This is a genomic window from Bacteroidales bacterium (assembly GCA_023228145.1).
In the GTDB taxonomy this organism is placed as follows: Bacteria; Bacteroidota; Bacteroidia; order Bacteroidales; family CAIWKO01; genus CAIWKO01.
Genome location: JALOBU010000009.1, coordinates 57,672 through 115,342, shown reverse-complemented (window position 1 = coordinate 115,342; position 57,671 = coordinate 57,672). Strand labels below are relative to the sequence as shown.

Annotated in this window: 47 protein-coding genes (2 of these 47 cut by a window edge); 32 read left to right on the top strand and 15 right to left on the bottom strand. The window is 36.9% G+C overall.

The genetic code is table 11. The features are described from left to right. The 4 genes in view from M0R16_06450 to M0R16_06435 are tightly spaced (at most 55 nt apart) and all read left to right on the top strand, a layout consistent with a single transcriptional unit that may run on beyond the window. Positions 1–523, top strand: partial view of a gliding motility-associated C-terminal domain-containing protein gene (locus M0R16_06450; protein MCK9612526.1) — the end only. It extends 3,077 nt beyond the left edge of the window; only the last 523 of its 3,600 coding nucleotides appear in the window; its start codon lies off the left edge, out of view; its stop codon occupies positions 521–523. A gap of 55 nt (positions 524–578) precedes the next feature. Further along, on the top strand, positions 579–1,457 hold the full coding sequence (gene dapA / locus M0R16_06445; GenBank protein ID MCK9612525.1) for a 4-hydroxy-tetrahydrodipicolinate synthase: 879 nt from the start codon (positions 579–581) through the stop codon (positions 1,455–1,457). Continuing rightward, a complete protein-coding gene (locus M0R16_06440; GenBank protein MCK9612524.1) occupies positions 1,454–2,371 on the top strand; it encodes a homoserine kinase in 918 nt (305 codons plus the stop codon). Before dapA ends, M0R16_06440 begins: the two co-directional genes overlap by 4 nt. Next, positions 2,368–3,132, top strand: a complete 765-nt coding sequence (locus M0R16_06435; GenBank protein MCK9612523.1) for an SDR family oxidoreductase — start codon at positions 2,368–2,370, stop codon at positions 3,130–3,132. The genes M0R16_06440 and M0R16_06435 overlap by 4 nt, the downstream gene beginning before the upstream one ends. Before the next feature lie 4 nt (positions 3,133–3,136). On the opposite strand, the gene M0R16_06430 is transcribed toward M0R16_06435, so the two are convergent. Together M0R16_06430 and ung are read right to left on the bottom strand one after the other, a co-directional pair. After that, on the bottom strand, positions 3,137–4,894 hold the full coding sequence (locus M0R16_06430) for a BamA/TamA family outer membrane protein (GenBank protein ID MCK9612522.1): 1,758 nt from the start codon (positions 4,892–4,894) through the stop codon (positions 3,137–3,139). Between the two features lie 10 nt (positions 4,895–4,904). Further along, the gene (gene ung / locus M0R16_06425; protein ID MCK9612521.1) at positions 4,905–5,576 is read right to left on the bottom strand and encodes a uracil-DNA glycosylase; all 672 of its coding nucleotides are present in this window, start codon (positions 5,574–5,576) and stop codon (positions 4,905–4,907) included. Positions 5,577–6,039: 463 nt separating this feature from the next. Between ung and M0R16_06420 the strand changes: the two genes are divergently transcribed. From M0R16_06420 to M0R16_06370, 11 genes are all read left to right on the top strand, one after another. Next, on the top strand, positions 6,040–6,789 hold the full coding sequence (locus M0R16_06420) for a hypothetical protein (protein MCK9612520.1): 750 nt from the start codon (positions 6,040–6,042) through the stop codon (positions 6,787–6,789). 8 nt (positions 6,790–6,797) lie between these two features. Beyond that, the gene (gene lipA, locus M0R16_06415) at positions 6,798–7,688 is read left to right on the top strand and encodes a lipoyl synthase (protein ID MCK9612519.1); all 891 of its coding nucleotides are present in this window, start codon (positions 6,798–6,800) and stop codon (positions 7,686–7,688) included. A gap of 214 nt (positions 7,689–7,902) precedes the next feature. Next, the gene (locus M0R16_06410; GenBank protein ID MCK9612518.1) at positions 7,903–10,770 is read left to right on the top strand and encodes a T9SS type A sorting domain-containing protein; all 2,868 of its coding nucleotides are present in this window, start codon (positions 7,903–7,905) and stop codon (positions 10,768–10,770) included. Positions 10,771–10,836: 66 nt separating this feature from the next. Further along, a complete protein-coding gene (locus M0R16_06405) occupies positions 10,837–13,623 on the top strand; it encodes an Ig-like domain-containing protein (protein ID MCK9612517.1) in 2,787 nt (928 codons plus the stop codon). A gap of 49 nt (positions 13,624–13,672) precedes the next feature. Continuing rightward, on the top strand, positions 13,673–14,911 hold the full coding sequence (locus M0R16_06400; GenBank protein MCK9612516.1) for a metallophosphoesterase: 1,239 nt from the start codon (positions 13,673–13,675) through the stop codon (positions 14,909–14,911). A 56-nt stretch (positions 14,912–14,967) separates the two neighbouring features. After that, a complete protein-coding gene (rmuC, locus tag M0R16_06395; protein MCK9612515.1) occupies positions 14,968–16,323 on the top strand; it encodes a DNA recombination protein RmuC in 1,356 nt (451 codons plus the stop codon). Between the two features lie 10 nt (positions 16,324–16,333). Then, positions 16,334–17,587 carry a GWxTD domain-containing protein gene (locus M0R16_06390; protein MCK9612514.1) on the top strand — a complete coding sequence of 418 codons (1,254 nt, stop codon included), beginning with the start codon at positions 16,334–16,336 and terminating at the stop codon, positions 17,585–17,587. A 3-nt stretch (positions 17,588–17,590) separates the two neighbouring features. Then, on the top strand, positions 17,591–18,145 hold the full coding sequence (locus tag M0R16_06385) for a LemA family protein (protein MCK9612513.1): 555 nt from the start codon (positions 17,591–17,593) through the stop codon (positions 18,143–18,145). Between the two features lie 7 nt (positions 18,146–18,152). Continuing rightward, on the top strand, positions 18,153–21,233 hold the full coding sequence (locus M0R16_06380; protein ID MCK9612512.1) for a DUF2207 domain-containing protein: 3,081 nt from the start codon (positions 18,153–18,155) through the stop codon (positions 21,231–21,233). A 103-nt stretch (positions 21,234–21,336) separates the two neighbouring features. Then, positions 21,337–22,758 carry a 23S rRNA (uracil(1939)-C(5))-methyltransferase RlmD gene (gene rlmD, locus M0R16_06375; protein ID MCK9612511.1) on the top strand — a complete coding sequence of 474 codons (1,422 nt, stop codon included), beginning with the start codon at positions 21,337–21,339 and terminating at the stop codon, positions 22,756–22,758. 149 nt (positions 22,759–22,907) lie between these two features. After that, positions 22,908–24,557, top strand: a complete 1,650-nt coding sequence (locus M0R16_06370; protein ID MCK9612510.1) for a hypothetical protein — start codon at positions 22,908–22,910, stop codon at positions 24,555–24,557. A 53-nt stretch (positions 24,558–24,610) separates the two neighbouring features. Here M0R16_06370 and M0R16_06365 read toward each other — a convergent pair whose 3' ends face one another. Then, positions 24,611–25,189: an HD domain-containing protein gene (locus M0R16_06365; protein MCK9612509.1), complete on the bottom strand. Its 579-nt coding sequence runs from the start codon at positions 25,187–25,189 to the stop codon at positions 24,611–24,613. A 109-nt stretch (positions 25,190–25,298) separates the two neighbouring features. Here M0R16_06365 and M0R16_06360 point away from each other — a divergent pair, with 109 nt between their 5' ends. The 3 genes from M0R16_06360 (at position 25,299) to M0R16_06350 (ending at position 29,769) form a co-directional block, all read left to right on the top strand. Continuing rightward, positions 25,299–26,000 carry an FKBP-type peptidyl-prolyl cis-trans isomerase gene (locus M0R16_06360; GenBank protein ID MCK9612508.1) on the top strand — a complete coding sequence of 234 codons (702 nt, stop codon included), beginning with the start codon at positions 25,299–25,301 and terminating at the stop codon, positions 25,998–26,000. Positions 26,001–26,261: 261 nt separating this feature from the next. After that, the gene (locus M0R16_06355; GenBank protein MCK9612507.1) at positions 26,262–27,497 is read left to right on the top strand and encodes a T9SS type A sorting domain-containing protein; all 1,236 of its coding nucleotides are present in this window, start codon (positions 26,262–26,264) and stop codon (positions 27,495–27,497) included. 79 nt (positions 27,498–27,576) lie between these two features. Beyond that, positions 27,577–29,769: a S9 family peptidase gene (locus M0R16_06350; protein ID MCK9612506.1), complete on the top strand. Its 2,193-nt coding sequence runs from the start codon at positions 27,577–27,579 to the stop codon at positions 29,767–29,769. Positions 29,770–29,772: 3 nt separating this feature from the next. Here the strand turns inward: M0R16_06350 and M0R16_06345 are convergent, their stop codons facing one another. After that, entirely contained in the window at positions 29,773–31,629 is a 1,857-nt protein-coding gene (locus tag M0R16_06345; protein ID MCK9612505.1) for a menaquinone biosynthesis decarboxylase, read from the bottom strand. 126 nt (positions 31,630–31,755) lie between these two features. On the opposite strand from M0R16_06345, the gene M0R16_06340 reads away from it, so the two are divergent. From M0R16_06340 to M0R16_06315, 6 genes are all read left to right on the top strand, one after another. After that, positions 31,756–32,304, top strand: a complete 549-nt coding sequence (locus M0R16_06340; GenBank protein MCK9612504.1) for a hypothetical protein — start codon at positions 31,756–31,758, stop codon at positions 32,302–32,304. 49 nt (positions 32,305–32,353) lie between these two features. After that, positions 32,354–32,860, top strand: coding sequence for a hypothetical protein (locus M0R16_06335; GenBank protein MCK9612503.1), 507 nt, complete (start codon positions 32,354–32,356; stop codon positions 32,858–32,860). 91 nt (positions 32,861–32,951) lie between these two features. Further along, positions 32,952–33,461, top strand: a complete 510-nt coding sequence (tpx, locus tag M0R16_06330; protein MCK9612502.1) for a thiol peroxidase — start codon at positions 32,952–32,954, stop codon at positions 33,459–33,461. Between the two features lie 43 nt (positions 33,462–33,504). Beyond that, a complete protein-coding gene (locus M0R16_06325) occupies positions 33,505–33,798 on the top strand; it encodes a T9SS type A sorting domain-containing protein (protein MCK9612501.1) in 294 nt (97 codons plus the stop codon). Between the two features lie 95 nt (positions 33,799–33,893). Further along, positions 33,894–36,566, top strand: a complete 2,673-nt coding sequence (locus tag M0R16_06320) for a DUF1566 domain-containing protein (GenBank protein MCK9612500.1) — start codon at positions 33,894–33,896, stop codon at positions 36,564–36,566. A 148-nt stretch (positions 36,567–36,714) separates the two neighbouring features. After that, positions 36,715–38,619 carry an ABC-F family ATP-binding cassette domain-containing protein gene (locus M0R16_06315; GenBank protein ID MCK9612499.1) on the top strand — a complete coding sequence of 635 codons (1,905 nt, stop codon included), beginning with the start codon at positions 36,715–36,717 and terminating at the stop codon, positions 38,617–38,619. Positions 38,620–38,648: 29 nt separating this feature from the next. On the opposite strand, the gene M0R16_06310 is transcribed toward M0R16_06315, so the two are convergent. After that, positions 38,649–39,500 (bottom strand): zinc metallopeptidase, encoded by an 852-nt coding sequence (locus tag M0R16_06310; protein MCK9612498.1) that lies wholly within the window; start codon positions 39,498–39,500, stop codon positions 38,649–38,651. 787 nt (positions 39,501–40,287) lie between these two features. Here M0R16_06310 and M0R16_06305 point away from each other — a divergent pair. The 5 genes from M0R16_06305 (at position 40,288) to M0R16_06285 (ending at position 45,375) form a co-directional block, all read left to right on the top strand. Then, positions 40,288–42,081 (top strand): NAD(P)H-dependent oxidoreductase subunit E, encoded by a 1,794-nt coding sequence (locus M0R16_06305; protein ID MCK9612497.1) that lies wholly within the window; start codon positions 40,288–40,290, stop codon positions 42,079–42,081. 39 nt (positions 42,082–42,120) lie between these two features. Continuing rightward, positions 42,121–42,825: a 2Fe-2S iron-sulfur cluster-binding protein gene (locus M0R16_06300; GenBank protein ID MCK9612496.1), complete on the top strand. Its 705-nt coding sequence runs from the start codon at positions 42,121–42,123 to the stop codon at positions 42,823–42,825. Positions 42,826–42,842: 17 nt separating this feature from the next. After that, complete coding sequence (locus M0R16_06295; GenBank protein ID MCK9612495.1) at positions 42,843–43,391, top strand: hypothetical protein; 549 nt, start codon at positions 42,843–42,845, stop codon at positions 43,389–43,391. 17 nt (positions 43,392–43,408) lie between these two features. Continuing rightward, entirely contained in the window at positions 43,409–44,860 is a 1,452-nt protein-coding gene (locus M0R16_06290; GenBank protein ID MCK9612494.1) for a Ni/Fe hydrogenase subunit alpha, read from the top strand. Positions 44,861–44,922: 62 nt separating this feature from the next. Next, positions 44,923–45,375: a hydrogenase maturation protease gene (locus M0R16_06285; protein MCK9612493.1), complete on the top strand. Its 453-nt coding sequence runs from the start codon at positions 44,923–44,925 to the stop codon at positions 45,373–45,375. 28 nt (positions 45,376–45,403) lie between these two features. Here the strand turns inward: M0R16_06285 and M0R16_06280 are convergent, their stop codons facing one another. The 10 genes from M0R16_06280 to hypF form a co-directional block, all read right to left on the bottom strand. After that, entirely contained in the window at positions 45,404–46,117 is a 714-nt protein-coding gene (locus M0R16_06280) for a sulfite exporter TauE/SafE family protein (GenBank protein ID MCK9612492.1), read from the bottom strand. Then, positions 46,107–47,510, bottom strand: coding sequence for an FmdE family protein (locus M0R16_06275; protein ID MCK9612491.1), 1,404 nt, complete (start codon positions 47,508–47,510; stop codon positions 46,107–46,109). Before M0R16_06275 ends, M0R16_06280 begins: the two co-directional genes overlap by 11 nt. A gap of 49 nt (positions 47,511–47,559) precedes the next feature. Further along, positions 47,560–48,429: a hypothetical protein gene (locus tag M0R16_06270; protein MCK9612490.1), complete on the bottom strand. Its 870-nt coding sequence runs from the start codon at positions 48,427–48,429 to the stop codon at positions 47,560–47,562. A 53-nt stretch (positions 48,430–48,482) separates the two neighbouring features. Continuing rightward, positions 48,483–48,884: a nickel-responsive transcriptional regulator NikR gene (gene nikR, locus M0R16_06265; GenBank protein MCK9612489.1), complete on the bottom strand. Its 402-nt coding sequence runs from the start codon at positions 48,882–48,884 to the stop codon at positions 48,483–48,485. Between the two features lie 110 nt (positions 48,885–48,994). After that, positions 48,995–49,906 carry a hydrogenase nickel incorporation protein HypB gene (gene hypB, locus M0R16_06260; protein ID MCK9612488.1) on the bottom strand — a complete coding sequence of 304 codons (912 nt, stop codon included), beginning with the start codon at positions 49,904–49,906 and terminating at the stop codon, positions 48,995–48,997. Positions 49,907–49,945: 39 nt separating this feature from the next. Next, positions 49,946–50,287, bottom strand: coding sequence for a hydrogenase maturation nickel metallochaperone HypA (gene hypA, locus M0R16_06255; protein ID MCK9612487.1), 342 nt, complete (start codon positions 50,285–50,287; stop codon positions 49,946–49,948). A gap of 10 nt (positions 50,288–50,297) precedes the next feature. Continuing rightward, entirely contained in the window at positions 50,298–51,314 is a 1,017-nt protein-coding gene (gene hypE, locus M0R16_06250; protein ID MCK9612486.1) for a hydrogenase expression/formation protein HypE, read from the bottom strand. Between the two features lie 92 nt (positions 51,315–51,406). Next, positions 51,407–52,492: a hydrogenase formation protein HypD gene (gene hypD / locus M0R16_06245; GenBank protein ID MCK9612485.1), complete on the bottom strand. Its 1,086-nt coding sequence runs from the start codon at positions 52,490–52,492 to the stop codon at positions 51,407–51,409. A 24-nt stretch (positions 52,493–52,516) separates the two neighbouring features. Further along, entirely contained in the window at positions 52,517–52,765 is a 249-nt protein-coding gene (locus M0R16_06240; protein ID MCK9612484.1) for a HypC/HybG/HupF family hydrogenase formation chaperone, read from the bottom strand. A 98-nt stretch (positions 52,766–52,863) separates the two neighbouring features. Beyond that, positions 52,864–55,122, bottom strand: coding sequence for a carbamoyltransferase HypF (gene hypF / locus M0R16_06235; GenBank protein MCK9612483.1), 2,259 nt, complete (start codon positions 55,120–55,122; stop codon positions 52,864–52,866). A gap of 471 nt (positions 55,123–55,593) precedes the next feature. Between hypF and M0R16_06230 the strand changes: the two genes are divergently transcribed. From M0R16_06230 to M0R16_06220, 3 genes are all read left to right on the top strand, one after another. After that, positions 55,594–56,895, top strand: a complete 1,302-nt coding sequence (locus tag M0R16_06230; protein MCK9612482.1) for a PAS domain S-box protein — start codon at positions 55,594–55,596, stop codon at positions 56,893–56,895. 7 nt (positions 56,896–56,902) lie between these two features. Continuing rightward, complete coding sequence (locus tag M0R16_06225) at positions 56,903–57,541, top strand: response regulator transcription factor (GenBank protein ID MCK9612481.1); 639 nt, start codon at positions 56,903–56,905, stop codon at positions 57,539–57,541. A 117-nt stretch (positions 57,542–57,658) separates the two neighbouring features. Then, a protein-coding gene (locus M0R16_06220; protein MCK9612480.1) for a hypothetical protein crosses the window boundary here: on the top strand, positions 57,659–57,671 show its 5' portion. 2,786 nt of this gene lie beyond the right edge of the window; the window shows 13 of its 2,799 coding nt (coding positions 1–13); its start codon is at positions 57,659–57,661; its stop codon lies off the right edge, out of view.

Here is a 57,671-nt window from a genome sequence, read left to right as displayed (position 1 = left end):
TGTCCTTCCTGCTCAGGATGTTGATGTGGATTTTGCAAATCCCGACTGCCCCAATTTTGACCAGGGGACTATAGAACTCTCAGTAACAGGAGGTACACAACCCTATGATTACGAGTGGAATACTGGAGATACAACATTGCAATTGTCCGGACTTATTGAAGGAAACTATACGGTTACTATAACGGATAGCAATGGATGTGTTATTAGTAGAACCGTCGAATTGATAAATCCAGATGTGGATTGTTATCATCCGGTTTTTTATGTCCCGAATATATTCTCACCCAACGGTGACGGACAAAACGATGTGTTTCGGGTAAGAGGGGAAGGTATTGTTGAACTCAGCCTGGTAGTATTTGACCGCTGGGGCGAAAAAGTTTTTGATACCGGCAATGTAAATGGGGAATGGGATGGAACTTACAAAGGAAAAGACATGCCCAATGGTGTATATTCATACTATGTTGTTGCCAAAATGCAGGATGATTCACAAATTAAGAAAAAAGGGAATGTTACACTGGAGAGGTAGAACAATAATTTTTCAAATTCAAAATACTATTTTAACAAATTTAAATTAATTTATTATGGTAAAAGGAGCTTATACTCTGTTGATTACGCCTTTCAAACAGGATTTATCTCTTGATGAAGAAGGGCTCAAAATGCTTGTTGAACGACAAATAAAATCCGGCATTCATGGCATCGCACCACTGGGCGTTACAGGCGAAAACACCATGATGTCGGATGAGGAAGTGTACCGCGTGATACAAATCATTGCCGAAACTGCTCGTGGCAGGGTGAAACTGGCCCCCGATGCCTGCAGCACCAGTTTGTGGGAAGCCAAAGAACGTGTACAACGCTTTGCCGACCTGGGCGTGGATTATATAGCGGTTTTTACACCTTATTTTGTTCTTCCAAAGCAGGAAGGGCTGATTGACTTTTATGAAAAACTTGCCGATTTCTCTCCGGTGCCTATATTGTTGCACAATGCCCCTGAAAGGACAGGTGTGGACTTATTGCCCGAAACAACAGGACTGCTGGCGAAACATCCAAATATTATCGGAATTAAGGATGGAAATAAAAAATTGGATCACCTCGCTAAAATTATTTACCTTACACGCAATGAGAACTTTTTTGTATTTACCGGCAAAGATACTACTGCATATCCCATCATTTCTTTTGGAGGGGCGGGCACTTTTACAGTTTCCGGAAATGTTATCCCCGAAGTTATGAAAAGTTTGACAGAATTGGCCCTTGAAGGAAAAATGAAAGAAGCCGAAAAAATTCATTTTGAATATTACGAACTGTTCGAGGCCATCCGTTTTGAGTCTAATCCTATGGCAGCAAAAATGGCGCTTAACCTTATGGGTTTGCCGGCCGGTGGACACCGCTCGCCGCTTACTCCTTTGAGCACCGAAAAAACGGAAAAATTGAAAAAAATTATGCAGAAAAACAGACTAATATGAAAAAAATTGTTTTAAGAGGACCTGCAACCACTGCTAATGTGGGTCCTGGCTATGACATTTTTGCCATGACATTAAAAGAACCATATGATAAAATGGTTCTTGAACTTATTAATGATGACAAGATAATAATTGAATTTGATGGTGATAATCAGAATATCCCTGTGAGTATCGAAGATAATACGGCAGGGCTGGCGATTATGGAGTTGAAAAAAAAATATAAACTGAATTTCGGTGTAAAAGTTACCATAACAAAAGGTATGACATCAGGTTGTGGTCTGGGGACAACAGGAGCTTCTGCTGCTTCCGCTATTTATGGCTTAAATAAATTATTAAACCTGAATTTACCCTCTAATGAACTTATTGACCTTGCCCGTATGGGAGAAATAGCTTCAGGGGGCTCGCCGCATGCCGACAATGTTGCTGCCGCATTGCTCGGAGGATTCATTCTTGTTAAAAGTTACAACCCTATTGATGTCATTAAGTTAGATATTCCGGAATTTCCGGTAGTACTGGCAGTGATTAAAAAAAACCAGAGGACAACCAGGGGTTTTATTACTTATGAAATAGGACAGGAAAAGTTAAAAGAACAAATGGCACGCTGCGCCAGGGTAATATGTGCAATTTATACTAAAGATATTGAAGAGTTCGGGAAGGCCATTAGTAAGGATTATATTGCCGAACCGGTGCGCTCAGCAGTTATTACCAATTATCTTGATACGAAAGCTAAAGTGTTATCGGCAGGCGCATATGGTTTTAACATAAGCGGGGGAGGCTCTTCGGTTATATCAGTATGTGAGGAGAAGAAACAGGAAGAAATTGCCAATATCATGGAAAAAGGCCTGAAAGTGAATGATAATTATGTGAAAATCATCAAAACTACCATAAGTTCTACAGGAATCTGTGAGATGTTATGAAAATTGATTTTACAGGAAAAACAGTTTTGATTACCGGTGCTTCACGGGGCATTGGAAGGGAAACTGCAATAAAATTTGCAGACTGTGGGGCAAGGATAGTTATACATTATAATCATAATGCCAATGAAGCATTAAAAACCCATTCGTTACTACACCACGATAATCATATTATTCAAAGGGCCGACCTGAGCGATATTTCACAGATTGATAGTTTTTGCGAAAAAATAATTAGAAAAACCGGCAAAATTGACATCCTGGTAAATAATGCAGGGATATACAAAGAATGCAATATGCTGGAATCAAATTTCACTGACTGGCAAAAACATGTTGATGATATATTAAAGGTAAATCTATTTGCTCCAGCTCATTTAATGCATTTTTTTGGGAAACATATGGCAAAAAAAGGAGGAGGAAAAATTATTAATGTTTCGTCGAGGGGTGCGTTTCGCGGAGAACCTCTTGCCCCGGCTTATGGGTCAAGTAAAGCGGCATTAAATCAATTGAGCCAGTCATTAGCCTGCCTGCTTGCGCCGTCTCATGTTTTTGTTTATGTGGTTGCTCCTGGATTTGTTGAAACCGACATGTCAAAAAATGCTTTGAAAGGAGAAAAGGGTATGGAAATAAAAAAACAAAGTCCTCTGAACCGTATAGCAAAACCTGAGGAAGTTGCTCATGCTATTTTATTGCTTGCTTCGGACAATACCGATTTTATGACCGGAGCCATACTCGATGTAAATGGAGCTTCATATTTGAGGAGCTGAAACTCTAAAATGTATTTGCAAAGCCAAAATGAATTTTTGATTGCTTGAATGCAATAGGTTGCCCAAACTGGCTGCCAAGTGCATAATACAGTGTGAATATCCCGATTTTTGTATCAAATGCCACACCTGCCCCAAAACCATAAGGAATATCATGTGTGAAATTATTATGAGTGTTTTTTTCATAATAAGCGGCATTCCCGAATATGGCTACAAAGGAATTTCTTTCAAATAAATACCTTATTTCTAAAATTAATGTATTATAATAAGATGCACTTATTGACTCTTCATCAAAGCCGCGCAGCGAATTCAGTCCACCCAGCCTGAAAAGCTCGTTTTCAAAAATCTGTTTATTGATAATATAACCATTATCGCTCCCAATTAATAAAGTGGTTTTTTTAAACAGCGGAATAAAAATGGAACCATTAAGTGAAATTTTAAACTGACTGGTCTTCAATTGGATGCTATCATAAACAAAGCTGTTGATAGATGAATTTTTTTTAATTTTTTTTGTCCCCGCCGCAAAGGAAGTGTTAATTCTATATCCTTTTAATGGATTTAGCCGGTAGTCATATTGTTCTTTTAAAAATTCAATCCCGTAAAGACTGGAAGAAATATCTGCATAATCAGGCAACACAGTGATGGCTTCCAAGCCTTTTACATTCAGAAGGTCAGAGCTGTATATATCTGCATAAGCTTTGATGTATGTATTTCCCCGGAAGAAATACTGCAAGCCTATGTTATGGTTCAGTGTCAGATAAGTTGTGTCCTGTTTGTAAAGCGCGAATTTATAATTTATTCCCAGAGGCGTTGAAAAAAGATATGGGTAAGCAAGGTTAACCTTTAAATCCTGTGTACCTTTTGAAATACTTCTCCAGTTAAGGTCTATCAATTCACCCCGGTTGAAGGCGCTTAACAATGTTAATTTTAATTCACCATTGATGAGAATTTTGCCGGATACCTGATTATTCGGTAAAATACCTATTACACCATAAAAACGGCTCACTTTCTTCTTATCAATGTATAAAAATATTTTTGCATTTTTTTCAGTAAACATAACCTCAGAAGGCTTAATTTCATTGATAAAAGCAAGGTCATGCAACTTAGGACTTATATTGACAATTAATGATTCGTCGTAAAGATTGCCTTCTTTAATGCCCAGGTAATTTTTCAGATATGATTTGGCAAGTTTGCTGTTCCCTTTTATAATGATGCTGTCAATGGTTATTTTGTTGTTTTTTTGAAAATTTATGGATGCATCAACTTTGTTTTCAAAAATAGTAATACTGTCAAGTTGAAATGAAGCAAAGGGATAACCATTGTTTTCGCAGTATTGAAGAAGCTCTTCTGACATTCTTACTATTTGTTCGTACTTGAAAGGTTTCCCGGAAAAATTATGCTCTTTAAAATTGATAACATTGATAAGATATCTGTCTAGATTTCCTTTTTTTAAGGTTACATAATAATACTTTTTCCCTGTGCTTATATAAGCTTTATAATTCAGAGAATCTGAAAAAGTACTATCTATGCGCGCGGACAAATATCCCTGGCTATGCAAATTTGCAAGTATGTTGTTAACTGCCATTGAAGCTCCTTCATTAGTGGGGTATGTTTTATCAACATGAATCTTTTTAATGTTGAATTCAGAACTGTCGTTTTTTATGATGTTTAAACTGATTTTTTTTTGAGCATCCAGAGAGACAGGATGAAAAAGTATCAACAACAAGGTGTATAAGATATAATTATGAAAAAATTTTCTGGTCATTTTAATAAGCTCATTCAATAGCCCAGTTAATTTCGGATATACCTTGGTCGCGAAGTATATCATTGGTTTTGGAAAAGTGTTTACACCCAAAAAATCCATTATACGCTGAATAAGGCGAGGGGTGAGCTGCTGTCAGTATGTGATGCTTTTCCTTGTCAATAAGCGGCTCCTTACTTTGTGCAAATTTCCCCCATAACAAAAAGACAATTCTTTCCCTTTCTTCTGATAGTTTTTTAATGACAGCATCTGTAAAAATTTGCCATCCAAAGTCCTGGTGGGAGTTAGGTGTGTTGGCTCTTACCGTAAGCGATGCATTTAACAATAGAACTCCCTGATTTGCCCATTTTTCAAGATTCCCTGATTTAGGTATGGGTATCCCTAAATCGTTATGAAGTTCTTTGAAAATATTTTCAAGCGAAGGAGGTTTTTTTATTCCTTCAGATACAGAAAAGCACAGCCCATTTGCCTGCCCGAAACCATGATAGGGGTCTTGTCCTATAATGACTGCCTTTACATTTTGAAACGGAGTGTGGTTAAAAGCTGAAAAAATAAAGGCCCCGGAAGGGTAAACCATATATTTCTTTTTTTCTTCTACCAGGAGTGATTTGAGTTGGAGAAAATATTCTGCGATAAACTCATCTTTTAAAATATTCTTCCAGCTTTCTTCTATAACAGGGTTAATTTCAGCCATAATATAATTTTAACGTAAAAATAACGTTATTAATCTATAAATTGACATTGTTTAACACAAAATTGTTAATAAGTTTTTATGTGTTGTAAAACAACAACTTGAATAAAGTTATTAATTTTGCAGAAGCTTAAATAAAAAGTGAATTTTTATGAAAAAATTTGTTTTAATATTTTTTATAGTGTTTGGTTTTATTTTAGCAATTTCTTCGTGTAAAACAACGGAACGTTGTGATGCTTATAAATCCCACCAGAGCCACTCAAAATACTGAAACATGAAAAAAATAGTATCTATAATAATTTTAGTTGTTATCGTTGCAGTTTTTATAGCCTCTTGCGGCACCAGGGAACTTTGTCCTGCTTATAGTAAAGTTGTAAAAAAATCAGTTACAGCCCGGCAAGTTTAACACCATTTTTAATAATAATTATTTTTAACTTTGTGCAATGCATTTTTCCAAATGAATTGTTTTGTGAAAATATTGCCATTGCTTCTAACGATGTGCATCAGTGATTTGATTTTCGCGCAGTCAGAATCAAATATTGATAAAAAAATACTTTATCGTAAGGAGCAATCAGGATTTATCATGGTTCATTCTGGCGGTTTTGGCCTTGGATACAGACAAGGAAAGCATAAAACATATTTCAGGAAAATTATGTGGGAAATTGAAGCATTGAATATTAAGCATCCGAAAGAAATTAAAATGTCATCTTATTATGAAAATTCAAGAAGCTTTTTTTATGGAAAGTTAAATCATTTTTATGTTTTTCGTGGTGGTTTTGGACAGCAGCATATCCTAAATGGGAAACCTTACTGGGGAGGCATTGAGGTAAGGTTATTTTATTACGGAGGATTGGATCTGGGGTTTACAAAGCCAATATACCTGTATATTGTAAAATTTGATGAACAAACCGGCGAGTCTTACTTGTCTCTTGAGCGTTTCGACCCAAATATTCACTATATTACAGATATTTATGGGCGAGGCTCCTTTTTTAAAGGATTTAATAAAATTGGGTTTTATCCGGGTATCTATGCGAAAATAGGATTAAGTTTTGAGTATGGTGCTGATGACAGATTTGTTAAGACATTGGAATGCGGAGTGTTTATGGATGCTTTTTATAGAAGCATTCCCATTATGGCAACACAAAAAAACCAATTCTTTTTTGCAAATGTTTATCTAAGCCTGCATCTGGGTAAGAGAAAAAATTAAACTGAATTATGAAAACTAAAAACCCTGCACAAAATAGGGCTGAAGAAAGAAAACCCGACTGGTTGAAAATAAAACTTCCCCAGGCAGAACATTATTCGTATATTAAAAATTATCTTTCGGAATATAACCTGCATACCATTTGCGAAAGCGGTAAATGTCCAAATATTGCAGAATGCTGGTCTGCAAAAACTGCCACATTTATGATTCTTGGAGACAGTTGTACACGCAATTGCAAATTCTGTGCAGTATCTCATGGCAACATGAAACCTCCCGATGAAGACGAACCTTTTAAAATTGCTGAAGCTATTGCTAAAATCGGCTTGTGGCATTGCGTATTAACTTCAGTTACCCGCGATGATTTAACTGATGGGGGTGCCCAAATTTGGTATGATACCATTACTGCCATTAAGAAATATAGCAAAAATACTACTATTGAAGCTCTTATTCCTGATTTTAAAGGGAGTGAAGATAGTCTTGAAATGGTTATTCACGCAAAACCAGAAATCATTTCGCATAATCTGGAAACAGTGGAAAGACTTTCGCCTGCGATAAGATATAATGCCAATTATAGGCGCAGCCTTCAGGTATTAAAATACATTGATAAAGCTGGTGTTACGAGCAAATCAGGTATAATGGTCGGGCTGGGGGAAAAGGAAAATGAAATTTATGCCGTCATGGATGATTTGTTGTCTGTAAATTGTAAAATAATTACTATCGGACAATATCTCCAACCGGCAAGACAAAATCATAGTGTACTAAAGTATTATACGCCCGAAGAATTTTTTAAATTTAAAAAGATTGCCATGGAAAAAGGATTTAAAAATGCAGAATGCGGCCCCATGATCAGATCTTCTTATCATGCACAAAATCATATTTCAATTAACCGGAAACTGATGTAATCTTACCTTTCTCTGATTTAAAGGTTCTATTTGCCAACAAAATATTATATTTGAACATTCTTTTTTGTAAAGTGATACTTGAATTTTATAAAAGTATTTGGCTGGTAAGTAAAAAAGCTGTATCTTGTGCCGTTTTTTTATTAATATATTATATTAAAATCATAAGTAACTAATATTAAATAAAATATAAAATAAATAAAATTTAATTTTAATTATGAAAAGCAAAAATCTACTAATTAGTTCAGGAATTCTAGTTGTTGTTGCTGTAATTTTTGTATTGTCAGTAATCAGTGGAAATTCCGAAAGAAAGTATAACCCAAAAAAATCTCAGATTTATCAGGAATATGCGGGGGCAGCCAAATGGCTTGCTTCTATCAAAAATGATCCACTTACAGGTGAATTAAATATTATTGATGTATTAAATGCCCAGAAAGAAATAGCCCAGTTGACAAACAGCAAAGCCATTGGTTTGCAATGGGATGAACTTGGCCCGAATAATGTGGGCGGAAGAACCAGAGCGATATTGGTAGATAAAGACAACAGCAATGTTTTATATGCAGGCGGAGTTGCCGGCGGTTTGTTTAAAACCGAAACGGGAGGCACGTCATGGATACCATTGCCCGGCTTACCGGATGTAAATATTTGCTGTATTGCACAAAGCCCCATTACAGGATATCTTTATGTTGGCACGGGTGAATATTTCGCAAATGTTGACGGAATTTCAGGTACCCCGGGATTTCTTGGAAGCGGACTTTATGAGTCAACGGATGGCGGCAATTCCTGGGCAATATTTAATGGAGCAAAACCAACAAGCACGAATAATACAGGTTTAGATTGGTCATTTGTTAATGATATCGTTGTTGACCCTGTCAGCGGAAGGATTTATGCCGGCACTTATAAAGGTTTAAGATATTGGGACACAAATTCTTCTCAATGGGTAAATCCCGTCTATGCTCCTAATGGAACAACAATATTGACAGGAGTTTGTACTGCTCTGGCTATTGGTTCCGACCAAACCATTGCAGCTGTTGTAGGCAATAAAGTATATATTTCTTCAGAGGGTTCCAACAGTGGCAATCCTCATACCTTTGTTGACAGAACCCCTCCGGAAATTGGTACTTCTAGAAGAATTGAAATTGATATTGCTCCCTCAAATCCAAATTACATTTATGCAGTAGTAGCAAATGCTATTGGGTCGCTTAAAGGAGTTTACAGGTCAATAGATAAAGGGCAAAACTGGGAACAGATTGCCCCGGGGGGTTCTCCTGCTTTTAATTTATTCGGAGATAATAGTCAGGGTACTTATGATAATGTTGTAACCGTTCATCCAACCAACCCTGATAAAATCTTTATGGGCGGTATTGTAGTTTGGGAATGGCATTATGGAGGCAATGTTACTCAGGTTACTATCGGCTCCGAACAATACGATTGCCATGTGGATATGCACGCCATTGTTTTTGATAAAAGAAATCCGAATATCTTTTACCTTGGCTCCGATGGAGGAATTGCTAAAACTACAGACGGAGGCTATACTTTTCAGCACATAAATAGAAATTACAGTATTACCCAGTTTTATGCGCTTGCACATAACGGGACAACAGGTATTATGGGCGGTACTCAAGACAACAGCAATCCTTATGTTAGCGGCACTGGTTTTGACACAAAAAAAGGTATGGTATTATATAGCGGTGACGGTGGATGGGCAGCTTTTTCTTTAATAAACCCCGATGCATTCTTTGGAACTTCTCAATATGCAGGCATCTGGCGCTCGCCCGACAGAGGAGCAACTTATCAGCAGGCTTCTAACTTGCAATTTATGAGTACATTCATGATAGGCTCATATGTGCCGGGTGAAAATGCAGGCCCCTTTATTACTCCTATGTTACACTGGGAAAGCTTTAATAATTCATACAGCCCCGATTATACATGGTATGTGGATACCCTCAAACATGTTATCGGAGATAATATTGTTGTTAAAAGCCAAAATGATTTTTATCCTTTTAATTATATTATTACACCAGAAGATTTTTATTATTCTAATGTTACCGATACTCTTTTCCCTGGGGATACACTGTATGTTAAAGATATTATTACATCCCACTTTTTTGTTGGTACAGCAAATGGTGTATGGATGACAAAAAAAGCGCTTCATTTTGGAATAACTCCACAGTGGTTTAATATTGCAAATATTGCAAATCCGCACACATTTACGATATCAAAATGCGGAAACTATTTGTTTGTTGGAACTGTTGGAGGAAAATTATACAGGATTTCAAACATACTTGCAATTACAGATTCTTTAAGCGCTACTTATAACAGCCCATATTCCGTATTAGAGTTTAGAGAAATTGAGTCATTTGCACAGGCAGTAACAAGCATTGCTGTTGACCCAAACAATCCAAACAGGGTTTTAGCAACATTGGGAAATTATGGAAGAACAAAGTATATATATTATAGCAGCAATGCATTGGATTATGACCCGACTTTTGAAGCAAAACAAGGCACAACAGCCGGCAAAAAACTCCCAGCCATGCCGGTTTACAGTTGTATTTTTGAAATGAGCAATCCAAAGATGGTTATTATCGGGACAGAATACGGCATGTATGCCACACAGGATATTACTAAATCAGAGGCACTTATTGAATGGACAGAAGAAAATAATGGTATGCCAAGAGTACCGGTATTTATGATAAGGCAACAGGTATATAATTATCCCGGAGTTACAAATTATGGAGCAATATATGTCGCCACTCACGGTCGTGGATTTTATGGAAATTTCGAATATTTAGGAATAAATAACAACAATAAGCCAAGCGTTGCATCAGCTGGCAAGCTAAATATTTATCCAAATCCAGCAACAGATTATATTAATATTGGGTTTTCACTTAATGTTAATTCAGGGCTTACCATAAATATTTATGATTTGAAAGGAAAACTTGTGAAAACACAGAATATATATAATAAACCAAGCGGATATCATACTGAAAAATTAAACTGCAGCGAGTTGTCAAAAGGTTCATATATAATTCAGTTAGTACATGGCAATGAATACAAAAGCGGTAAATTCTTAATTGTAAGGTAAACGGAGTTTAAAAAATAAATTTGAGTTGTAATTAAAATTTTAATAAATAATAAAAAAATAAAAGTTATGAAAAAATTTTTATGTGGAATAGTATTACTTATATGGGGTATAAGCGTTTATGGATTTCCTTACAATATTTTTAATGCACACCAAAACAAACTGTATGTAACTTCAAAAAACATTATTTTTTCTCATTTACCCGCCTTATTGGCTGAGCCAACAGCATCAGATGATAATTGCTTGGTTACAGAAGATGTTGTTTTTAATGGAGATGTTTCGCTTAATGATGTTCCCAGTTTAGATGGAGGTAATATTTGGAGTATTATCAATGGGCCATTGCATGGTGCATTAGTATTAGATACAACAGGAGTTTTTACCTATACACCGGATTTAAATTTTTTCGGAACAGATTCGATGACATATAAGCTTTGCGATATTGACGGGGACTGCGATACTGCAACAGTTTATTTTACTGTAGCTGGCACAAATGACAAACCGGTAGCGGTTAATGATACTTTTTATGTTGATGAAGACAATGTCCTGATTGATAATGTTCTGACAAATGATATGGATGCAGACGGAGATACCATGGAAATAACAGGTTTTGATGTGAACCTAACCGCTTATCTGCCCGGCGATACTGCTACTATGTCAGGAATCGGAGAGATTATGGTTGATACAAACGGAGGTTTTGTTTTTACTCCGGTAGAAAATTGGAACGGCGTAGTACCTTCAATAACATATTATTTGACTGATGGGAACCTTCAATTGGATACAGCTAATTTAGAAATCACTGTTGATTCAATTAATGATGCTCCGCTTACAATTAATGAAAATTATATTACTAATGAAGACACAGCTGTGAGTGGAGATGTTTTAGCCAATGCAGATATAGATATTGTTGAGGGAACAGCACTAACTGCAAGTACTGTTCCTGTCAGCGGACCGATTCATGGCTCAATTGTTATTAACACGGATGGGACTTTTACTTATACTCCTGCCCCGGATTTTTTTGGTACGGACACAGTGATAATTGCTATTTGTGATAATGGTTTACCTTTGCCCCCTGCATGTTCAGATGATACGGTCTTTATTGATGTCTTACCCATTAATGATATGCCATATAGTAATGACGATAATGCATACACAAATCCGAATTCAAGTGTAACGATTCACGTTTTGTATAACGACACCTTTGGAGGCGATGGCCCATGTGCCTGCGCATTGGTTTCAACTAACGGTGCACATGGAGTTACTAGTATCAACAATAATGGCACACCCACAAACCCTGCTGATGATAAGATAGTTTATACTCCGTCATCAACAACGTATCTTGGCTCTGACAGCTTTACTTATACCATTCAGGATTTAGATGGAGAAACATCAACATCCACCGTATTTGTCGATATTACACCGATGTATGCACCTACATTATCTGCTCCGGCAAATGGAGCAGTAAACCAGATGCCAAACGTATTGCTCGATTGGACATCAGTTCCTATGGGACTCTCATACAAAGTACAAATAAGTAATGATAGTTTGTTTACAAATCCTGTTTATTATTCAACATCTTTTTCAGCAACCAATGCCGTATTGTTAAAGTTTAACACAAAATATTACTGGAGAGTAAAAGCTTTTAGTGAAAGCGATTCATCAGGCTGGTCTGATATAAGAAAATTTACAACCATACAAAAAGTTAAAATCATTAAACCAACTGATAGTGCTAAAAATCAGTATGTAAAAATGAATTTTAAGTGGAATGCAATATCTGGATTAGCAAATTACGAGTATGAAATGGATACCACCCTTGCATTCTCAAGCCCATTCTATGTTGGCAGCCTTATTGCCGCTAACAAAACCGAAAGTAACTCAAAACAACTGGGTTTTGGAGAACATTATTATCTCAGAATGAGGGCACTTCACGCTGCCGATACCAGCGACTGGTCAGATGCCTTAAATGTCTGGACAATTGATACAGTTTTGCTGAAGAAACCTGCGGACGATACTATTAAAAAATCACCTGTTTGTAAACTTGAATGGAAATGGACAGGCTCGAATTTCTATCAATATGCATTATCTGTTGACACATTGTTTACATCACCAATGTATTTCACTGTAGATACTTTAAGTACAATTTATACCGCAGGTACAGATACCATAATAAGAACATTCACCGACACATTACTATTTGGACAGAAATATTTCTGGAAAGTCAGGGCATATAATCATCTGGATACATCTAAATGGAGTGAAATCAGAAGGTTTACAACTATAGATGTTGTTTCGCTGATATCACCGGCTAATAATGATACAAGCATCAGTATTACTCCGGCTTTTTCCTGGACTAAAGTTGGAGATATCGGGGCATACAATCTGGAAATTGACACAAGTAATGCCTTCTCTAATCCAAGATATTACACAATTCTGGATAGCCTTACATCATATACTATACCGGGAACAGAACCACTTAATTATTTTCAATCATATTATTGGAGAATGAGGGCAATTACTTCTTTAGACTCAACGGATTGGTCGGCTCCATTTAAATTTACTACAGCTAAAAATACAGCAAGTATTAATGATTATGAAAATGCTACCATAACTTATAACATTTATCCCAATCCATCATCAACAGGCCAGATATACATTCAGGTCGGGTCTTCACATGAATCGGATATTATAATTTCTGTAATCAACCTGGTGGGACAGGAAATATTTAGTGAAACTATGAAAATGTCAGAAGGAAATAATATTTATACACTAAACCTTAGCTCCCACATTGACGGTATATATTTTATAAGAATAAATATCAATGGGGATATTAAAACACATAAAATTATTATCAGTAAATAATTTTATTGTTAATTTTGAAAAGCAGTTGCCTTAAGTAACTGCTTTTTTTATGAACTTCATAATACGCATAATTACCGTAACAATTGTTGTAATTGTTTCGGATATATATTTTTTTCGTGCAATTAAGGCGCTTTTTGTAAAAGATAATCTTAAACAAAAACGCCTTAAAATTATTCTCATAATCATGACGCTGATATTTGCTGCCTTTGAAGCATCGTGGTTTTTGATTATTGGTTATCCAGGGGACGATCCGATTAAATACAGGCAGCTTTACATGTTGTTAAACATTTTTATTCTTCTATATTTACCCAAATCAGCGATGGCGGTTCCAATAATTATTTACGACTTATTCAGATTTATTACTTTATTGTTTAGAAAAACAGACGCAACAGGATTTAAATTGAGAAGAAGTTTGTGGATATATATTTTAAGCCTTTTCGTGTTTACCGTGGCTTTAGCTTTTTGTATTCATGGGTTTACTTATGGTAAAACAAATATTAAACTAAAAAATATCAATCTAAATTATTCCGGCTTACCAGAAGAATTTAACGGCTTTAAAATTATCCAGATTTCGGATTTGCATCTTGGCAGTTATAAGGATACGTGTTTTATCAGCAAAGCAACCAGAATTATAAAAGATTTATCGCCCGATATGCTTTTAATGACCGGCGATATGATTAATGTTTCGGATGTGGAAACAGAAAATTATGTAAACATTTTTTCTGATTTAAAATTTCCTTATGGTAAATTTTGCATTCTTGGGAATCATGATATTGGTGATTATTTTAAACTTCGGGAGATTAATAATCAGGCTGAAATAACAAACAAACTTGTTGAAGCCGAAAAAAAAATGGGCTTTGTCGTATTGATAGATTCGGCATGTTATATTAAAAAAGGTAAAGATTCTATTGCCTTGGCGGGTGTAAATAATATAGGAAACTACCCTTTTAAACGTACAGGGGATTTAAATAAAGCATTAAGTTATACAAAAAATAATGATTTTGTTATTTTAATGTCACATGACCCGAATCATTGGAAAGATGAAGTTTCCGGGGGAACAAATATTTCGCTCACACTGTCGGGGCATACTCATGCAATGCAGTTGGCATGTGTAACGGATATGTTTAAATTCAGTCCGAGCAGATTTATTTTTAAATATTGGTATGGTTCATACACTTATGGGGAACAAGTGTTGTATGTAAATCCGGGTCTGGGCTATAGTGGTTTTTCAGCACGAATAGGTGTAAAACCGGAAATTACAATAATAACCTTGAATAAAAAGGGCTGAAATTTATTCGGTGTTTTTTAAAAAAGAATTAACTAAATTTACAAAAAAAAGTTTCTATGCTTCCAATAGTATTGTCTGTGATTGTTGCATTAGTTTCCGGTGCATTTATCGTATGGTTTTTTTATCAGAAAAGAGTTACATCACTAAACCAAAAGCTAGCTATAACAGAAAAACAACTTATTGAAAAAACAGCAGAGGTTGAAACAGTTAAAAAAATAGCCGAAGAAAAAAACAATGATTTTCAGAATAACATAAATTCTCTTAGCCAGCATTTGGCTGCCGAAAGGGAACGTGTCAATCATCTTATTGCCGAAACCGCAACTCTTAAACAAGAAAAATCTTCTCTGATTGAGAAACTTGATGTTCAGAAAAAAGAAGTTGGTGAAATACGAGAAAGGTTTCTTACCGAGTTTGAGAACCTCGCTACAAAAATACTTAAACAAAATACAGTTGAATTTTCTGAAACAAATAAAAAGAAAATTGAGGATGTCTTAACCCCACTAAAAGATAAATTGCTTGGTTTTGAAAAACAGGTGGCGGAAACATATGAAAAAAGCCTCAAAGACCAAACAGACCTGAAAGCTGAATTGAAAAAACTTCACGAACTTAATAATCATATTGTTCAGGAAGCACATAACTTGACAAGAGCTATAAAAGGCGACGTGAAACAACAGGGCAACTGGGGAGAACTGGTTTTGGAAAAAATCCTTGAGAGTTCCGGATTGATTAAAGGGGAAGAATATGAAACTCAATATACCCTGAGAAACGAAGAAGGCGATATGTTAAGGCCCGATGTAATTGTGAAATTGCCTGACAACAAACACATTATTATTGATTCAAAAGTATCCCTGATAGCTTACGAACAATTGGTTAATACCGACGATGTTAAAGAAAAAGAACATTATGCAGGCATGCATGTAGATTCTATCAGAACTCATATTAAAAAACTTAGTGAAAAGAATTATTACCATGCAAAAAATATGAACTCCCCTGAATTCGTTTTGATGTTTCTCCCCATCGAATCCTCATTTAGTATTGCTGTTCAAAATGATGTGGAGCTGTTTAATTTTGCATGGGAAAGAAAAGTTGTTATTGTCAGCCCGTCCACATTACTGGCAACGCTGCGCACTATTGAATCTATCTGGAAGCGTGAAAAACAAACACAAAATGCAATTGCCATTGCCAAAGAAGGAGGGAACCTGTATGATAAATTTGCCGGGCTTGTTGAAGACTTAAAAAAACTCGGGCAACAACTTGATACAGTGCGAAACACTTATGAACAGGCAAATAAAAAGCTCTACGAAGGGAAAGGTAGCCTGATAAAGAAAGTTGAAAACCTGAAAATACTGGGAGCAAAAGGTTCGAAAAAATTGCCAGAGGTGTCAGATAGCGAAAATGATAATGATGATTAATTGAACAATTATGAAATATAAAATATTTTCAGTTGTTTTTGTTTTTTCTTTATGGCTTTATTGTGGTTGTTATAACCCATCAAAGATGAACTTTACAAATATTTCATCAAACTATCAGAATCAGGCCAGACTTTTAAATATTAGTTTTTGTGCGTTCAATATTAACCAAGATTCAACACGTATTTATTATTCATTAAACCCAGCAGGTTTGTTATTTCAGAAAGATGTGAAAAATGAATATTATTTTGCTCAATTTCAGGTTAAATATGAGTTGTTTAATGTGAAAGAAACAAAAAAAATCGTTGACTCTGCTTCATTTATTATTACCGATAGTACACATTATAAATATGAAAAAAATATTATAGATAGCTTTAATGTATTCACCCGGTTTCCTAGCGATTATATACTTGCACTTACTATAACAGATTTAAATAAAAAATACACTTCAACAAATTATTTAAATATTTTAAAAAGCAGCAATCTGGGCAGAAATAGCTTTATTGTAAGAGATAAAAATAATTCTCCTTTAATGAGTAACTGTGTTAGAAGTAATCAACAATTTTTTATTGAAATGAATGGGCAACAAGTTTACAAACTTTATGTGAAGTATTTTAGCCGCGAGTTTTTGCCTGCCGAACCACCTTTTACTATTGTGAGCTCAAAATCTGAAGTATTAAGACCTGATACCATCTTTACAATTGATATAAACAACGAGAAATCAAACCTGATGACTTTGACCAAACCCGGTATATATCACTTTCAGGCAGATACAAGCAAGAAGGAAGGCTTTACTCTTTTTCATTTTTACGAAGATTTTCCCTTGATAACTAACGCTGAGCAAATGCTCTACCCATTGAAGTATATAACAACAAAGAATGAATTCAACGACCTTTTAATGATGAAAAATATTAAGTCAACTATTGATGCTTTTTGGTTAGAAAAAGCGGGAAATGCTGAAAGAGCCAGAGAGATGATTAAAGTTTACTACAATAGGGTTCAGGATGCTAACAGGTTTTTTACTTCTTATACCGAAGGTTGGAAAACCGATAGAGGTATTATTTATGTCGTTTTTGGCCCTCCTTATAGTGTTTACCGTTCCCCATTTAATGAAACATGGAATTATGGCGAAGACCGCAACATTTTTTCAATGACAATGGATTTTAATAAAACAGATAACCCTTATACTGATAACGATTATACACTGAGCAGAAGTCCTGAATATAAAGATGTCTGGTATAGCGCTGTCGAATCATGGAGGAGATGAAACATGTTGTTTTGGATTATTTCAATTGTTTTATCATTATTAATAATCACAACTGTTATTTACTTTAATATTTTTATCCGCTATAGAAATAGAATCAAAAATGCTTGGAGTGATATTGATGTTCAACTTAAACAAAGGTATGACCTAATTCCTAACCTGGTTGAAGTTGTGAAACAATATGCAAAATATGAAAGCAATACTTTAGAGGAAATAACCAGAAAAAGATCAGAATATTTAAATACTACCGAAATAGAACAGAAAGCTGTCTCCGGGAGCAATGTAACCAAGGCAATGAAAAATCTATTTGCAATTATTGAAAATTACCCCGAATTACTTGCAGATAAAAGCTTCATAAACCTTCAAAACCAGCTTGTGAGCATTGAAGATTCTATTCAAATGGCCAGAAGGTATTATAACGCGGTTGTCAGGGACAATAACATTGCTGTGGAATCATTTCCTGGCATTGTTTTCTCCAGGTTTATGGGATTTCGCGCAGGCAGTTTTTTTGAAATGGATACATTGGAAAAAGAAGTGATTATGGTAAAACTAAAAGCATAAGAACAAAATGAAAAAAGTATTTGTTTCTGTATTTTTTAGTATAATTAGCTTTGTAGCATTTTCACAAGAAGCTTTTGATATTAATAATTATCATACGGATATCATTATTAATACTAATGGGTCATGTGATATTACCGAGACCATTGAACTCACTTTTAATGATTCGAGAAGGGGTATTATACGAAGTATCCCAACTCGGTATCAATATAAAATCAGCCAGGACGAATTACTTGCCGAAAGGGATTATACTTCGGGATTATATGAAATTTATATTAAAGACATCAAGGTTAAAGGATATGAATATTCTGTTTTGCAGGAGGGTGATTTTCTTGAAATAAAAATAGGCAGCCAAGATAAATACCTGGTTGGAAAGCAAAAATATATTATTAAATATACAGTTTGGGGCGCTTTAAATAAGTTTGCAAACCATGTGGAATTTTATTGGAATATTATCGGGCACGACTGGGAAACTCAAATTGACAAAGCAGATTTTAATATTTATTTGCCTGAAAAGATAACTTTACTAAAGGAAAATATTCTTATTTATACAGGGAGACTGGGGGCAAAGGAACAGAATATTAATTATGAAATTAATAATCAAAAAATTTCCGGCATTTCGAAACAAACACTCAAACAACATCAGGGTATAACTGCAGTTGTAAGCTTTCCGTTAAACTATTTTCATTCGCTTGACATACCTATTGCTGAAATTGCTGATTCTTTTTACATTAAAAACTATTATAGTGAAATCAAGGTTAATAAAGATGCTTCACTGGATATTGAAGAGAAATATGTGATTGAATTTATTAAGCCTTGCTATTATTTTACAAGATATTTTGATAATTATCCCGTTGAAAACGAAAATGTAAATGAGATTTTTCAGGATATTTATATTGATAAGTTTGCGGGAGAATGTATTTCTGGAGAAAATAAAAATATTGTATTTGCTTGTATGAATTTTGGTGATAACAAAAATATCCAAGCGAAAGCAAATAAAATACCTTTTAAAGGAACCTATGAATTGGTTTTCCGTTTTCATGTGTGGGGTGCTTTTAAATTTAATCAACCTATTGCTGAACTTACCTGGAACCTGATAAACCCCCAAATAAAGGAACCGTATGAGTTTTTTTCATATAAAATAATTGTTGATAAACCCATTCAATCGAATTGGCAGTATCTGGATTTTTTTATGAACCAGTTTCCAAAGTTTTTTAAAACCAGATACAACGGTAAAGAAAACGCTTATATGGCTGAGCATCCGATTAGTTTAAGAAATATACCACGCATTGATATGCGGCTAAAATTTAATTCGTCAAATATAAATAATGAAAAAGTGCCATATGATATTTATGCTAAGAACTATGTTATTAAGGACTTTTATTCCGATATAAGCATAAATAAAAAAGGAGTTGCTCATATTAAGCAGGTATATAAAGTAAATTTTAACAATCGTACCGGGGTCCAAAATATATTTGTTAGTAATATAAGGTATATTTTCCCTAAAAGAATCAAAATTTTTACAGGACTGACATACCAAATAGCAGATTATTCTCTGGTAGGGAAAGTTGATAAAGCTCTGGTGAGAAATATTAAAATAAGTCCTCAACATAAGATAAATATTGATTGGCAGGATTTTAAATATGATGTGGAATTTTATATGGATGCAGAGCACAATGATTCTGTGTTTTCAATAGAATATGATATTTATGATATTTTGAGTATTAAAAATAAAAATTTATTATTGTTTTTTCCATTGATGACAACTTTTGACGAACCGGTATGCCAGGGTTCTTTTTCTGTAAGTTTCGCTGAAGGGAAGGGCATTATGCCTGTTAGATACGCTGCTGCAATAGATGGAGAAATCACAAACCAAGATACTTTACAGCTTAATTTTTCACAAAATGTTATTTCAGGAAAACTTCACCATGGGCTATTGCCCAAGCAAGCCATTGTAATCAAAGCAGAGTTTCCTAAAGATTATATTACAGAAATTCCTTTTATTTTAAAACTCAAACTACTTTGGATAAATAATTACTTTCTTTTCATTTGTTTTTTCGTTTGCCTGATTCTTGTCGTTATATGGTATTTTTTGGGGCGCGATAAAAAACAAACTGTAGTTGTGAAATATTATCCTCCTGAGGGTATTACTCCGGCAGAGATAGGTTTTTTATGGGACAATAAAATTCATAACAGTGACCTGATTTCACTGATTTATTTCTGGGCTGGAAAAGGCCTTATTTCTATCCAGCAGGCTGATAATGTTAATCCTAATGAAAATGTTTGGGAAATAACAAAGAAAAGAGAATTGCCTCCTGATGCTAAAAAATTTGAACGTATATTATATGACCGCCTTTTCAAATCAGGGAAAACAGTTAAAACCAACACCCTTAGAAACAGTTTCTATTTATCATTGATAAAGGCACAAAAGGAGTTGAAATTTTACGGAAAAACAAATAAATTTTATAAGCCGGGCACCTTAGGTTTCGGAAGGATGCTTAAGGTTTTATCCATATTAAACCTGATACTGGGGACTTTTGTGTTAAATTATTCCCCATATTATACCGGACAAATTATTATTTGTTTTACCGTAATTTCCATAACATTATGGTTAATAGGTATGTTTATGCCTAAGTACGGGCCTTATGGAATGAAAATATTTTATCAGGCAGTGGGGTTTTATGAGTTCATAAAGCGCACCGATATCCCAAGGATAAAAGAACTTATAAATGAAAATCCAAATTATTTTTATCAGACCATTTCTTATGCTATTCTTATGGGCCAGGGAAAGGAGTGGTCGGAGAAGTTTACGGATTTACTAACACAACCACCTGACTGGTATCAAGATCGTTCAGGCAACACTTTTAACACATTATTATTTACAAATGCGATTATTTCCAGCATGAATGATCTGAACCGTGATATGACTTACAAACATTCCGTTTCAGGGTATAGCTCGGGAAGCATTGGAAGTGGTTGGAGAGGCGGAAGCAGTTCCGGGCATTCATCCTGGGGCGGTGGCGGTCACAGTGGTTTCAGTGGGGGGCATTCCGGCGGCGGCTTTGGAGGCGGGGGAGGAAGAAGCTGGTAGGGCAGTTTTCAGTTACCAGTGATCAGGTATCGGTGATGCGGGTGGCATAATGTTAAGTGAGTTCCCAAAACAGCAAATAACTTTAGGATTTGATTTTTTTAAGATGAGAAAGAAAAAAGCAGAACACATAATTCTTCCTGAAATAGAAATTATTGATGCGGGTGCTGAAGGCAAAGCAGTTGGAAGACGTGATAATAAGGTTATTTTTGTTGATAATGCTGTTCCCGGTGATGTTGCCGATATACAGGTGTTTAAAAAAAAGAAATCATTTCTGGAAGGAAAGGCCATACATTTTCATAAACTTTCTGAAAAACGTTCTGACCCTTTCTGTAAGCACTTTGGTCTTTGCGGTGGATGCAAATGGCAGCATCTTCAGTACAAATATCAGTTGTTTTACAAACAAAAGCAGGTTGCAGATAATTTTCAGCGAATTGCACATCTCGCTACCCCGGAGATACTGCCCATTATCCCTTCAGAAAAACAAACCCTTTATCGCAACAAGTTGGAATATACTTTTTCAGATTACCGCTGGCTTACCTTTGAAGATATGAATTCACAAGCACGTGATACTATGGATATGAATGCAATTGGTTTTCATATTCCGAAACACTTTGATCGTGTGCTGGATATTGAGCATTGCTACTTGCAAAGTGAGCCCACAAATCATATCCGTAATAGCCTGAAATCGTTTTGTATTGGCCGGGGTTTTACTTTTTACAATCCGCGCAGGCATGAGGGATTTTTGAGAAACCTCATCATCCGCAATACAACACTGAATGAAACGATGGCAATCATGGTTTTTGGAGAGGAACAACCCGAAAATCAAAAACTGGTACTTGACCATATTCTCGAAATCTATCCCCGCATCACTTCGCTCATGTTTGTGGTAAACTCAAAACACAACGATACTATTTCTGACCTTGAAGTAAAATGCTATTTTGGCAAACCGTTCATAACAGAACAAATGGACGAACTTCTTTTCCGTATAGGTCCGGTATCTTTTTTTCAGACTAACAGCTTACAAGCCTATAAGTTATATTCCTTAGTTAAGGAATTTGCCGGCATTAGCTCTGCTGATATTGTGTACGACTTGTATTCAGGCACAGGTAGTATATCAAATTTTGTGGCGCATCAGGCAAAAAAAGTCATCGGTATCGAATTCATTGCCCCCGCGATTGAAGATGCTCTTGTTAATTCAAAAATCAACAACATACATAATACCGAATTTGTAGCTGGAGATATTGCTAAAATTCTGAATGTAGATTTTTTTGTCTTCAAAGGCCATCCCGATATCATAATTACTGACCCGCCGCGAAACGGCATGCATCCGGCAGTGGTTGAACAGATAATACAGGCACATCCTAAACGTATTGTTTATGTGAGTTGTAATCCAGCTACACAGGCACGTGACCTAGCGTTGATGGCCGAAAAATATTCAATTAGTAAAATACAGCCCATTGATATGTTTCCGCATACCCATCATGTAGAAAATATTGTCCTATTAGAAAAAGCGATCGTTGTCTAAAAAATCTTTTTTATTTCTTGCATTCAGTACATTTATATATTAATTTTGTGATTGATAAATTTATTTAGGATGTTTAATGCCTGAATTATTTATTACTTTTGTACTTACCTTATAATTTAAAATTTATTAATCAAATAAAAACTAAAATTATGAAAAAATTAATCTTCATCTTGCTGTTTTTGGCAGCAAACGGCCTTTTTGCTCAGCAATTTGGCTTAATTGAAAAAACTTATGAAATTACGGGAAAAGCCAAAAGGGGTACGCTTGTTAATGTAAAATACGACCCTGCCAAGCAACATTATTTTCTTTATTACACTATATCTTCAGGGCCTATGTCTTTATCCATGCAGACCTATACATTTGATAAAGACTTCAACTTTGTTGATATGAAGACGGATGAGCTAAATGTTGATAAATTGCAGGAGATGAAAAAACTCAACCCTGTTGATTTTGGCTGGGTCAATTACTCTGGGGCTTCATATAGTGTTGAAGGGACAAGCGTAGAGCCAAACCTGATAGGCACACTTGTGCTTAAAAAGAAACGTATTAATTATGTTTACGACTGGTTCAATATGGGATATGTGAAGACGATACAGATACTGGAAAAGGTTAAACCAAAGAATGATGAAGGGACAAAGTTTTATTATTTCACTCACTTTGAAGACGATAGCAATGGAGATGTTTATATTCTTTGCGGAGCACGTGACCAGGTAAAGAAAGGTGGAGATCCGCTTAAGTACCATAGAGACATTCATGTGCTGAAGTTCAACAAAGATCTGGATATGGTAAAAGATTTGAAGATACCTTTTGATTATTACAATGGTTACTGCTATGCAAAAGCTATTACCGAAGGCACTGGTGGTGATGATGATTACAGTGCTATCAAAGAAATGATTTTTGTTTTTGCACCTTATGATTTAGGCAAGACAAACAAAGATCCCGACTTAACTAATTATACTTATGTGCGGCTTGATAAAGACCTGAATCTAACTGAAAGAATTCCATTCAAATCAAAGGCCGGCTATTGGAATATAGATTATATTCTGGCAACTAATGATGCAGTATATGCATTTGGACCTCTTGCATCAGGAAAAAATGATTATTACAACAAACTGATTGGCAAGGTTAGTAAATATAAATCTGTACAACTAATGAAAGTTGCTGGCGGTAAGGTTGAATACCTAACAGAAACTACATTGGATGAATTTGAAGCCAAGTTGAAAACACCACCCTCACAGAAAAAAGCTCCAAATTACGAGGGAAAAAAGTTTGATATCATGAATTATAGAATATTTGATAATGGTGATTTCATAGTTGTGGGACAGAACTACAAAATGGTTACAAAACCAAAAGGACCAACGGTAACGAATTTTTCACTTTCCAGTTCCACTGATATGGAAACCGTAAAGCAATACATTGATATTCTTGCATTTCATTTTGACTCCAAAGGCATGCTTAAAGCACAGTATGGGTTAGATGTAAAAGAAAATAATGAATATGCAAAAGATAACGGTACACCACAAAGTATGATTACGGGCATAAACCCTAATAACACATATTGGATTGTGCAGGAAATCAAGGCAAAATCAGATTTCTTTAAAAAGATACTGACCTATCCGAGGGTGGGGAAAATAGATATGAATGCCGGTACTTTAAGTGATTTTACTTCTTTCGGGGATAAGGAATATTTCCTGGACCCAAAATTTCCATACCTCGAAGCCGAGCCCGGAATGTTAGTGTTTTTCGGCTCTAATAAATCCGGTAAAGTCATCTGGTTTGCTAAAATAAAACTTGAGTAAAAATATTTTATTGTTTCATTAAGAGGCTGGCAAATAATGCCAGTCTCTTTTTTTTATCTGTAAACAAGTTGCAAGCCTGATAATGTCTCTGCTATTTTCAAAATGTTGTCAAATCCTTTATTTGTTGTTTTTAAACTCTCGTAGTAAAAATTGTGCGAAAAATCAATAAGATGATAAGTCTCAGGGAATCTTAAAAGTTTGGGATTGAGATTTCCTTTTCCCATACGGATACGGTCCAGAGCATCAGCATCTTTCAATAATGCTGTTACTTTATAATGGGGATGGCTTTTCCGAACTTCGATAATTTGCGAATGATAAGATATGGCAGTTTTAATAACCTTAATATCCTCTTCTGTTATACCATATTTTTTAAATAAAGAAAAAAACTGCGGGACTTTTTCTCTGGCAGCTCTTGGCCCGTGCATCATACAAAAGCCATCGTGCCTGCGGGACATATCATGTAAAAAAGCAGCAAAAAGAGCGGGTAGGGTTTCTTTTTCAAGTTTTGTTGTTGTGCATAAAATTAAAACAAGGCACATAACACGGTATGTGTGTAATGTCCCATGAAGTTCACTTTCATGTACAAAATACCCGGGCTTTATGTCAAAGTCGGAAAGTGTCAGATGTGTCATTGGATAAAATTATAAAATTTTTAAGTATAACATTTGTGTTATTTGTAAAATGCATAAAAGCTTATTATTTGTAAATTTGTATGCTTATAAAAAAATAAACTAAAAACACATGAAAAAATTTTTTGCACTAATTATTATTATCACTTTGGGGCATTCTGCAAATTCTCAGACAGGGAAAATACAATTAAAAACATTTGATGATTCGGTTGCATATACCATTGGCTGTAACATTGGCAATAACCTTAAAGGTAGCCTTACTAAAGATTCGCTGATGTTTAACTATGATATCATATCTCAAGGTGTAAATGATGCGCTTAACGGGCCAGACCATATGTTGTTTCCATTAGAACTTACCAAGGCAATTATGGATAATTTCAGAAAATATATGGAGGAAAAAATAGCAATTAGAAATGCAAAAAATGCAAAATTGAAAAATGAAGAAGATAATAAATTTCTTGAAGAAAACAAGAATAAACCAGGTATATTAACCACTGCATCTGGCCTGCAATACAAAGTTATTCAACAGGGTAACGGGGCTAAACCAACCATGGAAAGTACAGTTACTGTAAACTATGAAGGCAAGTTTATTGATGGCAGGGTTTTCGATTCTTCCTACGAAAGAAATCAACCCGCAGATTTTCCGCTTACCAATCTTATAAAAGGATTTTCGGAAGGCATTTTACTTATGAATGAAGGCAGTATTTATGAGCTGTTTATTTCTTCAGATTTAGGATATGGAGATGCCGGTACACAGGGAATTCCCGGAGGTTCAGCACTGATTTTTAAAGTAGAACTTATAAAGGTGAAATAACAATTACTATAAAAATTCCTAAGGAATTTAGTTTTACTAACTTATAATTATTTAAATATCATTTTATATATTTGTGATGAACAAAAACTTATGCACAATGAAAAAATTATGGTTATTTCACTTTTTATTTTTGTTGTAGTGATAAAAAAATTTTTTTGGTGAAATATTCTGCTCTGATTTCATAATGCTAAGTTCTAATTTGTTTAAAAAGAATAGATTCATTTATAGGTATTTTTAAATTTTATTTGTTGCTTAAATTTGATGAATAGGTTTTCAATATTTTTCTTTTTCTTTACAATATTTATACTTGTTAATGTTCAGGCACAGATTCCCGGATGTACCGACCCTCTGGCTAATAACTATAATGCTGCTGCCACAATAAACGATGGCAGTTGTACCTATAATACCGCTTTGGTTTCTCCCACATCGTCAACTATACTTGCTCCCGGGCTGGCGGAAACCTCAGGATTGATTTTCTGGAATAATAGTTTATGGACACACAATGACAATTCTGATATTAATTTGTATTCCTTGGATACCTTAAGTGGAACGATACTGCAAAACTATACCGTTACAGGAGTTGCTAATATTGATTGGGAAGAAATATCGCAGGATGATATTTATGTTTATGTGGGAGATTTTGGCAACAATGCAAATGGAAACCGGACTGATTTGAAAATTCTCCGGATGGAAAAGAATTCACTTTTGTTGAATAACCCTGTTGTGGATACCATAAATTTTTCTTATTCAAACCAAACGGACTTTTCCCCAACAGGTGGCAATAATACTGATTTTGACTGTGAAGCATTTGTTGTTTCTTCTGACAGTATTTTTTTGTTTACCAAACAATGGGTGAGTAATAAAACAAGTATTTATACTTTGCCCAAAACACCCGGCTCTTATATTGCAAATCTGGAATCAACCTGCGATGTAAGCGGATTAGTTACGGGTGCCACATATCTTCAGGATAAAAGATTAATTGTTTTATGTGGCTATAGTATGACTTTGCAGCCTTTTTTGTTTCTTCTGTATGATTTTAATGAAAATGAATTTTTTAACGGCAATAAAAGAAAAATATCTTTGTCACTGCCCTTTCATCAGGTAGAGGGGATTGCAACAAAAAACGGGTTGATATATTACTGTTCAAATGAGTATTTTTCGAGCTTCAAAGTTTTTACCAGCGAACAAAAGTTGCATATTGTTGATATGAGCACTTATTTAAATTACTATCTGAACGATTCCATTTCAAATATTTTTGAAGTAAATTATAAAAACAACATTAATGTATTTCCTAATCCCGCCAGGGATTATATTATAGTGAAAACGGAAAATACTGAAAATGAAAAAAATTATTTTATTTCTGATATGGAAGGGAAAATAGTATTATCTGGGCTACTCCAAAGTGACAGCAGTTCCATAAACGTCAGAAAACTTAAAAAAGGGACGTATTTTTTGAAAATCGGACCGGATATAATTTATAAATGGGTTAAGGAATAATTTTGTAGCGTCAACCTATTTATCTGTGTAAGCCTCTTTCTATATAAATCATTAATTTTGGAAATAATAAAAGATTATTATGAAAACAAAACTTAATATTTTAATACTCATATTATTTGTTTTTCCTTCTGTTATTTTTTCTCAAACCTTCAAACGTATTTCGTTGGAAGATTTATGGCTAAATTATTCTTTTTACCCGGAGCGGGCCGAAGATATAGTTCCAATGAATGATGGCGAACACTACCTGATACTCTTGGACGAATATACTATAGTTCGATATTCATATAAAAGCTCTCAAGCCGTTGATACACTGGTTACCAAAGAAATGCTAAAGCCCGTTGATGGACAAACTGCTATTCAAATTGAATCTTTCGAAATTAACCAGAAAGAAACAGCACTGCTGCTGAAAACCAATTCGGAAGCAATTTACAGACATTCTGAAATTGCATCATATTTTGTATTTGAATTGTCAACAAAAAATCTTTTTGCTGTATCGGAAGGTAAAAAACAACGCCTGGCTGAATTCTCACCAGATGGCGACATGGTCGCATATATTTCGGGTAATAATCTTTTTTGCTCAGATATCAGAACCGGCATTGAGTTACAGATTACCAACGATGGGTTGCAAAATAACATTTTGAATGGTACAACAGACTGGGTTTATGAAGAAGAATTCAGTTTTACTAAAGCATGGCACTGGTCGCCCGACAGCAAAAAAATTGCCTTCATCCGTTTCGATGAAAGCAAGGTTAAAGAGTATCAACTTATCATGTATGGCGATTTGTATCCCGAACAATACAAATACAAATACCCTAAAGCTGGCGAAGACAATTCTCTTGTAAGTGTTTGGATTTGTGACCTTACCGAGTTCTCAAAACCAATACTAAAAAGTATTGACATAGGCAATGAAACCGATATTTATATACCCCGCATCTGTTGGACAGCCGACCCTGGCAAATTAGCTGTTTTCAGGATGAACCGCCTGCAAAACAAACTGGATATATTGATGGCAGATGCAACAACCGGAAACACTAAAACATTTTACACTCAGGAAAACAAAAGCTACATAGAAATAACAGATAATTTCAAATTTACTGAAAATGGAAAATATTTCTTTATCATGAGTGAAGAAGACGGCTTTAATCATGTTTACCGCTATGATATAAACGGTAAGCTGATAAATCAGGTTACAAAAGGTCAATGGGATGTTAAGGAAATAAAAGCCATTGATGAAAAGAATGCTGTGATTTATTACATTTCGGCGGAAAGCAATCCTGTGAACCGCGACTTATACAGCGTAGGTTTTGACGGTTCGAATAAGTCAAAAATATTTAAAAAAGAAGGTACGTGGGAGGCTGAGTTCAGTAAAAATTGCGCTTATTTTACAGGCACTTTCAGTGATGCAAACACCCCTCCAATTATAGCAATCTATAATAACAAAGGCAAAGAAATACAAGCGCTTACCGATAATAAAAAACTGGCTGAAAAAGCCAATGAATACGGATTTACAAAAAAAGAGTTTTTCAGTTTTAATACTTCCGGTAACATACGGCTCAACGGATATATTATCAAGCCGCCCGACTTTGAATCTAAAAAGAAATATCCCGTTTTGATGAATGTCTATGGAGGGCCGGATTCGCAATATGCCGCTAACGAATGGGACACTTTCGATATGGTTTGGTATCAGTACCTTGTACAACAGGGTTATATTGTCGTATGTGTGGATGGAAGAGGCACAGGCTCCAGAGGAGAGCAGTTTCGCAAATGCACTTACATGGAGCTCGGTAAGTTAGAAACCGAAGACCAGATTGAAACGGCAAAATATCTTGCTTCCCAGCCATACGTTGACGAAGCCCGTATTGGGATATGGGGGTGGAGTTACGGAGGATTTATTACCGCGTTGTGTGTGACAAAAGGCGCTGAATATTTTAAAACTGGTATTGCCGTAGCACCTGTTACCAATTGGAGAAACTACGATAATATTTACACCGAACGTTATATGCGTAAACCGCAGGACAACGCCTCTGGGTATGACGACAACTCTCCCATTAAATATGTAAAAAAGCTCAAAGGCAAGTTATTGATAGTTCACGGCATGGCCGATGACAACGTGCATGCTCAAAATGCCATTGAACTTATTGATGCTCTGGTGAAAGCTAACAAACAGTTTGAAATGCAATTATATCCCAACAAAAATCACGGGATTTATGGCGGGTACACACGTTATCACTTGTATAAAAGAATGTCAGAGTTTATTTTTCAGAATCTGTAATTTTTATTCCGCTTCCGCTTTCCCGGGCCATAATAGTTTTTTGTATTTTAAAGAAGGTGAGGGGCTAAATTTATCTAAACCAAGTTTTTCCCATTTGTTATCTATCGTTTTTATGGTTTCATCATCCATCACAATTACATTTGGCCAGGGCCGCTGAAAATTATCCAGTTCCTTGGTTTTTCGGGTGCCATCAAAACATAGCGTATTGCTTATAATAAAAATATCTCTTGCCGGATCAATATTATTCAGAAGTAACCATAAGGTTTCGCTGAGGTCATCCACCTCCACATTGAAGTCAAGAAAAAAACAGGATTGAATATTCAACAAAATATTTTCTGTAATCAGTTTTTCGGCGAGTATTCGGGTATGGTTTGGCTTGCTCTTTTTATAGGAAATAATGACTGCATTAATATTTTGGTGGAGCAGTGTGTCGTTTAATTTAACGATTTCATCAAAAATCTTTGAAAGGTTTTCTTTGTTAATGGAAGGTGTTATTAGCGAACTGTCTTTTTTAACAGTTGCGTCAATTCCTATTTTTCCTTGAAAGGCATAATTTTTTGCCGAATGGTCGAGAATATCGGCAGGGCCTTTTGAAAAAATGATATCTGAACTAATATTCACATTTTCCGATATAGCTTTTACTACTTCAGGATAATTGAAGATGTCAGCGTTTTCATCCAGCACAATGATAATTTTAGAAAACATCATTTGTCCGGCGCCCCAAAGTCCGTTAATAATTTTTTGTGCAATACCTTGATAGATATTTTTAATTTTTACCAAAACCAGATTGTGAAAAACGCCTTCCACAGGCATATGAATATCAATTATTTCGGGCTGTAAGGCATATTTTATCGGGCTGGTGAATATTCGCTCTGTGGCTTTTCCCAACCAGGCGTCTTCCATGGGCGGTATGCCGACAATTGTGGCCGGATAAATGGCATCTTTGCGGTGAGTAATACATGTAATATGAAATACAGGAAAAGGTTCTGGCAAAGAATAAAATCCGGTGTGGTCGCCAAAGGGGCCTTCTGTAATTAGTTCTTCCTCTGGGTCAATATATCCTTCAATTACAAAATCAACATCTTCGGGTACATACAACTCATTAGTAAGGCATTTAACTAATTTAACTCGCTTTTTTCGTAAGAAGCCAGCCAGCAGGTACTCATCCATATTATCAGGTAAGGGAGCGGTTGCCACATAAGTATAAATAGGATCTCCACCAAGGGTAACGCTCACAGGCATTTTTTTCTTCAGTTTTTTATACTCATGAAAATGGCGTGCTGAATTTTTATGTAAGTGCCAGTGCATGGCTGTTTTACAAGCTGAAAATACTTGCATTCTGTACATCCCTACGTTGCGCATACCCGAAACGGGGTCTTGAGTGTGAACCACCGGAAGGGTGATAAAAGGGCCGCCGTCGTGAGGCCAGCAGGTCAATACGGGAAGTTTTGTAATGTCCGGTGAAGGCATTATTTTCTCTTGACACTTACCTTTTCCACTTATGGTTTTAGGCATCCAGGATGAAATCTCTCTTAACAACGACAGTTTATGAAGTTTTTCTGTAAGCGATTTTCCCGAAGTCAATGCATTTTTAAAAAGTGCATCTATTCTTCCTTTGATTTCGTCAAGATTTTCAATACCCAGAGCAAGGCACATTCTTTTTTCAGAACCAAAAGCATTGATTAACAGAGGAAAATCCGTTCCTGTATTTTCAAACAATAGTGCTTTGCCGCCTGATTTTACAACCCTATCGCTTATCTCGCTGATTTCAAGTTTCGGCGAAATAAATTCTTTGATACGGTGGAGTTCATTTTGTTTTTCAAGTACAGCTATGAATTCAGAGAGGTTTTTATATGGCATTGCTTAGGGAACTTAGTTACAAAAGTAGCATAAACAATTCATTACATGAATGATTTCTAATTTAAATTAATATTACTTTCTACTTGCAAATTATGTAAATTTGTCTAAACTTAAATTACAATAATTATGAAAAAAATCAAATTATTTGCCTTACTGTTGGTATTACTGACAGTGGCAAGTTCATGCAAAAAAGAAGAAGGCCCTGCCGGGCCACAAGGGCCTGAAGGCCCTGCTGGTACTGCTAATGTCATATATTCTGATTGGATTGGGTTTCAGGCAACAAGCTGGAGCGAAACCGCTATCACTGAGTTTGGAAAAACAATGAGGCATTACTATGATACGGTACCTGAAATAACTCAAAACATTGTCGATAAGGGTTTGGTGATGGTGTATATTAAAAGTGCAGGAACTCCGGAAGCTCAGCCGCTCCCAATGACTATTTATGGTTTAACCCAATTTGTCAATCAATTCATGACATTCAGACTAAGCAATAATTTGTTAACCATTATCTTTTTTAATATTGATAATAATGATGACCCCGGATCTTTTGCTGGTGATCCCTCAACAAATGCATACAGGTATATCATCATTCCCGGAGGGATTTCCGCCAGTATGGCGAATTTCAATCAAATGTCTTACCAGGAAATATGCAAAAAATTAAATATTGAAAAGTAGATAATTTTTAATATAAAAATTAATAAATAAATAATAAGGAATATAAACCATGAAAACAAAATTAATTATAGTACTCTTTTTAATTTCAATTTTCTTAATTTCTTGCAAAAAAGAAGAAGGCCCTGCCGGGCCACAAGGGCCTCAGGGACCTGCCGGAACCAATGGCAATGCAAATATAAAAATGTATGGTTATGGGCCGTGCACTTTCAACGCAGCTAATTTTTATACGCAAAAATATACTCCTGACGGCCTGACAGCAGGATTGATTGATTCCAGTATAATTTATGCATATTATTCAGGAGGATTTGACCAATGGAATGTTGTTAACGGTTATGGACCGCTTGATACTTATACAACAGTTTTATTCACCGACCCTGAGCCATATATTGGTATTTACCTAAGAAACCCTGATGGCAGTTGGTATAATGGAATTGATGTAACATGGGATTCTGTGAGGATAGTTATCATACCCGCTAATATTTTCTTGTCGGCTATGAATGAAAAGATTGATTTTGGAAATTATACAGAGGTAACTGAGTATTTTATTTCTAAATAATAAGAAACAAATTTTTGATTTTTTTTATTTAGGTAGCTTATTGCCTGAATAGAAAAATATGTAATTTTGTAAAAAATTATAAAATAAAACTATGGAAAAACATTCAGGAATAATAACATTTGGTGGAAATCCGATGACACTACTTGGTGCTTTGGCAAAAGAAGGTGAAAAAGCAAAAGATTTTACTGTATTAGGCAATGATTTAAAGCCGTACAAATTGAGTGATTATAATGGTAAAATCCGCATTATCTCGGTGGTCCCTTCTGTTGACACGGGAGTGTGCGCAGCACAAACAAGAAGATTCAACGAAGAAGCAGCAAAACTTGACAATGTGGTGATTCTTACCATATCCTGTGATCTACCTTTCGCTTTAGGCAGGTTCTGTGCTGCCGAAGGAATTGACAAAGTGATAACTCTTTCCGATCATAAGGAAACGGATTTTGGAATAAAATACGGCTTTTTGATTGATGAGCTCCGCCTGTTGTCACGCGGAATAGTAATAGTTGATGAAAAAGGAATTATTCGTTATGTTGAATATGTTGGGGAAATCACAAACCACCCTGATTATATCAAAGCTTTGGATGCTCTGAAAAGCATTTAAAAAAAATTATAAGTATTCTATTCCATCTAAGATTTTCCATGTCATGCCATTTAACTTATTACTGACCGCAGGATACAAATGGTCAGAAAAGCCATTGAACCCATTGAAGGCAGCAAACCCGACTGCAGATTATCTTACATTGGAAGTTAATGACATTGAACCTTCAACTTTGAACTTCCAACTATATGATTTGCAGGGGAAACTTTTACTAAGCCAAATAATTACTGATAAAAAGACCAGCATTGTTATAAGTAACCTTTTACCGGCAAGTTATTTCGTAAAAGTATTTCAGGCAAATAAAGAAAAAAAAACATTTAAAATTATTAAAACTGATTAAGGCAGGAGTTTTAATAATTACAACCATTAAACCATTTCCGAAAATGAGAGCATCGGCTACCATAATAATGAAATTAAAATAATAATAATAAAACCATGAGAAAAATATTCACAGTTTTAGCGGCCGTTATAATAGCTGCAAGTGCATTCGCACAATCACCCGAAAAAATGAGTTATCAGGCAGTAATCCGCGACAGCAGTGATGCCTTGGTAACCAACACGCAGGTTGGAATGCAAATAAGTATTTTGCAGGGTTCACCTACTGGAACTGTTGTTTATTCTGAAACACAAACTCCAATAACCAATGCCAACGGATTGGTAAGCATTGAAATAGGTGGTGGCGCAGGTTTTAGTGGCATTAATTGGGCAGGAGATACTTATTACATAAAAACTGAAACAGACCCTGCCGGAGGAACCAATTACACGATTACGGGAGTAAGCCAACTGCTAAGCGTCCCCTATGCCTTGCATGCTAAAACTGCGGAAAGTATAACAGGAACAATTACGGAAACCGATCCAATCTTTGGTGCATCTGTAGCAGCTGGTATTAATTCCTCAGATATCACCAATTGGAATAACAAATTGGATACAGAAGTGGACGGCTCAGTAACCAATGAAATCCAGGTGTTGAGCATTAGCCATGATACTGTTTTTTTAAGCAGTGGCGGATTTATAAAACTGCCAGCCGGTTTTGACGGCCAGTATAACAGTCTAACAGGAACGCCCACCAATGTGAGCACATTTACAAATGATGCAGGATATCTTACAACCGAAGTGGACGGTTCAGTAAGCAACGAAATTCAGGTGTTGAGCATTAGCCATGATACTGTTTTTTTAAGCAATGGCGGATTTGTAAAACTGCCAGCAGGATTTGACGGACAGTACAGCAGTTTAACCGGGGCGCCATCCAATTTAAGTGCATTTACAAACGATGTTGGTTATCTGACAAGTTATAGTGAAACAGACCAATTATGGACAGCCAGCCCATCATTCGGAATTACAAATACAGATATTACAAATTGGTCTACATCTTATGGTTGGGGAAATCATGCAACAGCAGGATACCTGACAAGTTTTTCGGAGCTGGATACTATGATATGGAAAAGGAATAGCAGCAATATTTATTTTAATACCGGTAATGTTGGTATTGGTACAAATTCACCAAGTAATGCTCTTTCGGTTATTGGCAGTGCAGATTTTTCAACTTCCGTTATAACTCCAGCAATAATGCCATTGACTGGAGAAGGGACAGTACTGACGATCAGTACTAATTCTGTGTCAAGCAATACCAATGTTGGGGATATGATTATTAAAGGAGGCGATAATAATGGCCCTAAAAATAGTTCTGGAAGAGCAGGTGATATCTCTATCACCGGTGGAACATTTAATGTTCCGTTCCCTACTAATCCAGCAACCTCTCGCGCAGGAAATGTTAATATTTCTGGCGGTGCGAGTCCTACAGGCAGTGGAATTGTTGGTGTTGGTGGTAATGTAACATTGACTGGTGGTTCAGTTGGGGCTAGCGGTACAAATGGTATTGGAGGGTCAATCACTTTAGTGGCTGGTTCAGGAAATCAAGGTGGAAACATAAATATAACTGCAGGTACTGGGGCAGGTACTGGTAAAGTATACATACAAGGTGGTACAAGTACATTTGGATCGCAGCCTGGCCATGTGATAATATCTGGTGGAGATAAAACGGGTGGAATCTATGGCTCCGTAATTTTCAAAACTGCGACTACCCAGCAAGCAGTTATAGACGCGACTGGAAATGTTGGTATTGGTACAGCAACACCGGCTTACAAATTGGATGTTATTGGAGATGTAAATGTTTCAGGTGCATACCGGGTTAATGGGACTGCACTTGCAACAGTTTCAACTACGGGCAGTTATTCCGATTTAATAAACCAGCCAACGACTGTCAGTTCATTCACAAATGATGCCGGTTATCTGACTTCTTTTACTGAAATTGATGGTTCGGTTACTAACGAGTTGCAAAATCTTACTGATGTTCTTTCTACCGGTAGCGATGCTGGAAATAATTCTATTGTGAATGTTTCTCAACAAGGTATAGGAACTTCTATTCCAGATGCATCTGCCGCACTTGATGTTACAAGTACTTCTAAGGGTTTTTTACCTCCAAGAATGACAACAGCTCAAATGGCGACAATTTCTAGCCCTGCTGAAGGGTTAATGATTTATAATACTGATTACAAACTTCCATTTTTTTATGACGGAACGGATTGGCGGAAAATTGATGGTACCATTGTTTTGTATGTTGGAAAGAGCTATCAGGGAGGGATCATAGCTTATATCTTACAAGTTGGAGATCCCGGTTATATTGAAGGAGAAACACATGGATTAATAGTAGCACCAACCTATCAATCAAGTAGTATAAGATGGTACAATGGAAGTTATTTTACCACTGGCGCTACAGCAACAGCACTGGGTACAGGAATGGCTAATACTAATACAATTATTAGTCAGCAAGGAGCGACTTCAACTTCTTATGCCGCAGGAATAGCACGTGCCTATAATGGAGGAGGTTATAATGACTGGTACTTACCAAGTAAAGATGAATTAAACAAACTTTATGCTTTAAAAGTTCTTGGACTTGGCGGATTTTCAGAATGGGCATTTTGGAGTTCGTCAGAATATACCGGCACTCCTTATGGTTACAATGCTTGGTATCAAGGATTCTACAATGGGGCACAAAGCAATACCAGTAAAAGTTATACGGGAGCAGTAAGAGCGGTACGTTCTTTTTAACAATTTACCAAATTAACAATTTGCCCCATGAGATCCGCAGTTATCTCATATGGGGTACCCCGTTATGCGAAGTTTTTGCTTTAAGCACACCGGGATAATTTCTCACTTCTTTCTTAGTTTTCATACCTTTGCACCTTATTTTGTCTGTATGAACTACCTCAGCGTCGAAACCCTGACCAAAACTTACGGAGAAAAAATCCTTTTTAAGGACATTTCTTTTGGTGTCGACAAAGGCCAGAAAGTAGCGCTGATAGCCCGCAACGGTACCGGAAAAACTACCTTGCTGAATATCCTGGCGGGCAAAGAAATACCGGAGGATGGAAAGGTGATCGTTCGCAATGATATAAGGATCACCTATTTAGAACAAAACCCGGACCTCGATCCGAACCTCTCCGTGATCAATTCACTGCTTAATTCCGACAATGAATTTATTCAGGCGATCAAAAACTATGAAAGCATTCTGGAAGAGATAAACATTCATAACAAGAGCAACTCAAAAGATTTAGAATTACTGACCAAACAGCTTGAGCAGACCATACAAAAAATGGATGGGCTGAGTGCCTGGGATTTTGAGACCAGGATCAACGAGGTGCTTTCGCGTTTAAAAATCTCCAATATAAAACAAAATGTCGGCGAATTATCGGGCGGGCAACGCAAAAGGCTTGCCTTGGCCAAAGCGCTTATTGAAGATACCGACCTGATGATACTCGATGAGCCCACCAACCACCTTGACATTGAAATGATAGAATGGCTGGAGGAATACCTGTCGAAACAAAACCTCAGCATTATTCTGGTTACCCACGATCGTTATTTTCTGGATAATATCTGTGATGAGATAATTGAACTGGACTCTACAAACCTTTTTCGGTATAAGGGAAAATATTCATATTACCTCGAGAAAAAGGCTGAGCGGATGGAGATCGAAAAAACCGAACTGGAACGTGCCCGGAATCTTTACCGCAAGGAGCTGGAATGGATGAGGCGGATGCCACAGGCGAGGACCACCAAATCTAAAGCCCGTATTGAAGCTTTTTCAGGCTTGCAGCAAAAAGCCTCAAAACGAATAGAAACAGAAAATCTGGACCTTCGCATAACGGAAACCAGGATAGGTGGCAAAATTCTTGAAATGCATAATGTTACCAAATCCTTCGGAGATTTTTTGGCTGTCGATGATTTTACCTATACCTTTAAAAAAGGAGAACACATAGGTGTTTGCGGAAAGAACGGCGTTGGTAAAACTACGTTAATCAATATGATCACCGGAAATCTCAGGCAGGATAAAGGTAAAATATCTATAGGCCAGACGGTGGTTTTCGGTTATTTTTCACAGGAGCCCATACAACTGAAAGAAGACAGAAGGGTGCTCGATGCCGTGAAAGATGTTGCGGAATATGTTAAAATGGGCAAAAACGAAATGTCGGCCTCTCAGTTTCTAAATTATTTTGGCTTTACGCACAGTGTTCAGTATGGTTATGTTTCCACCCTGAGCGGCGGAGAACGGAGAAGGTTGCAACTGCTTATGGTTCTTATCAAAAACCCCAATTTTCTCATCCTTGACGAACCGACTAACGACCTGGACATTCAGACATTAAATGCGCTTGAGGATTTTCTTATTGATTTTAAAGGATGCCTTATTATAATTTCGCACGACCGCTATTTTCTTGATAATCTTACCGATCATCTGTTTGTTTTTGAAGGCGGTGGCAGGATAAAAGATTTTCCCGGAAATTATACCGAATACGCGTTACTGAAAAAGAAGGCAGCGGAGAAAAAAAAGAGGATAGATAAGCCTAAATTGAATCGGGTAAAACCCGTAATTGTCGAAAAGACAGTTAGGAAGCTTTCATATAAAGAATCCCGGGAATTTGAAAATCTTGAAAAAGAGATCAGTTTGCTGGAATCTGAAAAATACACTTTGCTTGAGAAGTTGAACGGGGGAGAAGGAAGTCCTGAAGAATTTGCCCAATATGGTAAACGCTATAATGAGATCGAAAAACTTATAGAAGAGAAAACAGACCGGTGGCTCAATCTGTCTGAACTTTCGGAAATATGATCCCTAAGGTTGGTTTGAAATGAAGATACTTATAAAGTTCTTGCGTTGAAAGTGTCGCCTTTGCTGATATCGCCCGTTTTAAAACCTAATAAAAACCATCGGGTGCGTTGTTCGGAAGTACCGTGCGTAAAGGAGTCAGGAACAACATAACCCTGGTTTTGCATCTGTATCCTGTCATCTCCCACGGCGCCGGCAGCATTCACGGCTTCGTCAATGTCGCCGCTTTCAAGTATCGATTTCATTTTTTGTGCATGATGGGCCCACACCCCGGCAAGAAAATCGGCCTGAAGTTCTAACCTTACAGTCATAGCATTATATTCTTCTTCGCTGAGTGTGTTGCTCTGTGAATGCACTTTATCGAGAGTTCCCAGAAGGTTCTGGACATGGTGTCCTACTTCATGTGCAATGATGTAAGCCTGGGCGAAATCACCCTGTGCACCAAGTTGTTCCTGTAGTTCCTCAAGAAATCCCAAATCAATATATACTTTGGCATCTCCCGAGCAATAAAAGGGGCCTGTGGCCGATTGGGCATATCCGCAAGCCGATTGTACGGCATTGGTGAAAAGAACAAGTTTGGGTTCCTCATAGGTTTTTCCCATTGAAGAAAAAAGTGTGTTCCAGACATCCTCTGTGTCAGCCAAAACAACACCAATAAATTGAGCCAATTGATCCTGTTTGGCTTTTGTTTCCGGGTCGAGCTGTTCCTGCTGGGTTGTAGTTTGTTGTAAAGTGTTGATAAGCTGCGAAGGGTCTTTGGTGATAAAAAATGCTATAACTGCAATAATGATAGCACCTATACCGCCAATACCGGCTAAGCCTTTGCCGCTGATTCCCCTGCGGTCTTCGACATTATCACTTTGTCTTCTGCCTGACCATTTCATAATGAAATTTTTTAGTTATAAATAATGATGTAACCCCAAATTTACAAATATTTTTAATAAAAAAAGGAGATACTTAAAAAGCATCTCCTTTAAGAACGAATATAAATATATTAGAAATTTTACTGTACTGCAAAAAGAATTCTCAGGTTGCCGATATCGTTAGCATTTCTTCCGATAACACCTTTCTTATTGGGCAATGCATTAAGTGCTTTGGTGGAATAGTAAGCGCTTGTCCATTCGAGTTCTGTCATGAACTGGAATTTTCCGGAAATAAATATTACCCTCGAAGCAACGCGAAAAATACATTTTATATTGGAACCACGTGTTTTGTCGGTAAGGTTTTCCTTTGATAAGTCAATGGTATCATTGAAAGAAAGTTGAAATTAAGTTTTATATTGATGTCATCACATTTGGCATCAAGACTGATAGCATTTGTGAACAACAGAAAATGCCCTTCACAGGTAGACGTGTTTTGTCTTGAATCTCAGAAAAAATCACTTTTTTCAAATTCCGAAAAAGAGATGTCGAATTGTGGTTTTTCTTTATTGGTTTGTGATTTTATAAAAACGGTACAAAAAGCTGTACTAGGAATGTTTTTTTCATAATCATTGTTTTTTTGCAACAATTTAACATAAAAAACACAACATGTAAATCAACAAGATATTATAGTACGTCAATAAGTAAGATACTTAATAAATTTTTTTGATAATGTTTAATAATTACAAAAAAGTATATAAATTTGTCAACCTGTTTATAAAATGTAAATACAACTAATTTAAAACAAGATATGAAAGAAAAAATTATTAGTATTATTGAAGCTTATGGTAAGGATGCAACCCGGCTGATGGATATTTTAGCAGGTGTCCAGTCGGAATTTGGTTGTGTTTCAGACGATGCAGTGGCGGTGATTGCGGAAAAACTTCATATTTCTGAAGTTGACGTAATACAGACGCGCTCATTTTACCATTTCTTTACCTGCAAACCTGTAGGTAAATATGCTGTGTATCTTAACAATAGCGTGGTTTCCTGCATGAAGGGCATGACGGATGTTGCCGATGAATTTGAAAAACAACTCGGTATTAAGTTTGGCGAATTAACACCCGACAATCTTGCCAGTTTGCACTATACAGCTTGTATAGGCATGAGCGATCAGGAACCGGCAGCCATTATTAATGACGTGGTTTTTACCTCCCTCACCCGTGAAAAAGTGAAAAAAATCATTACGGGTATGCGTGCCGGAAAGGCTGTTGCCGAAATGGTTACTGAGTACGGTGATGGCAACAATTCCCACCCATTGATAAAATCAATGGTAAAAAATAATATTAAAAAAACTGGTCCTGTTATTTTTGATGCATATCAAACCGGAGCGGGGCTTAACAAAGCCCTTGAACTGGAGCCCAAATCAGTGATAGAGGAGATTAAAAAATCCAATCTTCGCGGAAGAGGCGGTGCCGGATTTCCAACAGGATTAAAATGGGATTTCTGTTCACGCGAATCCGGGGATAAATATGTGTTATGTAATGCTGATGAAGGCGAGCCGGGTACTTTCAAAGATCGTGTGCTGATGACCGAACGCTCTGAAATGTTGTTTGAAGGTATGGCCATTGGCGGTTATGCCATTGGAGCTAAAGAAGGTATTTTGTATGTCAGAAAAGAATATAAGTACCTGAAAGCATTTCTGGAAAATACACTCAAGGAAATGTATTCTAAAAACCTTCTTGGAAAAAATATTATGGGCAAAGGTGTTGACTTTGATATAAGGATACAATTTGGCGCCGGCGCTTATGTTTGCGGAGAAGAATCAGGATTGATAGAATCGGCTGAGGGCAAACGCGGTGAACCACGCAACCGTCCGCCATTTCCTGCCCAGAAAGGTTACAAAAACAAACCATCTATTGTAAATAACGTGGAAACTTTCTGCTCTGTTGCACGGATTTTGGATAAGGGAGGAGAATGGCTCAATGCGTTGGGAACAAAAGAATCGTCAGGAACAAAAGTTATCAGTGTTTCCGGCGACTGCAAAAACCCCGGTGTTTATGAAATAGAATGGGGCATGAGCATTAAAGACATGCTGGCAATGGTGGGAGCAGAAGATATTCAAGCCGTTCAGGTGGCTGGGCCATCAGGAATCTGTATTCCTCCCAGCCAATTCGACAGAAAGATAGCTCTGGAAGACCTTCCGACGGGAGGCTCTATGATTGTAATAGGTAAAAAACGCGACCTGTTAAAAGATGTCGTGTTGAATTTTATGGAATTCTTTGCTGATGAATCATGCGGCTCATGTGTTACCTGCCGGTCTTTTAACATGATACTGAAGAAAGCCATCGAAAAAGTGGTCGAGGGGCATGCGATTAAAAAAGATATTGAAGATATGCTTGCCTGGAGCGAAATTCTGCGCAAAACTACACGTTGCGGACTTGGGCAGACATCTTCAAATCCGATAGCAACTACTATAAGAAATTTCAGAGAATTGTACGATGCAAGAGTACATGATATAGATTACCACAGTGAATTCGATATGCACAAAGCAGTGCTCGAGTCCTGTGAAGTGGTTGGTCGCGAACCCAAAGTTCATGAATAATTAAAATAAGATATTAACAATTATAAAGAAAAATAAATTATGAGTGAAACTGTAAAATTCACAATCGACGGCAAGCAATGTCAGGGCGTCAAAGGTCAGTGTATCGTTGATGCGGCTACTGATAACGGCGTTTATATACCGGTGCTTTGCCACATGAGAGATGTTGTCCCTGCAGGGTCATGCAGAATCTGCACAGTAAATGCCAACGGCCGTAAAATGGCTGCTTGCACAACACCTATTGAAGAAGGCATGGCTGTAGAAAGTAATACTCCCGAACTGACGGATATCCGTAAAGCCATCGTAGAAATGCTTTTTGTGGAAGGCAATCATTTTTGCCCCGCCTGTGAAAAAAGCGGAAACTGCGACCTTCAGGGATTAGGTTATAAATATCAGATGATGGTTCCACGGTTCCCTTATGCTTTCGAACGCAGGAACATTGATGCCACAGCTCCCAAGATCTTCCTCGAACGCAACCGTTGCATATTCTGCAAACGTTGTATCCGTATGATAAAAGACAGTGAAGGAAGAAGCATCTTTGCATTCAAAGGCAGAGGTAAAACACTTGAGATCAATATGGATAAAAAACTTGCTGCAACCATGTCCGACGAATTAGCACAGAAAGCTATGGATATCTGTCCGGTTGGCTGCATACTGAAAAAAGAAATCGGTTTTGCAACGCCAATTGGAAAACGCAAGTATGATAAAGAAGTTATAGGATCAGAAATAGAAAATTCACATCAATAAACCAGGAGGACAGAAAAATGAGTAAACCAATTGTTGCAACTACATCACTGGCCGGTTGTTTTGGCTGCCATATGTCATTACTTGATATTGATGACCGTATTTTAAAACTGATCGAACTTGTCGAATTCAACAAATCCCCCATTGATGATATAAAGACTTTTACCAAAGAATGCGATATCGGAATCATAGAGGGTGGTTGCTGTAACAGCGAAAATGTTCACGTATTGAAAGAATTCCGCAAGCATTGTAAAATTCTTATCTCACTAGGCGAATGTGCCATTATGGGCGGCCTGCCTGCCATGCGCAACGGAATCTGTGTGAAGGAATGCCTTGATGAAGCATATCTGGGAGGGCCAACAGTAGGCCTGAACAAAGAAAAGATCATGCCTAACGACGAAGAACTTCCGATGATACTCGATAAAGTGTACCCATGCCACGAAATCGTAAAGATCGATTATTATCTGCCTGGTTGTGCCCCAAGAGCCGACCTGATCTGGGCTGCTGTTGTAGCGCTGGTTACCGGTGATACACTGAACATACCTTATGAATTAGTAAAATTTGATTAATCTAAAAGAATATTATAATGGCACAAAAAGTAACTATAGAACCTGTAACCAGAGTTGAAGGCCACGGCAAAGTGACTATTCACCTCGATGACAATATGAATGTGGCTCAAACCCGCCTTCATATTGTTGAATTCCGCGGATTTGAACGTTTTGTGCAGGGCCGTCCTTACTGGGAAGCACCTGTTTTAGTACAACGTTTATGCGGTATCTGTCCTGTTAGCCACCATCTGGCTGCAGCAAAAGCTCTTGACGTAATTGTTGGCGCCGGAACCGGCCACGGCCTTACTCCGACAGGCGAAAAAATGAGAAGGTTGATGCACTACGGACAGATTTTCCAGTCACATGCACTTCATTTCTTCCATCTTGCTTCTCCCGATTTTTTATTAGGCTATGATGCCGATCCGGCCATCCGCAACGTTATCGGTGTGGCTATCAACTTCCCGGAATTAGCTGTTCAGGGTGTTATGATGCGTAAATTCGGCCAGGAAATCATTGAACATACAGCCGGTAAAAAAGTTCATGGTACCGGAGCAATCCCTGGTGGCATCAACAAAAACCTCAGTATCGAAGAACGCGACCTGTTTCTGAAAGGCGCTGATCCATTGAACATTGACAAAATGATTGAATGGGCAAATTCTGCAGTACAGTTTTTCAAAGGTTATTACATGAAAAACCGCGAATTTGTTGATAATTTTGCTTATTTCCCTTCAAACCACCTGAGCCTTGTCAGAAAAGACGGCGCTTTGGATCTGTATCACGGCGTTTTGAGAGCTGTTGATGCCGACGGAAAGAAGATCTTGAACGACGTTGATTATCAGGATTATTACAACTACATCGAAGAAGAAGTTCGCTCATGGAGTTATATGAAATTCCCGTACCTGAAACATCTTGGAAAAGAAAAAGGCTGGTATCGCGTAGGCCCGCTGGCACGTCTGAATACCTGCGACTTTATTCCTACACCAATGGCGCAGAAGGAATTTGAAATTTATAAAGCTCATACCAACGGCAAACCTAACAATTATTGCCTGCATACCCATTGGGCCCGCCTGATCGAATTACTGCATGCCGGAGAAATGATAAAAGAACTGTTGAATGATCCAGACCTGCAGAAAAACGACCTCGTTGTAAAAGGTACCAAGCAAAAAGAAGGCGTTGGATTAATTGAAGCTCCGCGCGGAACGTTATTCCATCATTACAGAATCAATGACGATGATCAGATCGTGATGGCAAACCTCATAGTTTCTACTACCAACAATAATGAGCCGATGAACCAGTCGGTAAATGTTGTTGCTAAAAAAATGATGAACGGACAAGCCACCATCACGGAACCTATGAAAAATGCTGTGGAAATTGCCATCAGGGCTTATGACCCATGCCTGAGCTGTGCAACACACGCATTAGGTAAAATGCCGCTCGATATCAAAATGTACGATTCGAAAGGCAATGAAGTTGATCATTATAGATCATAATTTTAAATTTTATTTTGAAAAAAGTCCGCCAGCTTTGACGGGCTTTTTTTAATTTTAAACCTATGAAAAAAACTCTTATTTACGGATACGGCAACGCCGGCAGGCAGGACGACGGCCTGGGCGAGCGCTTCATTAATTTGATGGATGAATGGATCGCCTCAGAAAATATACAAAACCTGTTTACGGATTGCAATTACCAGTTAAACATTGAGGATTCGGCAACAATTGCAGAATATGATACCGTTATTTTTGTTGATGCATCCGTAGCCGACATCGAAGATTACAAACTTGAAAAGGTGGAACCGAATGACGCCACGATTGAGTTTACCATGCACGCAGTATCTGTATCCTACGTGCTTGATTTATGCAAAAAAATCTACAACAAGCAGCCCGAAACCTTTGTGTTGCATATCAAAGCTTATGAGTTTGAATTCATCGAAGAACTGACGCCGCAGGCAGAGAAGAATCTTTATGCTGCTTTTGAGTTTTTGAAGCAGTATATCAGTAAAATGTAATTTTCTGCAAAAGCAGAGTATTTGTATTTTATAACCCCATAAATTCAATACCTATACCGCAAATAAGTATGGTAAATCCTGCGATGGCATGCATATAGCGCTCGAGAAACCTCATGGGTAGCAATTTCAAACCAAACAAGGGAAGTAGTACCATCGTTAACATTGTTAGGATGGTAACTGCACTGAAGACCGAGGCCACCAGCACTGTCCCGCCAGTGCTTTGTTCCGCTGCAGGATACATTAATAATGGTATCAGAGGTTCACATGGACCAAAAACAAAGATGGTGATCAATATCCATGGTGTAAGGTTCATCTTTTTTTCTTCCGGGTGTTTATGAGCATGGGCCTCAATATGGCTATGGTCGTGACGGTGAATGCTACCATCATCATGAACGTGAATATGACGGTGACCTTTGTTTTTAATGCCTTTCCAGAGTCCCCAGATGAAATATACAAGACCGAAAAGAATAAATAGCCATGCTGCTAAACTGCCCCGGTAACCTTCAAAAATTTCGATCTTCGCTACGGCCAGCCCGAATGCAATTCCTATGACTCCAATCAGTATAGAACTTCCAACATGGCCCAGCCCGCATAAAATCGTAATCCAGATGGTTTTGGGATACGACCATTTTCCGGCTTTGGCCATGACGATAAAAGGTAGGTAATGATCAGGACCTGCCAGAGTGTGCAAAAAGCCGAGAGTGGCTGCTGTTGCACATAGTGCAATAATTTCAGTGTTCATGATTTTGAATAATTTTAATATCGAAAATATCATTTCTGTCGAATTCAAACCAGTATATTATTGCAAGGTGTCTTATCTGAAGCCAGTATTCATCTGTGAACAACCCATTTTTTGCAATAATGGTTTTAAAGTTATTCTGAATTTGCCCGGCAATTTCTTTTTTTAAAGAAATCGTAATCCCGGTATTTTCATGGTAGAATTCTGCCATTACATTTTTTGTTTCCGTTTTTTTTATAGTTATCAATCCATGGCCAAGTGTTGCACCGGTACTTACTTGAATGCCATCGTTCATACAACTTATCGGTGGGGTATTACCGGCATATGATACCACTTCAAGTTCGTCAATATCGCAATGAAAATATTCGAGTGCCCTGATTCCCATTTTTACGCCAATAATTGCATATACACCCAAATGACCATGAAGTTCGTTTGCCAGCACACCGGCACGAAATTCACGTTCTCCGTATTTTTTTAAAATAGAATCAGAAAACAAGCTGAAATCTTGGGCAAATAGCCCGGAAGCTACTGGAAATGTTTTAAAAACAATATTTTGATCTGGTTCAGGATTAAGCAGTTTTTTTATACAAGCCCCTAATTTTTGTTCTTTAATATCAGGTAAAAGCTGTACTTCAATAATTAATGGTGAAGATTTTTTCTCGGAAAAAAGCTCAGGAAAAATAAAGTAAAGGGGTAAAAGTTCATCCCAGAGCTTAAAATGGCCGCTTTTGATCACAGACAAAACTTCTGGTGATGATAATGCGTTAAAAACATTTGTAGCAATAGGGTTGTCCGTCTGGTTATATAAATTCAAGAAAAATTCATTAAAGATGATTGGCGAACCCTCATTATTTTGAACGGCTATAAGGGGGACGCCATGCAGGGTCATGTTTTTTGCCGCTGCCGTGTCACTTTCATAATTAAAGCCATTTGACAATAAAGGCGAACTGTTATACCAGATGATTTTTGAGATTTTTGATTTATTCTCAGGTGCCTGAATTAGCGCGTCATTAATACTTGTCAACGAACTCATTGCGAAAAAAATAATGGTTTCGCGGCTATCGGTTAATAATTGCGTTATCAGACTAGAAGAAGAAACAAAATTTGAATTATTCAAATAACAGGAATCGCCCCAAACAATTTTTTCGTTAATTTTTCTGCAAAAACAAGGGCTTGAAATTATTTTTCGCCCGCAAGCCGTTGGAATACCCTGGCAATTTAATGAACAGAGTAAATTCCTAACTTTATATAAAGCCATCTCTGGTGATAATACGCCATCTGATGTAGTAATTGCCTCAATTTCAAATTCACGGCTTGATAAAATCAGGCTTATTGCTCTGAGATCATCAGCGCCACCGTCGGTATCTATTATAATTTTCGGTTTATCATCTGCCATGCATTGATAGCAGATGCAAAGCATAATGAATAAAACGAATGCAGGTTTATTATTCATAAGTATATTCAAGCACTTCATCAATATTTTCATCTTTGTCTTTTGAAATTATTTTTTTCAACGTACCATTATCGTTATAGAAATATTCGTCACTGCTTAGCCTTTCGCCGGTTTGAGAGATTTTAGTAATAACACTGAAATCTTTTGTATCCGTGTATGTATATAAAAACTTATAATTAAGTTCATTCTGATCATTGTAAATGGCTTTTTCTGATCTCATTCCGTTTTTATCAAATTTATTGATCACTTTCATGATAAGTTTTCCGGCGCTATCATTTTTCTCTATTTCAATACAGTTACCGTTTCCGATATTGCTATCATATAAATACCTTAAGGTATATTCCACATTGTTTAACGATTTATATTTTGTATAAATAATATGCTTGGCCTTTTTATCATAAGTGTATTCTGCCATCGAACTAATGTGATTTTCTTTGTCAAAATCAAATATCTTTTCTATTAAACCTTCACTATTATATTGGAATATGGTTTTTTCTCCTTTGTTTGTGTTACCTTCAATATCATAATCCAATATCAATTTATTTTCAAAATCATAAGCCATTATTGTTTTTTCCGATAAACTGTCTTTATCAATGAATACGTTTATCTGCTCGGTACAACCATTTTTATTATAAAATACTTCTGCGTATTTTTTTCTGTTATCTGAATCCGTGTTTTTTTTGGTTTCAATTCTCCAAATGGTTACAAGAGCGATTTTATTTATTATAATTTTTTGCCTTTTGGCTTCTTTTGCTTCTTTTTCTTTTTTAGTTTTGGCTGGATCCTCGTGCGCAGTCATTTGAAATGGGGTCCCGAGTATCAATACCAAGAGAAAGGAGAAGCCTTTTTTTATTAGTTTCATATGTTTTTGTGTTATCTTTTTATAATATAGTGTTACCGATGAAATAAAAAAAATTAGCTGGTGGTGGTAATTACCAGTTTCCCGTGTTTCACACCTTTTATAGCTATCAGCTTGTCGGCCAGTTCTTTTAATTTGCTGGCTTTGCCCATCACTGCAATAGTCTCGAGGCAATTATGGTGGTCGATGTGCACGTGCATCACCGAAAGGATGGTTTCATGATAATCATGTTGAATAGCGGTGGACTTACTTTGCAGTTCCCGTTTGTGATGATCGTAAACCAAAACTATACTCCCTGCCACAATTTTATTTTCATCAACTTTTTCTTCAACAAGGTAATTGGAAATCAGATAACGTATGGCTTGCGAACGGTTCGGGAACTTCCGCATGTTGACAAAATGATCCAGTTCAGCCAGGATACTTTCATCAAGCGATACTCCAAAACGTTTTACTTTCATGTGTTACTTATTTTGAAAAAGTTGACACAAAAATAAATAAAAAACTGAATACAAAAGAAAAATTGTACGACACCAGAAAAAAAAATCCGCAGGCCTATTGAAAAAAACGCTTATCCCATATTCTTTTTTAACCAGGCATACCACGCATCCATTCCCTGGCCGGTTTTGGCAGATAATTCAAAAAACTCCAGGTGGTGGTTTATCCTCAAGGCGTATTCTTTGGCTTTTTCAACATTAAAGTCCACATAAGGCAGCAGGTCTGTTTTGTTGATAATGCAGATATCGGAGCTGTGAAACATGTGTGGGTATTTCAGTGGTTTGTCATCGCCTTCGGTAACACTGATCACCACCACGCGGTGCGATTCGCCTAGGTCGAACATGGCGGGACAAACCAAATTGCCGACATTTTCAATGAGAAGAATGGAATTATCTGACACATCAAGTTGTTTCACGGCTTTGTTTATCATTTCTGCGTCAAGGTGGCAACCACTTCCGGTGTTAATCTGAATTACCGGGACTCTGGTAGCGTGGATGCGGTCAGCATCGTTCATGGTTTGCTGGTCGCCTTCAATAACGAAAAACGATAATTTATCTTTTTGAGCTGCAATAGTTTTTTCAAGTAAGGTAGTTTTTCCGGAACCCGGTGAACTGACCAGGTTGATGGCTTTAATTTTTTTTGCTTCAAAATAGCCACGGTTACGCTCGGCCAGCATGTTATTTTTGTTTAATATATCATGCTCTATTTTAAATTCTTTTTCATGCGTATGCTCATGCTGATAACTGTGGTCTGTATGTTCATGATTGTGGTCGTGGTTGTGGGTATGCCCGTCATGAGAATGTTCATGGGAATATGAATGTTCATGATGATGGCTGTGATGTTCATCGCCATGATGATGTTCATGCTCATGAGAATAGTGGTGTTCGTGGCCGTGTTCGTGCGAATGTTCGTGAGTATGTTCTTCTCCGGGCTTGTGGTAGCTCACGCCGGCATTAGGGTCGTTGCAGCCGCATGTATCACACATAATTTTGTTTTTTTAAGTTTGCTACAAAGTTACTAAAAATCAGCCAGTGATGATGGATTTGATGTGTAATTCTTTTCCACTGACAATTTCGGAATCTATGGACTGACAGGCAGGGCAGGGGGTGTACCAGTCGGGGTTTTCAAATTCTTTGTTACAATTATTGCATATGGATTTTCCAGTGACTTCGTTTATTATTATTTCAGTCGATTCCAAAACAGTGTCTTTAACAGCGAGTTCGAGGGCAAATTTAAGACTTTCGGTAACCACTCCAGACAGTTGCCCGACTTCAAGTTCTATCCGTTTTATTTTTTCTGTTTTATGTTCAGTAGCAAATTCTTCAGCGAATTCGATGATGCTTGTTGCTATAGATAACTCATGCATAGAATATATTTTAACAGATTCTCGGTAGTTGTTCCCCTGCCAGCATATCAATAATCCGTTTTCCTCCGATGCCGGTTTGGAGTATAGTTTTCCCAGGATGATTTTCAACAATAGAGCCGATTATTGAAGCATCTTTACCAAGTTCATTTTTTTGTAGAATTTGCAATGCCTTTTCCGCATCGTTTTCGGCAATTACCATAATAACTTTGCCTTCGTTAGCTACATAAAAGGGGTCAAAACCAAGCAGTTCGCAAATGCCACGGACATTTTCCTTTACAAGAACTTTTTCTTCAAGAATTTCAATGCCGAAGTGTTTGTTTTCAGCGAGCTCGCATAAAACTGTGGCAATGCCTCCGCGTGTGGCATCGCGCATAAATTTCACATGGCACCCTGCATTCAGCACCTCCTGGATTAAATGATTCAGTGAAGCACAATCGGATTCAATCGTTGTGTTGAAATTGCCAAAATTCCTTGCAGCCATTATGGTCATGCCGTGGTCGGCAATGCCGCCGTTGATTATGATTTTATCTCCGCTTTTTATTTGTTGGCCAGTGCTGATATGTTTGTATTTTTCATCAAGCAAACCGATACCCGAAGTGTTTATAAAAATTTTGTCGCATTGACCTTTATTTACAACTTTGGTGTCACCTGTAACTATGGTTATCCCTGCCTTTTGTGCTTCTTCAGCCATGGTGGTAACAATACTTTCAAGGTCTTCAAATGACAGGCCTTCTTCGATGATAAAACCTGTACTTAAAAATTTCGGTACAGCACCGGAGACTGCCAGATCATTTATGGTACCACAAACAGCTAATTTACCGATATTGCCACCTTTGAAAAAGATGGGGTCAACCACATACGAGTCTGTAGTATAAGCAACTAAAGAAGAATTGAGTTCCAGCAAAGCTGAATCGCTCTGATTATCAAGTATCGGATTCTTAAAATTTTTATAGAAAAGATTTTTTATCAGTTCGTGTGATAAGCGTCCACCGCTTCCGTGGCCGAGTTGGATAGTTTTGTTGTTCATTGTTTTTTGGGAGTATTTAAGAATAATTCGTTAGTTGCTAGTTACTTGTTGTTAATTTCTGGCCGTATCTGTTCACATTTTTGGATCCACACTCACACTCTTTCAGCATAATTGAAATAAGCAGCGCAAGCTCCTTCGTGGGAAACCATGCAGGCGCCTACAGGGTTAGCAGTAGTGCATACTTTGCTAAACAGTTTGCAATCGGTGGGTTTTTTCAGCCCTTTCAGAATTTCTCCGCAAATACATCCTTTGTCTTCTCGTGTTTTTTCCACTTCAACAGCTAGCATTTTTTCAGCATCCATGTGCCGGTATTTTTCAGTGAGTTGTAAACCGCTATTTTGTAATATCCCCAACCCCCGCCACCAGTCGGCGCGTGCTTCAAAAACGTCCGAGATAATTTTTTGTGCTTTTACATTTCCTTCGTAATTAACGGCTCTTTTATATTGTATTTCTACTGAAAATTTCTTTTCATTCACCTGTTTGAGAAGCATAAAAATAGATTGAAGTATATCCACTGGCTCAAAGCCGGATATAACACAACCAATATTGTATTTTTGTTGTATGGTGTCATACAATTTTGAGCCGGTAATTACACTGACATGCCCGGGAGCGATATAACCGTTAATTTTTATTCCTTCTTCAATAATGGCTGCCATTGCGGGAGGCATTACTTTGTGAGAACTGAAAAGGTAAAAGTTTTTCAGCCCTTCTTTATAAGCATTCAATATGCCGGCAGCGGTACTCGAAACGGTAGTTTCAAAACCGATACCAAGAAAAATGACTTTCTTTGTATGATTTTCTTTTGCGATTTTTATCGCATCGAGTATGGAATACACAATGCGGATGTCAGCCCCCTTACTTTTTTCTATACTCAATATTGAACTTGAGCCGGGGACCCTTATAAGGTCGCCGAAAGTAGTGATGATGACATTGGGCAAACGGCTGTATGCCACGGCACGGTCGATATATTTGCGGTCGGTAACGCACACAGGGCATCCGGGACCTGACAACAGCCTTACTTCATTGGGCATCAGTGAAGGGATACCGAATTTCTGTATCGCCCAGGTATGCCCGCCACAAACTTCCATCAATGAAACTTCCTGAGTAGCCAACTCTTTTATTTTTCTGACAAGTATTTTTACGTGTTCAGAATTACGGTATTCGTCAATGTATTTCATTGAAACTGCATTGTGATAAGGTAATTATTGATTTTTTTCTTCAGCATCTATCTGGTCTTCAAGGGCATCGAGTTCTTTTAAAATTTTGAAAGTTTCCAAGGCTTCTTCTTCGCTGATTTTCTGTATAGCAAATCCGGTATGCAGCAATACATAGTCTCCGGGATTTACTTCATCAAGAAGTTGGATTGATGCCTCATATTCCGAGCCTCCGGCTGATACCAATGCAGTATCGCCATTAACAGAAATCACTTTGGATGGGATGGCTAAACACATTTATTTACTTATAAATTTAAATTTATGTGCAAAGTTACGAAATGTTATTAATAAATAACCCCGCCTGGATTCGACCGGGTACAGCAACCTTCGGGGCTTTAAAATGGATTTATTTGTTTCAGCCTGTTTGCTGCAACTACAATTTGTCCTAGCGCAATACCACCATCATTAGAAGGAACTTTGGTGTGGATAAATACTTCAAATCCGGATGCAGCAAGTTTATTTTCAATGTTTTCTGAAAGGAATTTGTTTTGGAATGTTCCACCGGACAATGCAATTCTATTAATACCAAGATCGTTTCTTATTTTTATAACTGTTTCTAAAACGATATTAACAATAGTGTTGTGAAACTTTGCAGATATAACTGAAGGACTGATTTTCTGTTTCAAATCTTCAATGATCTGCAGAAAAGTATCTTTAAAAACAATGGTCTTATTGATACTAAATGAGTATGAATCTCTGCAATTACTGTCAATGATGGATTCCAACCGCATGGGTGCTTCGGCGTGGAATTTACTATGAGTGCAAATGTTTATAAGGGCTGCAACCGCATCAAACAACCTGCCAGAGCCAGAAGATAAGGGGCAGTTGATTTTTTTATTAATGGCTTCGCAAACCATTTCTACTGAGTTGGTATCAATATTCTTTAAAAACTCAAGTTCGTAATACAGAAATTCTTTACCAAAGTATGAATGTAAGTAAGAGACTGCCATACGCCAGGGTTCTTCGGTGGCTTTATCACCGCCGGGCATGGGCATATAATCAAAATGAGTATATCTTTTGAAATTGTTCAAATCACAAATCAGAAATTCGCTGCCCCAGATATTTCCGTCTTCTCCATAACCGGTTCCGTCCATTGCAATGCCAATCACTTTTTCGTCAATTACGTTTTCGGCCATACAAGCGACAATGTGGGCGTGATGGTGCTGCACCTGTATCAGGGGTAATTTAGTTTCTTTTGCGTATTTTGTTGAAAGGTAATTGGAATGCAGGTCGCAGGTAACAACTTTGGGCTCAAACAAAAAAAGTTTACGGAAACGTTCCATGGTCTCGCAATAAAATTCGTATGTTTCAAAATTTTTCAGATCGCCGATGTGTTGGCTTAGAATGGCTTTGTTCCCTTTTCCTATTGCAAAACAATTGGTGAGTTCAGCGCCGGCAGCTAAAATACCTTCCAGATAATGATTTGTGTTGATAGGGCGAGGTACATAACCTCTTGATCTTCGGATGATTCTTTCTTGGTTGTTTGTTACAAAAACTACAGAATCGTCATTTCTGTTGTAAATCTCTCTGTTGTATGTCAGAGTGGCGTCGGTAATACAATTGAGTTTTTCTAATGCTTCATCGTCATTTGTGATAATGGGCTCATCGGAAATGTTGCCACTGGTAAGAACAATAGCTGGAATTGGTAAATGTTGAAAAAGTAAATAATGAACCGGCATGTATGGAAGAATGCACCCGAGCGTATCAAAACCCACATTTACAGAGGATGCGAGGTTTTTTTTCTGTTTCAGCAGAACAACAGGCCTACGGAAAGACAACAGTACTTTTTTTTCATGTTCATTGACAAAAGCAAAATCATGGAGTGTGTCTATGGTTGAAAACATCACTGCAAAGGGCTTGCCTTCCCTGTTTTTGAGTTTTCGCAAACGTGCAACGGTCTCTTCACACTGAGCATCGCAGGCAATAAAATAACCGCCCATACCTTTGATGGCAACGATTTTTTTACTTAGTATCAAATCTGAAAGTTTTGACAGAATTTCGTTTATCCCATTTACTTTTTCATTGCCGATGTGTAAGGTATATTCAGGCCCGCAAATGCTGCATGCCACTGGCTGCGCATGAAAGCGACGGTCGAGAATGTCGGTGTATTCTTTACGGCATTGCGGACACATATCGAAAGGCCTCATTGTAGTTTTCTCGCGGTCGTAAGGAATGTTTTGAATAATGGTGAAACGAGGCCCGCAGTTGGTGCAGTTGATAAAAGGGTAATCAATACGATTGGCTTGTTTTGTCATATCTTTAAGGCACTCGCCACATACAGCTATGTCGGGGCTGATGTCTGTAATTTCATCAGAAATGCTTCGGCTTTTTAATATTGTAAAGTCGTTAAAATCTTTGAATTGCGATTCTGCGACTGAAATTACATCAATTTGAGAAGCTTGCGGAGCATTATTTTTTAACTCTTTAACGATGTTATTCAGAGTAAACTCATTGCAATTGATTTTAATACATACTCCATCATTACGGTTTTCAACACTGCCACTAAGATTATATTGCTTTGCTAAACGGTACACAAAAGGCCGGAAACCGACTCCCTGGACTAACCCCTTGATTTTAATTGTATAAGTGTTCATCTTATTTTTTTACTCCAGTATATACATTCGGCTCTAAAACACTTTTATTTGTTGTATTTAATATTAGGAATATTAATAATAATCAATTTTATTGTTTAATGATTTTATGTGACTAATTAATTATAATTGATGCATCCAATCACATGGGGCAAAACTAAGCAATTTTATAGAAACTGATTTATTAAAACTATTCAATTGATTGGTATGTTTAATTTATAGAATGATAACAAACCTAATGTGTTTTATTATAAAAAAACTCAAGGATTTGGTGTAGATGTACATTCATATTAGTTTTTTTGATGTTGAGTTTTTGTGATTTATTATGACGTACAATAAACGAATTTGATGATATTATGTTTTTTAAACAAATGTTGAATTATCATTTTATTTTTAAAATGCCAGATTATTATGGTGACGGAAAAATAAATAAATCTTTATAAATGACTAAATTTGTACTGAAATTAATAAGAAATGGTTCTTAATTTAATTATCCTGATTCTTACTGCGGTTGTGCTCATTTTCACACTCGTGTTTATTTTCCGCATGCTCGATTATGTTAAAAGCCGCAGGTCGTGGATAATAATTGGAGTTGCAATGGTTTTACTGATCATTGCACAGTTCATCGAAATATATAATTTGTACTCACAAAGCAATCGTTCAACAATACTCACTGTTTATTTTATTCTCGTATTTATTGTGGCAATCCTTTTGTCTGTTGGTGTGCTTCGCATAGGGAACCTTTTGCGTAATGTTAAGAAGGCGGATCAGCGAAGGATTGAATCGGAAAACCGTTTTAAACTATTGTTTGATAATTCCGGAGATGAGATTTTTCTGGCTGATTTTGATGGCAATATCATTGAAGTGAATCACGAAGCCATTAAACGGCTGGGTTACACACGAAAAGAGCTGATGAAAAAGAATTTTGCCGATATTAAAACACCCAAATATATTCCATTGGTCAAAAAGAACATTGATTTAATCATTAAAAACGGCCATCATATTTACGAAACAGAACACATTGCAAAAAATGGCTCTGTGATTTTTCTCGAAGTGTCCAGTCGTGTGATTGATTATTTCGGGAAGAAGGCCATTCTGAGTTTAGCACGTGATATTACAGACCGCAAGGAAATTGAAAGAAAAATTGCTGCCACAATCATTGAGACTGAAGAACGGGAGCGGCAGCGTTTTGCTGCCGACCTGCATGATGGCTTGGCCCCACTTTTATCAACAATAAAACTTTACACCGATCTTCTAAAAAAAGGAAACTTTAATAAAATCAGTCCGGCTGAAACATTACAGGCAATAGATGAATTGGTGGATAAAGCAATTGTTTCCACACGCGAAATTTCAAACAACATCATGCCCAGCATCTTACACGATTTTGGTTTACCCGTAGCTGTCAAAGATTTTTGTAATTATATAATCAACACTCAGTCGGTAAAAATCAAGCTTGATGCGTCACAATACAAACTCACCGGGCCGAGAATTGAAGAAACGGTTTTATTTCAGAGCATCAAAGAACTGGTGAATAATTCGCTTAAGCATTCAAAGGCAAAGAATATTGAGGTGTTTCTGGAAAGCAATGACAATCAGGTTAACCTTTATTACAAAGATGACGGCATTGGGTTTGACGTGGAAGAAAAACTGCAACAACCTACCGGCCTTGGATTAAATAATATTGTCAACAAAATAAAAACCATCAACGGACTCTCTATGATCAAGAGCAAAGAAGGAGAAGGAATGTCGGTGTTGATTACTTTAAATGTAAAATAATTTTAGTATGAATATTATCAGATTAATTATCGCTGACGATCACGAAATTTTTCGCAAAGGACTTCGTATAATTCTTAATGAGATGGATGAAGTGAAAGTAATTGGCGAAGCCCAGAATGGCCATGAACTTTTTGATATCCTCAAAAACAATGAAGCAGACTTGGTGTTGATGGATATACGCATGCCTGTGATGGACGGCATTGAGGCTACACGCAAAATTGTAGAAAAATACCCCGAGGTCAAAGTGATTGCACTGACCATGTTTGAAGAGATCAGCTATTTCAATCAGATGATAGAGGCCGGTGCAGAAGGGTTTCTTCTGAAAAAAACGAACAAAGATGAGCTGCAACGGGCCATTAAACAGGTGATGCAGGGAGAAAATTATTTTTCCGAAGAATTTATCAGCAATGTAAACAGGGTGCAAAGGCCTGCTTCTCGTATAGCCGGCGTTGAACTTACAGAACGCGAACAGGAAGTGCTAGAACTTATATGTAAGGGAATGTCAAATGCAGAAATATCAAAATATCTGGGAGTAAGCAGCCGCACAGTGGATGGGCATCGTGCCAATCTGTTGGAAAAAACCGGCGCTAAAAATTCACCGCATTTAGTGATGTTTGCAATAAAAAACGGGCTGATAAAAGCATAGTCTGTAACATTTGTATTCTTTTAAAATTCAACAAAGCCACATCAATTTACTCGAAATTTTTACGTAAGTTTGTATCTTAACATAAAGATATTTATTTATCCATAAAGTTCTAATAAAATGAAATTCATAA

Bases quoted from the DNA above. Each gene is read 5' to 3' on its own strand.
- dapA (MCK9612525.1), top strand. From the start codon at position 579: ATGGTAAAAGGAGCTTATACTCTGTTGATTACGCCTTTCAAACAGGAT.
- M0R16_06230 (MCK9612482.1), top strand. From the start codon at position 55,594: ATGGTTCTTAATTTAATTATCCTGATTCTTACTGCGGTTGTGCTCATT.
- rlmD (MCK9612511.1), top strand. From the start codon at position 21,337: ATGAGAAAGAAAAAAGCAGAACACATAATTCTTCCTGAAATAGAAATT.
- M0R16_06420 (MCK9612520.1), top strand. From the start codon at position 6,040: ATGAATTGTTTTGTGAAAATATTGCCATTGCTTCTAACGATGTGCATC.
- M0R16_06370 (MCK9612510.1), top strand. From the start codon at position 22,908: ATGAAAAAATTAATCTTCATCTTGCTGTTTTTGGCAGCAAACGGCCTT.
- M0R16_06385 (MCK9612513.1), top strand. From the start codon at position 17,591: ATGTTGTTTTGGATTATTTCAATTGTTTTATCATTATTAATAATCACA.
- M0R16_06440 (MCK9612524.1), top strand. From the start codon at position 1,454: ATGAAAAAAATTGTTTTAAGAGGACCTGCAACCACTGCTAATGTGGGT.
- M0R16_06345 (MCK9612505.1), bottom strand. From the start codon at position 31,629: ATGCCATATAAAAACCTCTCTGAATTCATAGCTGTACTTGAAAAACAA.
- hypB (MCK9612488.1), bottom strand. From the start codon at position 49,906: ATGTGTGATACATGCGGCTGCAACGACCCTAATGCCGGCGTGAGCTAC.
- M0R16_06360 (MCK9612508.1), top strand. From the start codon at position 25,299: ATGAAAAAATTTTTTGCACTAATTATTATTATCACTTTGGGGCATTCT.
- M0R16_06355 (MCK9612507.1), top strand. From the start codon at position 26,262: ATGAATAGGTTTTCAATATTTTTCTTTTTCTTTACAATATTTATACTT.
- nikR (MCK9612489.1), bottom strand. From the start codon at position 48,884: ATGAAAGTAAAACGTTTTGGAGTATCGCTTGATGAAAGTATCCTGGCT.
- tpx (MCK9612502.1), top strand. From the start codon at position 32,952: ATGGAAAAACATTCAGGAATAATAACATTTGGTGGAAATCCGATGACA.
- M0R16_06390 (MCK9612514.1), top strand. From the start codon at position 16,334: ATGAAATATAAAATATTTTCAGTTGTTTTTGTTTTTTCTTTATGGCTT.
- M0R16_06340 (MCK9612504.1), top strand. From the start codon at position 31,756: ATGAAAAAAATCAAATTATTTGCCTTACTGTTGGTATTACTGACAGTG.
- M0R16_06295 (MCK9612495.1), top strand. From the start codon at position 42,843: ATGAGTAAACCAATTGTTGCAACTACATCACTGGCCGGTTGTTTTGGC.
- M0R16_06240 (MCK9612484.1), bottom strand. From the start codon at position 52,765: ATGTGTTTAGCCATCCCATCCAAAGTGATTTCTGTTAATGGCGATACT.
- M0R16_06380 (MCK9612512.1), top strand. From the start codon at position 18,153: ATGAAAAAAGTATTTGTTTCTGTATTTTTTAGTATAATTAGCTTTGTA.
- M0R16_06430 (MCK9612522.1), bottom strand. From the start codon at position 4,894: ATGACCAGAAAATTTTTTCATAATTATATCTTATACACCTTGTTGTTG.
- M0R16_06365 (MCK9612509.1), bottom strand. From the start codon at position 25,189: ATGACACATCTGACACTTTCCGACTTTGACATAAAGCCCGGGTATTTT.
- M0R16_06280 (MCK9612492.1), bottom strand. From the start codon at position 46,117: ATGAACACTGAAATTATTGCACTATGTGCAACAGCAGCCACTCTCGGC.
- M0R16_06325 (MCK9612501.1), top strand. From the start codon at position 33,505: ATGCCATTTAACTTATTACTGACCGCAGGATACAAATGGTCAGAAAAG.
- rmuC (MCK9612515.1), top strand. From the start codon at position 14,968: ATGCTTCCAATAGTATTGTCTGTGATTGTTGCATTAGTTTCCGGTGCA.
- M0R16_06350 (MCK9612506.1), top strand. From the start codon at position 27,577: ATGAAAACAAAACTTAATATTTTAATACTCATATTATTTGTTTTTCCT.
- M0R16_06275 (MCK9612491.1), bottom strand. From the start codon at position 47,510: ATGGCAGATGATAAACCGAAAATTATAATAGATACCGACGGTGGCGCT.
- M0R16_06290 (MCK9612494.1), top strand. From the start codon at position 43,409: ATGGCACAAAAAGTAACTATAGAACCTGTAACCAGAGTTGAAGGCCAC.
- hypF (MCK9612483.1), bottom strand. From the start codon at position 55,122: ATGAACACTTATACAATTAAAATCAAGGGGTTAGTCCAGGGAGTCGGT.
- M0R16_06305 (MCK9612497.1), top strand. From the start codon at position 40,288: ATGAAAGAAAAAATTATTAGTATTATTGAAGCTTATGGTAAGGATGCA.
- M0R16_06315 (MCK9612499.1), top strand. From the start codon at position 36,715: ATGAACTACCTCAGCGTCGAAACCCTGACCAAAACTTACGGAGAAAAA.
- M0R16_06285 (MCK9612493.1), top strand. From the start codon at position 44,923: ATGAAAAAAACTCTTATTTACGGATACGGCAACGCCGGCAGGCAGGAC.
- M0R16_06320 (MCK9612500.1), top strand. From the start codon at position 33,894: ATGAGAAAAATATTCACAGTTTTAGCGGCCGTTATAATAGCTGCAAGT.
- hypA (MCK9612487.1), bottom strand. From the start codon at position 50,287: ATGCATGAGTTATCTATAGCAACAAGCATCATCGAATTCGCTGAAGAA.
- lipA (MCK9612519.1), top strand. From the start codon at position 6,798: ATGAAAACTAAAAACCCTGCACAAAATAGGGCTGAAGAAAGAAAACCC.
- M0R16_06400 (MCK9612516.1), top strand. From the start codon at position 13,673: ATGAACTTCATAATACGCATAATTACCGTAACAATTGTTGTAATTGTT.
- M0R16_06335 (MCK9612503.1), top strand. From the start codon at position 32,354: ATGAAAACAAAATTAATTATAGTACTCTTTTTAATTTCAATTTTCTTA.
- hypE (MCK9612486.1), bottom strand. From the start codon at position 51,314: ATGAACAACAAAACTATCCAACTCGGCCACGGAAGCGGTGGACGCTTA.
- M0R16_06310 (MCK9612498.1), bottom strand. From the start codon at position 39,500: ATGAAATGGTCAGGCAGAAGACAAAGTGATAATGTCGAAGACCGCAGG.
- M0R16_06270 (MCK9612490.1), bottom strand. From the start codon at position 48,429: ATGAAACTAATAAAAAAAGGCTTCTCCTTTCTCTTGGTATTGATACTC.
- M0R16_06225 (MCK9612481.1), top strand. From the start codon at position 56,903: ATGAATATTATCAGATTAATTATCGCTGACGATCACGAAATTTTTCGC.
- M0R16_06435 (MCK9612523.1), top strand. From the start codon at position 2,368: ATGAAAATTGATTTTACAGGAAAAACAGTTTTGATTACCGGTGCTTCA.
- M0R16_06410 (MCK9612518.1), top strand. From the start codon at position 7,903: ATGAAAAGCAAAAATCTACTAATTAGTTCAGGAATTCTAGTTGTTGTT.
- M0R16_06405 (MCK9612517.1), top strand. From the start codon at position 10,837: ATGAAAAAATTTTTATGTGGAATAGTATTACTTATATGGGGTATAAGC.
- M0R16_06300 (MCK9612496.1), top strand. From the start codon at position 42,121: ATGAGTGAAACTGTAAAATTCACAATCGACGGCAAGCAATGTCAGGGC.
- hypD (MCK9612485.1), bottom strand. From the start codon at position 52,492: ATGAAATACATTGACGAATACCGTAATTCTGAACACGTAAAAATACTT.